This is a genomic window from Janibacter sp. GXQ6167 (genome assembly GCF_041365945.1).
Classification (GTDB): Bacteria; Actinomycetota; Actinomycetes; order Actinomycetales; family Dermatophilaceae; genus JBGFSK01.
This window is the reverse complement of sequence record NZ_JBGFSK010000006.1, coordinates 172116-224297: the sequence shown is the minus strand read 5'-3', so window position 1 is coordinate 224297 and position 52182 is coordinate 172116. Positions and strand designations below refer to the sequence as shown.

42 protein-coding genes and 1 pseudogene (1 of these 43 cut by a window edge) are annotated in these 52182 nt (G+C 68.9%); 15 read left to right on the top strand and 28 right to left on the bottom strand.

Annotated features, from left to right (window positions below):
* Positions 1 to 127 precede the first annotated feature (127 nt).
* The 13 genes and pseudogenes from AB8K43_RS11120 to AB8K43_RS11060 form a co-directional block, all read right to left on the bottom strand.
* A complete protein-coding gene (locus tag AB8K43_RS11120; protein WP_138572852.1) occupies positions 128 to 1564 on the bottom strand; it encodes a recombinase family protein in 1437 nt (478 codons plus the stop codon).
* Between the two features lie 46 nt (positions 1565 to 1610).
* Positions 1611 to 1859 (bottom strand): annotated as a pseudogene (locus tag AB8K43_RS11115) (LLM class flavin-dependent oxidoreductase); the annotation flags it as partial.
* A 153-nt stretch (positions 1860 to 2012) separates the two neighbouring features.
* Positions 2013 to 3860, bottom strand: coding sequence for a translation elongation factor 4 (gene lepA / locus AB8K43_RS11110; RefSeq protein ID WP_370894265.1), 1848 nt, complete (start codon positions 3858 to 3860; stop codon positions 2013 to 2015).
* A 221-nt stretch (positions 3861 to 4081) separates the two neighbouring features.
* Positions 4082 to 5095, bottom strand: coding sequence for an ABC transporter ATP-binding protein (locus AB8K43_RS11105; RefSeq protein ID WP_370894264.1), 1014 nt, complete (start codon positions 5093 to 5095; stop codon positions 4082 to 4084).
* Positions 5095 to 6717 carry an ABC transporter permease gene (locus AB8K43_RS11100; RefSeq protein ID WP_370894263.1) on the bottom strand — a complete coding sequence of 541 codons (1623 nt, stop codon included), beginning with the start codon at positions 6715 to 6717 and terminating at the stop codon, positions 5095 to 5097. Before AB8K43_RS11100 ends, AB8K43_RS11105 begins: the two co-directional genes overlap by 1 nt.
* 104 nt (positions 6718 to 6821) lie before the next feature.
* Positions 6822 to 7856 (bottom strand): extracellular solute-binding protein, encoded by a 1035-nt coding sequence (locus AB8K43_RS11095; RefSeq protein WP_370894262.1) that lies wholly within the window; start codon positions 7854 to 7856, stop codon positions 6822 to 6824.
* Between the two features lie 154 nt (positions 7857 to 8010).
* Complete coding sequence (gene rpsT / locus AB8K43_RS11090) at positions 8011 to 8271, bottom strand: 30S ribosomal protein S20 (RefSeq protein ID WP_370894261.1); 261 nt, start codon at positions 8269 to 8271, stop codon at positions 8011 to 8013.
* 192 nt (positions 8272 to 8463) lie between these two features.
* Complete coding sequence (gene holA, locus AB8K43_RS11085; RefSeq protein WP_370894260.1) at positions 8464 to 9447, bottom strand: DNA polymerase III subunit delta; 984 nt, start codon at positions 9445 to 9447, stop codon at positions 8464 to 8466.
* A 69-nt stretch (positions 9448 to 9516) separates the two neighbouring features.
* On the bottom strand, positions 9517 to 10188 hold the full coding sequence (locus AB8K43_RS11080; RefSeq protein WP_370894259.1) for a DsbA family oxidoreductase: 672 nt from the start codon (positions 10186 to 10188) through the stop codon (positions 9517 to 9519).
* Positions 10185 to 11660, bottom strand: a complete 1476-nt coding sequence (locus tag AB8K43_RS11075; RefSeq protein ID WP_370894258.1) for a hypothetical protein — start codon at positions 11658 to 11660, stop codon at positions 10185 to 10187. The genes AB8K43_RS11080 and AB8K43_RS11075 overlap by 4 nt, the downstream gene beginning before the upstream one ends.
* Positions 11657 to 12187 carry a SigE family RNA polymerase sigma factor gene (locus tag AB8K43_RS11070; protein WP_370894257.1) on the bottom strand — a complete coding sequence of 177 codons (531 nt, stop codon included), beginning with the start codon at positions 12185 to 12187 and terminating at the stop codon, positions 11657 to 11659. Before AB8K43_RS11070 ends, AB8K43_RS11075 begins: the two co-directional genes overlap by 4 nt.
* Before the next feature lie 251 nt (positions 12188 to 12438).
* Entirely contained in the window at positions 12439 to 14448 is a 2010-nt protein-coding gene (locus AB8K43_RS11065; protein WP_370894256.1) for an ATP-dependent DNA helicase, read from the bottom strand.
* A 9-nt stretch (positions 14449 to 14457) separates the two neighbouring features.
* Positions 14458 to 15066 (bottom strand): TetR family transcriptional regulator, encoded by a 609-nt coding sequence (locus AB8K43_RS11060; protein WP_370894255.1) that lies wholly within the window; start codon positions 15064 to 15066, stop codon positions 14458 to 14460.
* 139 nt (positions 15067 to 15205) lie between these two features.
* On the opposite strand from AB8K43_RS11060, the gene AB8K43_RS11055 reads away from it, so the two are divergent.
* From AB8K43_RS11055 to AB8K43_RS11030, 6 genes are all read left to right on the top strand, one after another.
* Positions 15206 to 15679, top strand: a complete 474-nt coding sequence (locus AB8K43_RS11055) for a DUF2871 domain-containing protein (protein ID WP_370894254.1) — start codon at positions 15206 to 15208, stop codon at positions 15677 to 15679.
* Positions 15676 to 17343, top strand: a complete 1668-nt coding sequence (locus AB8K43_RS11050) for a DHA2 family efflux MFS transporter permease subunit (RefSeq protein ID WP_370894253.1) — start codon at positions 15676 to 15678, stop codon at positions 17341 to 17343. The genes AB8K43_RS11055 and AB8K43_RS11050 overlap by 4 nt, the downstream gene beginning before the upstream one ends.
* Before the next feature lie 105 nt (positions 17344 to 17448).
* On the top strand, positions 17449 to 19581 hold the full coding sequence (locus AB8K43_RS11045; RefSeq protein ID WP_370894252.1) for an MMPL family transporter: 2133 nt from the start codon (positions 17449 to 17451) through the stop codon (positions 19579 to 19581).
* A gap of 82 nt (positions 19582 to 19663) precedes the next feature.
* The gene (locus AB8K43_RS11040) at positions 19664 to 21181 is read left to right on the top strand and encodes a sensor histidine kinase (RefSeq protein WP_370894251.1); all 1518 of its coding nucleotides are present in this window, start codon (positions 19664 to 19666) and stop codon (positions 21179 to 21181) included.
* Complete coding sequence (locus AB8K43_RS11035) at positions 21178 to 21810, top strand: response regulator (protein WP_370894250.1); 633 nt, start codon at positions 21178 to 21180, stop codon at positions 21808 to 21810. The genes AB8K43_RS11040 and AB8K43_RS11035 overlap by 4 nt, the downstream gene beginning before the upstream one ends.
* A gap of 68 nt (positions 21811 to 21878) precedes the next feature.
* Positions 21879 to 23615, top strand: coding sequence for a formate--tetrahydrofolate ligase (locus AB8K43_RS11030; protein WP_370894249.1), 1737 nt, complete (start codon positions 21879 to 21881; stop codon positions 23613 to 23615).
* Between the two features lie 64 nt (positions 23616 to 23679).
* Here AB8K43_RS11030 and AB8K43_RS11025 read toward each other — a convergent pair whose 3' ends face one another.
* Complete coding sequence (locus tag AB8K43_RS11025; protein WP_370894248.1) at positions 23680 to 26382, bottom strand: glucosidase; 2703 nt, start codon at positions 26380 to 26382, stop codon at positions 23680 to 23682.
* 17 nt (positions 26383 to 26399) lie between these two features.
* Positions 26400 to 27431, bottom strand: coding sequence for a GNAT family N-acetyltransferase (locus AB8K43_RS11020; protein WP_370894247.1), 1032 nt, complete (start codon positions 27429 to 27431; stop codon positions 26400 to 26402).
* A gap of 70 nt (positions 27432 to 27501) precedes the next feature.
* On the opposite strand from AB8K43_RS11020, the gene AB8K43_RS11015 reads away from it, so the two are divergent.
* From AB8K43_RS11015 to AB8K43_RS11000, 4 genes are read left to right on the top strand one after another with little or no spacing between them, the layout of a single operon-like run.
* Positions 27502 to 30135 (top strand): DEAD/DEAH box helicase, encoded by a 2634-nt coding sequence (locus AB8K43_RS11015; protein WP_370894246.1) that lies wholly within the window; start codon positions 27502 to 27504, stop codon positions 30133 to 30135.
* Between the two features lie 50 nt (positions 30136 to 30185).
* Positions 30186 to 31760 carry a cytosine permease gene (locus tag AB8K43_RS11010; RefSeq protein WP_370894245.1) on the top strand — a complete coding sequence of 525 codons (1575 nt, stop codon included), beginning with the start codon at positions 30186 to 30188 and terminating at the stop codon, positions 31758 to 31760.
* On the top strand, positions 31753 to 32325 hold the full coding sequence (locus AB8K43_RS11005) for a cysteine hydrolase family protein (RefSeq protein WP_370894244.1): 573 nt from the start codon (positions 31753 to 31755) through the stop codon (positions 32323 to 32325). Before AB8K43_RS11010 ends, AB8K43_RS11005 begins: the two co-directional genes overlap by 8 nt.
* Complete coding sequence (locus AB8K43_RS11000; RefSeq protein WP_370894243.1) at positions 32322 to 33383, top strand: hypothetical protein; 1062 nt, start codon at positions 32322 to 32324, stop codon at positions 33381 to 33383. Before AB8K43_RS11005 ends, AB8K43_RS11000 begins: the two co-directional genes overlap by 4 nt.
* A gap of 16 nt (positions 33384 to 33399) precedes the next feature.
* Here AB8K43_RS11000 and hflX read toward each other — a convergent pair whose 3' ends face one another.
* Together hflX and AB8K43_RS10990 are read right to left on the bottom strand one after the other, a co-directional pair.
* Positions 33400 to 34929: a GTPase HflX gene (gene hflX / locus AB8K43_RS10995; protein ID WP_370894242.1), complete on the bottom strand. Its 1530-nt coding sequence runs from the start codon at positions 34927 to 34929 to the stop codon at positions 33400 to 33402.
* Between the two features lie 159 nt (positions 34930 to 35088).
* Positions 35089 to 36795: a glycerol-3-phosphate dehydrogenase/oxidase gene (locus tag AB8K43_RS10990; RefSeq protein ID WP_370894241.1), complete on the bottom strand. Its 1707-nt coding sequence runs from the start codon at positions 36793 to 36795 to the stop codon at positions 35089 to 35091.
* Between the two features lie 141 nt (positions 36796 to 36936).
* Here AB8K43_RS10990 and AB8K43_RS10985 point away from each other — a divergent pair, with 141 nt between their 5' ends.
* From AB8K43_RS10985 to AB8K43_RS10970, 4 genes are all read left to right on the top strand, one after another.
* Positions 36937 to 38247 (top strand): family 1 glycosylhydrolase, encoded by a 1311-nt coding sequence (locus tag AB8K43_RS10985; protein WP_370894240.1) that lies wholly within the window; start codon positions 36937 to 36939, stop codon positions 38245 to 38247.
* A 21-nt stretch (positions 38248 to 38268) separates the two neighbouring features.
* Positions 38269 to 39840 carry a glycerol kinase GlpK gene (gene glpK / locus AB8K43_RS10980; protein ID WP_370894239.1) on the top strand — a complete coding sequence of 524 codons (1572 nt, stop codon included), beginning with the start codon at positions 38269 to 38271 and terminating at the stop codon, positions 39838 to 39840.
* A gap of 172 nt (positions 39841 to 40012) precedes the next feature.
* Positions 40013 to 40960: an L-lactate dehydrogenase gene (locus AB8K43_RS10975; RefSeq protein ID WP_370894238.1), complete on the top strand. Its 948-nt coding sequence runs from the start codon at positions 40013 to 40015 to the stop codon at positions 40958 to 40960.
* On the top strand, positions 40957 to 41571 hold the full coding sequence (locus AB8K43_RS10970) for a class I SAM-dependent methyltransferase (protein WP_370894237.1): 615 nt from the start codon (positions 40957 to 40959) through the stop codon (positions 41569 to 41571). The genes AB8K43_RS10975 and AB8K43_RS10970 overlap by 4 nt, the downstream gene beginning before the upstream one ends.
* Positions 41572 to 41583: 12 nt before the next feature.
* Here AB8K43_RS10970 and dapF read toward each other — a convergent pair whose 3' ends face one another.
* The 4 genes from dapF to AB8K43_RS10950 form a co-directional block, all read right to left on the bottom strand.
* Positions 41584 to 42459 (bottom strand): diaminopimelate epimerase, encoded by an 876-nt coding sequence (gene dapF, locus AB8K43_RS10965; protein WP_370894236.1) that lies wholly within the window; start codon positions 42457 to 42459, stop codon positions 41584 to 41586.
* A complete protein-coding gene (gene miaA / locus AB8K43_RS10960; protein WP_370894235.1) occupies positions 42456 to 43415 on the bottom strand; it encodes a tRNA (adenosine(37)-N6)-dimethylallyltransferase MiaA in 960 nt (319 codons plus the stop codon). Before miaA ends, dapF begins: the two co-directional genes overlap by 4 nt.
* A 2-nt stretch (positions 43416 to 43417) precedes the next feature.
* Complete coding sequence (gene def / locus AB8K43_RS10955) at positions 43418 to 44023, bottom strand: peptide deformylase (RefSeq protein WP_370894234.1); 606 nt, start codon at positions 44021 to 44023, stop codon at positions 43418 to 43420.
* Positions 44024 to 44125: 102 nt separating this feature from the next.
* The gene (locus tag AB8K43_RS10950) at positions 44126 to 44680 is read right to left on the bottom strand and encodes a YceI family protein (RefSeq protein WP_370894233.1); all 555 of its coding nucleotides are present in this window, start codon (positions 44678 to 44680) and stop codon (positions 44126 to 44128) included.
* A gap of 178 nt (positions 44681 to 44858) precedes the next feature.
* On the opposite strand from AB8K43_RS10950, the gene AB8K43_RS10945 reads away from it, so the two are divergent.
* Positions 44859 to 45050: an antitoxin gene (locus tag AB8K43_RS10945; RefSeq protein ID WP_370894232.1), complete on the top strand. Its 192-nt coding sequence runs from the start codon at positions 44859 to 44861 to the stop codon at positions 45048 to 45050.
* 56 nt (positions 45051 to 45106) lie between these two features.
* On the opposite strand, the gene miaB is transcribed toward AB8K43_RS10945, so the two are convergent.
* The 7 genes from miaB to AB8K43_RS10910 form a co-directional block, all read right to left on the bottom strand.
* Entirely contained in the window at positions 45107 to 46645 is a 1539-nt protein-coding gene (gene miaB, locus AB8K43_RS10940) for a tRNA (N6-isopentenyl adenosine(37)-C2)-methylthiotransferase MiaB (protein WP_370894231.1), read from the bottom strand.
* Positions 46646 to 46717: 72 nt separating this feature from the next.
* Positions 46718 to 47590 carry a transglutaminase domain-containing protein gene (locus AB8K43_RS10935; protein WP_370894230.1) on the bottom strand — a complete coding sequence of 291 codons (873 nt, stop codon included), beginning with the start codon at positions 47588 to 47590 and terminating at the stop codon, positions 46718 to 46720.
* The gene (locus AB8K43_RS10930; protein ID WP_370894229.1) at positions 47587 to 48513 is read right to left on the bottom strand and encodes an alpha-E domain-containing protein; all 927 of its coding nucleotides are present in this window, start codon (positions 48511 to 48513) and stop codon (positions 47587 to 47589) included. Before AB8K43_RS10930 ends, AB8K43_RS10935 begins: the two co-directional genes overlap by 4 nt.
* Positions 48513 to 50042 (bottom strand): circularly permuted type 2 ATP-grasp protein, encoded by a 1530-nt coding sequence (locus AB8K43_RS10925; RefSeq protein ID WP_370894273.1) that lies wholly within the window; start codon positions 50040 to 50042, stop codon positions 48513 to 48515. Before AB8K43_RS10925 ends, AB8K43_RS10930 begins: the two co-directional genes overlap by 1 nt.
* Before the next feature lie 136 nt (positions 50043 to 50178).
* Complete coding sequence (locus tag AB8K43_RS10920) at positions 50179 to 50769, bottom strand: regulatory protein RecX (protein ID WP_370894228.1); 591 nt, start codon at positions 50767 to 50769, stop codon at positions 50179 to 50181.
* A gap of 9 nt (positions 50770 to 50778) precedes the next feature.
* Positions 50779 to 51843 carry a recombinase RecA gene (gene recA / locus AB8K43_RS10915; protein WP_370894227.1) on the bottom strand — a complete coding sequence of 355 codons (1065 nt, stop codon included), beginning with the start codon at positions 51841 to 51843 and terminating at the stop codon, positions 50779 to 50781.
* 254 nt (positions 51844 to 52097) lie between these two features.
* Positions 52098 to 52182: the 3' portion of an ABC transporter permease gene (locus AB8K43_RS10910; RefSeq protein ID WP_370894226.1), read on the bottom strand. 743 nt of this gene lie beyond the right edge of the window; only the last 85 of its 828 coding nucleotides appear in the window; its start codon lies beyond the right edge, outside the window — the gene reads right to left on this strand; its stop codon occupies positions 52098 to 52100.

The following is a 52182-nucleotide window of genomic DNA, read 5'->3' as shown; positions in this document are numbered from 1 at the left end:
GCCCGACGTACGCCGAGGCATCCGCGTCAAAACCGCATAAGCTTCGCGGGCAAAACTATGTGAGGCATCGACAACCTTTCGCGGGCATATTGACATGAGGCATTACGCTGACGAGTCGACTCGCGTGTCAGTCGCGACGCGGCTCTATTCGAATGAGGTCGGGGTCGAACTTCACGTGACCCGGCGCGATGGGTTCGATGGTCACCGTTACCAGCTCGTCCACGAGCATCCGGCGGCGGTCCATGTCCAAGGCCTTCCACTTCGACTCGACGACCTCCCGGCGCTCCATGGTGCCGAGCGACTCGTCCACGTCCCCCAGCAGCTTCGCCGCCACCGACACCGAGCGGTCGAGTATCTCCGCGTCGATCTGGTCGATGCGGGCCTTTCCGCCCCTGATCGCCTCCGTGATCTCCAGGACGGGCTGGCGCACGTCCAGCAGCAGCGGGCTCAGCTCCTTGACGCGCTCGACCAGAGCGTTCCGCTCGGTCAGCAGCGCCTCGCGGTCCGGCCCGTCGTCCTCCTGCGGCATCACGAGGTCGTGCACGTCCACCGACGACAGGCGGGTGAGCACCGCCTCGGTGACCATCGCATCGACGGGCTCGCGCTGGCGGGTGAGGTGGAACTGCTCGCCGCAGCGGTACGTCGGCTGCTTGCGGCTGTTGGTCCCCGAGACGAGCGTCGCGCCGCACTTCCCGCACAGGCCAATCGTGGACAGGAGGTACTTCGGCTGGTTGCCCTGCCTCGCCGACCTCCGCACGTTGTCCTCCAGCTTTGCCACCGCGGCCCGCCACGTCTGCTCGCCAACGATGGGCGGGAACGCGTCGCCCTGCACCGGGTACAGCTCGCCCGAGGCGTAGTGCTTGATGTAGCCAGCGTAGAGCGGGTTCGCCAGCAGGTACCGCACGGCATCGACGGAGAACGCCGACCCGCGCGCGGTCAGATGACCGGCGCTGTTCAGGTCCTCGCGGATGCGACGGATCGACAGCGACGGCTCGCCGAGGAACGCATCGAAGGCCCGCCGTACGGCGTCGGCCTCCGCCTCGATCAGCTCACCCTCCCTCGTCCAGCCGAACGCCTTCCAGGAGGACGCCGGGATGCCCTCGGCGCGGCGGCGCTCGTTCGACCTGATCTGACGCTCCGCCTTGCGGCGCGCCTCGAACCGCGCGAGAGCGGCGAGCATCGTCGCCCGGAACTCGCCGTCCGCCGTCGAGAGGTCGATCTCGCCGTCCACGGTGACGACGCGCAGGCCGAGGTCGATCAGCGTGTTCAGGTCCTTCGTGCTGCGCAGGAGGCGGTCCATGTCCACGGCGACGACCATCGAGAACCTGCCCGCGCGGGCGTCGTCCAGCATCTCGGCCCACCGGGTGCCAGCGCGGCGCTTCTTCGTCGCCGACACAGCGTTGTCGTCGTAGACCTCGACGACCTCCCAGTCCTTGGCCTCGGCGAGAGCCCTGATCTTCCGCAACTGGGTCTCGACCGTCCACCGGTCGCCCTTGCGATCCATCGAGGCGCGGACGTACGCGGCGACCTCGTTCGTCTTCCTCAGCGATACCAGTTCAACCATGCAACCAAGCTTACGTGAACGAGTGTTGCAACCGCGATATAAGCTAGCGCATGTCGATCACGCCGGTGCCCATCTCGATCCGGCTCGTCGTCGCGCCGACCGCCGCAAGGAGCGGGAAGGGCGAACCCAGCTGGCGTGCGAAGTGGTGCACGCGGAAGTACGCGCCGTCCGCACCGACCTCTTCGGCCGCTTGCGCGAGCTCGATGGATTGGGTGAGGACATCGGCGGCAGAGCGGGTCGCCGAGTGCGGCGAGTCACTCCAGTGACCAAAGGACAGGAAGCCAATCTTCTTCATGATTCAACTAACGCCCCGCCAACCCCCCGCATTCCGCCGCCCCGCCCCCTCCCTTCCTGACTTTGCTTAAGCAACGCCTCGTTGCTCACCCTGGAGGATGAGCAACGAGGACGTGCTTAAGCAAAGACGGCCGAAGGGGGGGCGGGAAGGGGGTTACTTCTTGTCCTTGGCGCCGGAGTCGTCGGAGGAGAGGGCCGCGATGAAGGCTTCTTGCGGCACCTCGACGGTCCCGATGTTCTTCATCCGCTTCTTGCCCTCCTTCTGCTTCTCGAGCAGCTTGCGCTTGCGGGAGATGTCACCGCCGTAGCACTTGGCGAGGACGTCCTTGCGGATTGCGCGGATGTTCTCGCGGGCGATGATCCGAGCGCCGATGGCGGCCTGGATCGGGACCTCGAACTGCTGGCGCGGGATGAGTTCCTTCAGCTTGGTCGCCATCATCGTGCCGTAGGCATACGCCTTGTCCTTGTGCACGATCGCGCTGAACGCATCGACGGTCTCGCCCTGGAGCAGGATGTCGACCTTGACGAGGTCGGCGACCTGCTCCCCCGCCTCCTGGTAGTCCAAGGAGGCGTACCCGCGGGTGCGCGACTTCAGCTGGTCGAAGAAGTCAAAGACGATCTCGGCGAGCGGAAGGGTGTAGCGCAGCTCGACGCGGTCCTCCGAGAGGTAATCCATGCCGCCGAGTTGGCCTCGCTTGCCCTGGCAGAGCTCCATGATCGCGCCGATGAACTCGCTCGGCGCGAGGATCGTGGCCTTGACGATCGGCTCGTGCACCTCGGCGATCTTGCCTCCGGGGAACTCGCTCGGGTTCGTCACCTCGATGTGCGAGCCGTCCTCCATGACGACCTCGTAGACCACGTTGGGCTGGGTGGAGATGAGGTCGAGGTTGAACTCGCGCTCCAGTCGCTCGCGCACGATCTCGAGGTGGAGCAGGCCAAGGAAGCCGCAGCGGAATCCGAACCCGAGCGCCGCCGACGTTTCCGGCTCGTAGACCAGCGCCGCGTCGTTGAGCTTGAGCTTGTCGAGCGCGTCGCGCAGGTCCGGGTAGTCCGACCCGTCGATCGGGTAGAGCCCGGAGAAGACCATGGGTTTGGGGTCCTGGTAGCCCCCGAGCGCCTCGGCTGCGGGCGAGGCCGCCGAGGTGACGGTGTCGCCGACCTTGGACTGGCGCACGTCCTTCACGCCGGTGATGAGGTACCCCACCTCACCGACGCCGAGGCCCTTACTCGGGACCATCTCGGGCGAGATGACGCCGATCTCGAGCAGCTCGTGGTGTGCTTTGGTCGACATCATCGCGATCCGCTCGCGCGGGCTGAGCTCACCGTCGACGACCCGCACGTAGGTGACGACCCCGCGGTAGTTGTCGTAGACCGAGTCGAAGATCATCGCTCGCGCGGGGGCGTCGGCGTCACCGACGGGCGGGGGGATCTGGTGGACGATCGCGGCGAGGAGCTCTTCGACCCCTTCGCCGGTCTTGCCGCTCACCTTCAGCACATCGGAGGCATCGCAACCGATCAGGCCCGCGATCTCGGCGGCGTACTTCTCGGGCTGCGCGGCGGGCAGGTCGATCTTGTTCAGGACCGGGATGATCGTGAGGTCGTTTTCCATCGCCAGGTAGAGGTTGGCGAGGGTCTGCGCCTCGATCCCCTGCGCGGCGTCAACGAGCAGGACCGCCCCTTCGCACGCCGCGAGCGAGCGGGAGACCTCGTAGGTGAAGTCCACGTGGCCGGGAGTATCGATCATGTTGAGCGCGACGACCCCGGTCTCCTCGGTCGTCCACGGCATCCGCACGGCCTGGCTCTTGATCGTGATGCCGCGCTCGCGCTCGATGTCCATCCGGTCGAGGTACTGCGCCCGCATCTGGCGCGCCTCGACGACGCCGGTGATCTGCAACATCCGGTCCGCCAGCGTCGACTTGCCGTGGTCGATGTGGGCGATGATGCAGAAGTTGCGGATCTGCTCCGGCGGCGTCGCGCTCGGGGGCAGCGCCGTGGTGGCCATGGGTGACACGCAGGAGTACCTCGTCGGTCGTCGTCTTGGGCAATCGGTGGGCGCGGTCCCCGCGGAAGGGGGATCAGCGCGCCCTTCATCCTCCCATGAGCCGCCCGAAGACGGCGCGTCGTGCGCGCTCGCCGCGGTGACAGGGTCGCCCGAGGCGGCGAAGTCTCCGGAAACTCCGCGATTCCCGCGGAACTCCAGGAGAAATCCGGAAGTTCCGGGGGTCAGGGCTCGCTCGGGAACACCCGCAGTGGGCCGTCGAGACTGATCGCGACGCGCGCGCCAGTGACCGGCGGGGTGAGGGTGCGCACGGCGAGTGAGGACCCGGCATCGAGGACGATCTCGACGAGCGAGTCGTGGCCGAAATATCGGACCTCGCCCACGGTCCCCGGCACCCCCGACCCGACCGGCCCGATCCGCAGGTGCTCGGGACGAATGGTGGCGATCGAGGGCCCGCTCGGCGCGGTGACATCGCTCGGAAGGGGGCCGAGCACCGTCCGACCATCCCGGACCGGCAACTCGACCAGGTCTCCGACAAAGCGGGCGACCTCGAGCGTGGCAGGCGCGGCGTACAGCTGCTCCGGGCCGGCGTGCATGACGACCTCGCCCTGCTCCATGACGGCGACCGAGTCGGCCATCGACAGGGCCTCCTCCTGGTCATGGGTCACCATCAGCGCGGTCGCGCCCGCATCATGCAGGGCCCGCCGCACATCGACGCGCACGGACGCTCGCAGAGCGGCGTCGAGCGCCGAGAAGGGTTCGTCGAGCAGGACCAGCGAGGGCTCGGGGGCGAGAGCACGTGCCAGCGCGACGCGCTGTTGCTGCCCGCCAGAGAGTTGGCTCGGGTGGGCGCCCTCGTGACCAGGCAGTCCGACGAGGTCGAGCATGTGCGCGACCCGCGCTCGCTTGGCCCCCTTCGAACCCGTGAGCCCGAAGCCGACATTGCCGCCCACATCAAGGTGCGGGAAGAGTGCCCCGTCCTGCGGCACGATCGCGATCCCCCGGCGCTCCGGCGGCACATGCGTCCCGGGCGCCGCCACGAGGCGCCCGCCGACGCGCACCTCGCCGGCGTCCGGGTGGAGGTGGCCAGCGAGGACTCGGAGCAAGGTGGTCTTGCCGCACCCCGACGGGCCAAGCAGGACCGCGAGGTCTCCGGTGGGGATGGTCAGGTCCACTTCGCGCAGGACCTGCTTCGCGCCATAGGACTTGCTGACGCCGGTCAGGACGACGTCGGACATCAATCCCCCTTCGGCGTCGTGGTCTTGGTGGCGAGCGCGCCACTGGTGCGCAGTAACCATACGGTCGGGCCGATCCCGAGCAGGACGAGGGCTGCCGCGTAGGGCGCCGCTTCGCCGTGAGCGGCGACCGAGGTCTGGGTCCACAGGCTCGTCGCGAGCGTGTCGACGCCGGTCGGGCGGAGCAGCAGGGTCGCGGGGAGCTCCTTCGCGCAGGTCAGCATGACGAGCGCCGCACCGGTCGCGATGCCAGGGGCAGCAAGCGGCAGGGTCACGGCGCGCCACGCCCCGCCGCGCGAGCGCCCCAGGGAGCGTGCGACGTCTTCGAGCACCGGGGGGCTGAGGGCGATCGATGCCCGCACCGCTCCGACCGCGGCGGGCAGGAAGAGCACGACATAGGCGACGACGAGAAGGGGGGTCTGCTGGTAGAGCGAGGGCACGACCCGCACCCCGAAGAAGACGAGCGAGAGGGCGACGACGATCCCGGGCAGCGCGTGGCCGGACCAGGTCGCGGTCTCCACGGCGCGGGAGAAGCGGGTCCGATACCGCACCGCGAGGATCCCGACCGGGACGGCGAGCGCGGTGCACGCGAGGGCGCCGAGCGCCGAGAACTGGACCGTCGCGAGCGTGCTGCGCACGAGCCGCTCGGTGTCGATCCCGGCGCTAACACTGACGCTCACCCAGCGCACCAGCCCCCCAAGGGGTACCCCGAGGGCGAGGATCAGCAGGGCCGCGACGCCAGCGAGCGACGGCCAGCGATAGCGGCCCAACCGGACGGGTTGTTGGGTCCCCGCGACCGCGGCACCGACGCGCGCAGTTTCGACACCGCGCCGGGCGCGACGCTCCCCCAGGGTGATCACGACGGTGATCGCGACGAGGAGGCAGGCGTAGACCGCCGCCGGGGTGCGGTCAAAACTCGCGGTGTAGCTCGTGTAGATCACCCGAGTGAAGACCTCGGCCCGCAGCAAGGACACGGCCCCGAAATCGCTCAGGGTGTAGAGGGCGACGAGCAGCGCACCGGAGGCCGCGGCAGGGCGGACCTGGTGCACGGTCACCCGGCGAAAGGCGCCCCAGCGCCCGCAGCCCAACGAGCGCGCCACCTCTTCCTGCGCCGGATCGACCCGGCGCATGGCGGCCGCGACCGGCAGGTAGACATACGGATAGGAGACGAGCGTGAGGACGATGCTCGCGCCGAGGAGACCGCGGGCCCACGGCGCCGTGGTGAGCCAGGTGAAGGCCGCGACATAACTCGGCACCGCCAGCGGCAGGCCGAGGAGCACCGCAAATACCCGACGCCCCGGCAGGTCGGTGCGGGTCACGAGATAGGCCGCGCAGGTCCCAAGGATCAGGCTCGCCGCGGTGACGACGATCGTGAGCGTGAGGCTGCGCCCGATCAACTCGATCGTGCGGTTCCGCGACAGGATCTCCAGCACCCGGGGTCCGCCCGCCTCGACGGTGCGGACCACCAGATAGCCAAGCGNGACGACGATCGTGAGCGTGAGGCTGCGCCCGATCAACTCGATCGTGCGGTTCCGCGACAGGATCTCCAGCACCCGGGGTCCGCCCGCCTCGACGGTGCGGACCACCAGATAGCCAAGCGGGAGCAGCGCGATCCCCGCAGCCACGAGGGCGGGGAGGATCAGCGAGAAGGGGGTCCGCGCTCCCCCCTTTGCCCAACGCCACGAGCGCGCCCGGATCCGGGCGCGCTGTGGCGTGAGAGCGGAGGAACTCAGGTCAGGCCCACCTGGTTCAGCAGGTCAAGGGTGGTGGGCAGGGAGTCGAGGTCGTTGAGGTCCACCGTGGAGCCCTTGAGCTCGGTGAGCGGGGGCAGGTCGTGCTTGGTCGAGGTGACGCCCTCGACGACCGGGTACTCCGCGGTCGTGTCAGCGAAGTAGGTCTGGCCCTCCGTCGACAACAGGTAGTCGACGGCCTTGCGGGCGGCCTCGGACTGCTCGGTGCCCTCGATGATGCCGACGCCGGCGACGTTGATCAGGGCGCCCGGGTCGTCGCTGTTCAGGAAGCGGATCTTGGAGGTCACCTGGTCAGCGCCCTTCTCGGCGACGAGCTCGTACCAGTAGTAGTGGTTGATCAGGCCCAGGTCGACCTCGCCGTCCTCAACACCCTGGAGGATCGCGCCGTTCTTTTCGTAGATCGTCGGCTTGTTGTCCTTCAGCGCGCTCAACCACTCCTTCGCGCCGTCCTCGCCGTCGACGACCCGCAAGGCGGTGACAAAGGACTGGAAGGAGGCGTTGGTCGGAGCGACCCCGACGCGGCCGGAGTACGACGAGTCGACGACCTCATCGATGGTGGTCATCTTCTCGACCTCGGGCGCCTTCTTCGGGTTGTAGACCACCACGCGGGCGCGAGCCGAGGTCGCGACCCAGCGGCCGTCCTCATCGGCGTAGCCCGGCAGGACGGCGTCGGTGACGGACTGGCCGAGGGTCGCGAGGCGCCCTTCCTTGGCGAGCGCACCGAGGGCGCCAGCGTCCTGGCTCAAGAAGAGGTCGGCCTTGGTGCCGTCGCCCTCTTCGAGGATCTGGGCGGACATCTCGGCGGAGTCGCCGTAGCGCACCTCGACCTTGTGACCGACGGCCTTTTCCAGGTCGTCAAGAAGGGGGCCGACGAGCTTTTCGTTGCGGCCCGAGTAGATCACCAGGGCCTCGTCGCTCGCGGCGTCGCCGGACTCGGCGCTGGAGCCACAGGCAGCGAGGGCGAGCGCGGCGGTGGCGGTGGTCAACGCGGCGAGCGCGCGGGTGATCCTCATGGCGGTAGTTCGTCCCTATCGACGGCAACGGTGGGCGGCAACGTGGGCGACGCTATGAGGTAAGGCTAACCTCACGCAAATCGACGTCGATAGATGAGAAGGGGGCCGATCACCTCGCGGTGATCGGCCCCCTTCTCAGAGCGGTTTGGGCCGCTTAGAGCGCGCCAACCTTCTTGGCCAGACGCGACTTCTTGTTCGCGGCCTGGTTCTTGTGGATGACGCCCTTGGAGACGGCCTTGTCGAGCTTCTTCGACGCGGTCTTCAGCGCATCGGTCGCCTTGTCCTTGTCGCCAGCCTCGACGGCCTCGCGGGTCTTGCGGATCCAGGTGCGCAGTTCCGACTTCACCGAACGGTTGCGCTCGGTGCGCGCCGCGTTGGTCTTGATCCGCTTGATCTGGGACTTGATGTTCGCCACAGGTAGTTCTTTCAGTCGTTGGTCGATAGGTGCCTAGAGGGCGGCAGGACCTCTCGGGACACCGGCGTGGGGATACCGTTTCGAAGAGAGGTTTCCTGGGTACTGCTCTGCGATGCGCGCACGACCTAAAGCGCGCACGCAAGCGACCAAGGTACCAGCGATCAGACGGCGCGGGCAAAACGCGCGGTCCGGCTAGCTCCCGTGCTCGCGACAGATCGTCAGGACGGCGCGTTCGACCGCGTAGACCGGGTCGCGCCCGCCGCCCTTGACGTCGAAGTCGGCGGCGGCGACGGCTTGGATCGCGCGCCCGAGGGCTTGCCCGTCCCACCCCTGCAGGGCGCGGCGTGCCTTGTCGACCTGCCAGGGCGCGAGCCCAAGTTCGCGGGCGAGGTCACCGGAGCGCCCGCGCCCCGCTCCCCCGACCTTGGCGAGTTGACGGAGTTGTTGCGCGAGGACGGCGACGATCGGGACCGGGTCGACGCCGACCGCGATGGCGTGTCGCAGCAAGCGCAGCGCCTCGGCGGCGTTGCCGGCGACGGCGGCATCGGCGACCTTGAAGCCGGTCGCCTCGACCTTGCCCCCGTGGTAGGTCTCGACCACCCCTTCGTCGATCAGACCGGTCGTATCGTCGACGAGCTGCTGGCAGGCCGATGCGAGTTCGCGCACATCCTTGCCGACGGCCTCGACCAGGGCCTGGATCGCCCCAGGTGTGGCCTTGCGCCGTGCCCGGCGGAACTCGTGGGTCGCGAAATCGGTCTTATCCCGATCCGATTTGATCGCCGGCGCGTCGAAGACCCGCGCTCCCCCCTTCTTGACCGTGTCGAGCACCTTCCGGCCCCGATTACCGGAGGCATGCCGCACGATCAGCGTGATGCCGTCCTCGGGGTGCGGGAGGTAGGCAAGGAGATCCTGTTGGAGCGCATCCGGAGCCTCGTGGAGGTCCTCAATGACGATGGCCTTGTCCTCGCCGAAGAGGGACGGGCTCGCGTGGACCGCCAGATCCCCCGCCTCGTAGGTGGCGCTCACCACCGAGACGACCTCGGTCTCCGGGGCGGCGACCTTGAGGTCGGCGAGGATCTGCTCGAGGGCTCGCTCGGCGAGGATCTCCTCCGGTCCACTGATCAACACGAGCGGGGGGACCCGGCTTTGGACGTCGACGGTCTCGGTCACGGTCACGGGCGCCAGCCTGCCACGAGCCACTGACAGCGGCCCCGGGAACCACCCCGGCGCCGCCACCGGCGGGATCTAAGCGCTCTCGGCGAAGGCCTGCTGCAGCGCCTGGGTGAAGACCTCCGGGGGTTGCGCGCCACTAACGGCCAGGCGCCGATCAAGGACAGTGAAGGGGACGCCGCTCACCCCGATCTGCTGTGCCTGCGCCTCATCGCCGCGCACCGCATCGGCGAACTGGTCGCTACCAAGCATCTCGCGTACCTCGTCTTCCGGCAGCCCGATGTCGGCGCCGAGCCGCACCAGAGTCTCGTGGTCACTCACGACCTCGCCGTCGGAGAAGTACGCGCGCTTCAGGCGCTCATCGGCTTCGCTCCCGAGACCATGTTTCGCCGCAAGGTGAATCAACCGGTGCGCATCGAAGGTGTTGACCGGCTGCGCCTGCTCCCAGTTGAAGGTGAGTCCGACGGCCTCGCTCGCGGCCGCGATCTGTTCCTGGCTCGCGACGGCCTGCTCGCGACTCATTCCGTACTTCTTGGCGAGAGCGTCCACGAGAGGACCTTGCGGGTCGGGCGAGGAGGTGGGGTCGAGTTCGAAACTGCGCCAGACGACCTCCACCTCGTCGCGGCGCTCAAACCCGTCCAGGGCTTGCTCGAGGTTGCGCCGACCGAGATAGCAGAAGGGGCAGATGACATCGGACCAGATTTCAATCAACACATCAGGGGGCAACGGCGGCTCGGCACAACTCATTCCTCGGCAGGAGCCCCCCGACCCTCGATCCCCAGGTTCCGGTCGCGAGCCCGGGCTCGGACGCCATTTCTTCGTCCCACCCTGACACCGACGACGGCGAGCACGGCGAGCGCGAGGCCAGCAGCGACTAGTTCTCGCCACCACCACGAGAACCAGTTGTCGCTCGTGCCCATGACCGATGAATGACCCTCGCCCGCAAGGGCATCGGAGGCCCAGGTCGTCGTGTTCAGGACGCCCAGGCGGGGGTCCATCACGACCCAGGGGGGACGCACATCGATGCCCGGAGCTCCCTGCCCCGCAGCCGTGGGGGTCGCGGAGGCATAGGAGAGTCCAGTTACACCCCCGTCACCCTGGCCAGCCGCGGACGACGGTTCCTGACCGGCGCGGCGGTCTACCCACCCCCACGGAATCACCGCTCGGCCATCGCGGGAGACTCCCAGCCAGCCATCGTTCGATCCCAGGTAGCCGACCGGCTTCGGCGACCGCAGTTCCATCCCGTCGATGGCGTAGCGGATCACCGCTGCCTCACCCGAGACCCCTCCGTCGAGGACCAACAGGTCCAGGGATCGTCCGCCGTCGGCGAGGGCTCCCCGCTGCTCCGGCTGGCGCCCCGACAGCCCGCCGGCGATCACTCCCTTCGGTTCGGTGAGTATTTGCTCGTGGAGGACCTGACCCTTAGGCGAGACGATCCGGGCAGTGGTGGCGTCGCCAATCACCTCGAAACAGACAATTTGATCATCGCGCAGCCAGGCAGCCGGACCTTCAGGACACGCAGCTGCGGGGAGACGATCGATCGATCCGTCGGGGTTCAGCACCACCCCAGTAGTGCTTCCGTCGACGATCTGAACCATCGCCGTGCGGTCGTCCGGGCTGATCCAGCCCACTTGCGCCGTGCCATTAACCCAGTCCTTCCCGGCAGGTTTGACCGAGGGGTACTCGCGGCGCTCGCCCGTGACGAGGTCGTGGATGACATACGGCCCCTTCGCGTCGGTGAAGTAGGCCAGGACCGTCCCGTCTGCCGACACGGTCGGCGGTGACGCTGGCCCGAGGTCGGCCAGAGGCCGCTCGGTGCCCGATACGACGAAAACCGTCCCTTGCTCGGTCACGACCCGGATCGCCGAGCGCTGGCGATCGGCGTCGCTCCAGCGGTAGGCCATCGCCACCGGCCCGGGTCGTTGCGGCATGGGCCGGACAAGCCATGGCTCCTCAATGCGTTCTGGGTATCCAGCGACGCCGACCCGGGTCACCGTCCCATCGGCGGGGGCGAGCGCTCCTGACGAGGGCAACAAGGGCGCAACAATCACGGCGATCGCGGTGACGATGGCCGCAGCAGCGGCGACGGTGACGGCCATCCGCCCCCTGGCTCGACGACGGCCGAGCGCCCAGGCGGCGGCGGCGACCTCGTGGTCAGACCTGGATGTAGGCCCGTGCGAGTCGGCAGCACTGGCGAGCAGTTCGTTAATGGATCTCATGACGTGCTCCCCGTTTCGGAGGGTGCCAACGCGTCGATGAGCTCTGGCGCCAACACCTTGAGCCTTTCGATCGCGTGACGTGACTGCGATTTGATCGTGTTCACCGAGCAGCCGAGGGCGACCGCCGCCTGCCTTTCAGTGAGGTCCTCGTAAAAGCGGAGCACGAGCACGGCCCGCTGGCGGGGTGTCAGACGACCCAAGGCCTCGAGCAGCACCAGCGCCTCGTCGCTCGCGGAGGTCTCATCCCGCTGGATCGGACGGTCCGGGACCTCGCCTAGAGTCTCCGCACGCCGCGCTCGGCGCCGCCAGTCATCGACGGTGAGCCGGTAGAGGACCGTGCGTGCATATGGCGTCGGATCGCCGCCGCGGACGATGCTCCGCCAACGCTCAGCAACCTTGACCAGGGTCTCCTGGACCGCGTCTTCAGCGCGACCATGATCGCCGCCACAGAGCAACACCGCCGTCCGCAGCAAACCGGGACGAGCCCGGCGGACCCACGCCTCGAAGTCCTCAGCCGTACTACTCACGCGGTCTCCTCTTTCGGGTTGGTCGCCATCGTGGCCGACGTGGCGGCGCGCTCGCACCTCGAACCGTGAGCCGGAGACCCAACTCGTGCGGGTGGCGATGAAGCCAGTTCCAGCGGAACCATCTGCCGACGTGTCAGCCCGCATCGAGAGAATGCTGAACTGGGACATGTCGCTCACCTCCGCCCGCGAAACGGATCAGCCGCTTGACACCCCTTACACGCTCGCCAACCCGCCCGCGGGTGGAAGCGGCGTCACCGACGCGGTAACGGATCGGCCACGACAACCGGCGGCGGGGCCTCTTCGTCGAGACGACGAAGGGCGCCGAGCACCAACTCGCGATCCACCGTCGGCCAGAAGGGGGGCAGCGAGCGCTGCAGGAAGGGGGCGTACCGCGCGGTCATCATTCGGCTGTCCAAGAAGGCCACGACGCCCCGGTCGTCCGCGCGGCGGATCAACCGGCCCGCACCTTGGGCCAGACGCAGGGCGGCATGGGTGGCCGACACCGCCATGAAGCCATTGCCGCCCCGGCGAGCGATCGCCTGGCTGCGCGCCGAGGCGAGCGGGTCGTCGGGCCGCGGGAAGGGGACCCGGTCGATGAGGACGAGCTGGCAGGACGAGCCGGGCACATCGACGCCCTGCCAGAGGGTCAGGGTGCCGAAGAGGCAGGTCTGCGGCTCGCGAGCGAACTGGCGCACGAGCGTCGTGACCTGATCCTCACCCTGGCACAGGATCGGGAACTCATCCCCAAAGCGCTCTCGCATCTCCTCACTCGCCTGACGGGCGGCGCGCATGGAGGAGAAGAGGCCGAGCGTGCGCCCACCCGCGGCCCGGATTAGCGCCTCCATCTCATCGAGGGTCTCGGGCGCGAGCCCATCGCGACCGGGGGGAGGGAGGTGGCGCGCGACATAGGCGATCGCCTGGGCGGGATAGTCAAAGGGGGAGCCGACGTCCAGCCCTCGCCACGCCGGGGCTTCGGGTCCGCGCAGCCCGACCGTGCCCGCGACAGCGTCGAAGGTCCCGCCAAGCTCGAGGGTCGCCGAGGTCATCACCACGGTCCGCGACGGTCGCCCTTCGGCGTCGGGGTCATCACTCGCCGGCTCCCCGAAGATGTGATCGCGCACGAGCATCGCGACGCTCATCGGCGCCACGCGCAAGACGGTGCCGCGTCGCTCATCTCGGCTCACCCACAGCACGTCGAGCTCGCGCTCGTCGAGGATGCGCGCGGCCGTGTCGTCGAGTTCGTCGAGGGCCGCGAGGGCGACCTGGCGGCTGCCGTCGGGCTCGGCCCCCTTCTCCGGTTTGAGTTCGGACTGCAAGCCGCGCACGGCCTCGCGCAGTTGCTGCAGGGCGAGGACGAGGGCATCCGGCAGGCCGGTTGTGAGGCGCCCTTCGGGAGCGCCAGCGAGGACGGTCTCGAGGGATGCAGCGGCGTCATCGAGGGCCTCGGTCGACCCGGCGAGGGAGCGTGACCTCTTAGCGGCGCCCTGGATCGCGCCCACGGTGAGTTCATCGGTGATCGTCGAGGTCACCCGATCAACGAGTTCGTGGGCTTCGTCGATCACGAGGACATCGTGCGGGGGCAGGAGCGCACGCCCTTCAAAGGCATCGATCGCCATGAAGGAGTGGTTGGTCACGATCAGGTCGGCGTCCTTGGCCGCTTCGCGGGCACGCTCGACGAAACACTCCGAGACCATCGGGCAGCGGCTCCCAAAACACTCCTGGGCGCTCACCGACACCTGCCGCCAGGCTCGCCCGCTCACTCCGGGGACGAGCTCGTCCCGGTCACCGGACTCGGTCTCGTCGGCCCACTCACGCAGGCGGACGATCTCCTTGCCGAGCCAGCCGGCCTCGCTGTCGACCTCGCCCACCTCGATCAGGCCGTCGTCGTCGGGGAATCCTCCGGCCAGTTTGTGCGCGCAGAGGTAATTGCGCCGACCCTTGACGAGGACATAACTCGGCTCGCGCCGTAACTCGGAGCGAAGGGCCTCGGCGAGGCGGGGTAGGTCGCGGTCGACGATCTGTGCCTGAAGGGCGAGGGTCGCCGTGGCGATGACCGCCGGGCGGCCGCTGCGCTGGGCGTGAACGAGGGCGGGGACGAGATAGGCGAGCGACTTGCCGGTCCCCGTGCCGGCTTGGACGAGCAGGTGCTCCTCGGCCCGCAGGGCTTCGTCAACGGCGCGGGCCATCTCGACCTGTCCCGGACGCTCGGTGCCGCCGACGCCGGCGACCGCGAGGCGGAGGAGGTCATCGACGTTGGGCACCGGGTCAGCCTATGCGCTCGCCCCTCCCGACCCCGGGTTATCCACCGTGGTGACAAGCAGGTGGCGCACGGCGCCAAGGACGGTCTCGCACACCATGATCGGGTCATCACCCGCGTCAATCCGGGCCATCCCCGCATCGACGAGGCGCCGCGTCATCTCGGTCAGAAGGGGGGCACGCTGCGGATCGAGCTGCTGCCAGGCGCGAGCGAGCAGGCGCCCCAGATCTCCATGGGCCTTCGCGACCTCGTCGTTGCTGGTCTCGCCAAGGCCCGCCCCAAGGGCTACCAGCCACGCGTGGCCGGTCGCCGCTGCCTCATCCAGGTTGGCGCGCGCCCAGGCCAGGACCTGGTCGGACGGGTTGTCCTCTGCCGCAACGGCATCGCCCACTGCGGCGGCCCAGGACGGCAAATAGCGCTGCACCACCATCGCGTGCAGATCTTGGACCGATGAGACGTAGCGGTAGAGGCTATTGCGGGCGATGCCGGCGCCCGCGGCGACGGCGCTCGCGGTGACCGCCGACACTCCCCCTTCGCGCGCCAGGGCCTCGGCGGTCTGAGCGATACGCGACAGCACGTGCTCCCGGTGCTCGGCCACCGTGGCGGCCTGGATCCGCGGCATGCGGCTCCCTTCTCGTCGGAATCCACCGAACGGTTGATGCTCGGACCAGGGACGGGCCGACCGTTTCGGACTACGCTCGATCTTAGCGACAGTGCGTCTCATAAGAGGCGCAGCCCCGACCGCCTGAGGAGCGCAATCCATGCTGAAGACCATCTATCGAGCCGCTGTGGCCTGGACCGCCGTTGGTCTGATCGGTGGGCTCTTTTACCGAGAGTTCACCAAGGCGCAAGGCGTCGATGGGGGCACCCAGCTCGCCCTGCTCCACACCCACGCGCTCACCCTCGGCACGATGACGATGTTGATCTTGCTCGCGCTCGTCGCGACCTTGCGGATCGATGAGTTCAAGAACTTCACCGCGGGCTTTTGGACCTACACCGCCGGTGCGGCGCTCACCTCGATCATGCTCACGGTGAAGGGGTCACTGCAGGTCCTCGGATCGGCCGCCGCGGATAGCCCCGCGATCGCGGGGATCTCGGGGCTCGGCCACATCACGATCACCCTCGGCCTGATCCTGCTGCTGATGGCCATCGGGGCCGCCGTGAAGCAGGCCTCCGCAGGGTCGGCCACGTCCGCTCCGACTCTGTCGCCGGTCAGCGCGAGCGACGAACGATGAGCACCCCCACCCCGGCCCCCGACCTCGCGACCACCCCCGACCCCCGCCGCTGGTGGGGGCTCGGGGTTCTCGCCGCGGGCCTGTCGATGATCGTGCTCGACGGCACGATCGTCGGGATCGCGCTGCCCGCGATCATCACCGACCTGCACCTGAACCTCACCGACGCCCAGTGGGTCAACAGCCTCTACGCGGTCGTTTTCGCCGCGCTGCTGCTCTCCTTCGGCCGCTTAGGCGACCGGGTCGGTCGGCGCAATGTCTTTACGATCGGCGTCGTCGTCTTCGTCGTTGGCTCCGTCATGGCCGGGATGGCCGATGGCGCGGGTGCCCTGATCGCCTCGCGTGCCCTGCAGGGGGTGGGCGGTGCCATGGTCCTGCCGGCCAGCTTGTCGTCGGTCAATGCGACCTTCCGCGGCAAGGACCGCGCCGCCGCCTTCGGTGTCTGGGGCGCGGTGATGGCGGGCATGGCCGCGGTCGGCCCCCTTCTCGGCGGCTGGCTCACGACCACCTTCGACTGGCGCTGGATCTTCTACGTCAACGTCCCGATCGGGGTCGCCGTCGTGATCGGCGCCTTCCTCGTCGTCCCCGAGACCCGAGGCTCCGGCTTTAAGCGCGGGATGGATGTCGACGGTCTGCTGACGAGCGCGCTCGGCTTCGGCCTGCTCGTCTTCGGCCTGATCGAAGGCTCCGACCTCGGCTGGTGGCGCCCCCTTCGCGACTTCACGGTCGCCGGAGTGACCTGGCCCGCCACCGCGCCGCTCTCGCCGGTACCCGTCGCGATCGCGATGGGCCTGACCTTCATTGGCCTGTTCATCATCTGGGAGCGGCACCGTGCCCGCGTCCAGCGCTCGGCGATCCTCGACCTGCACCTCTTTAGTTACGGGACCTTCTCGTGGGGCAACCTCACCGCGATGACCGTCGCGGTCGGCGAGTTTGCGCTGGTCTTCGCCCTGCCGCTCTACCTCGTCAACGCCCTTGGCCTCACGATCATGCAGGCAGGGTGGGTCCTCGCGGCGATGGCGATCGGCGCCTTCATCGCCGGCGCCCAGGCCCGTCACCTCGCGGCTCGTCTCGGTGCCCCCGGCGTCGTCGTCCTCGGGCTCGGGCTCGAAGTTGTCGGCGTCGCCCTGACCGCCTTCGCCGTGCGCCCGGACGCCTCGCCTTGGCTCGTCGCCGCTCCGATGGTCGTCTACGGCGTCGGCCTCGGGCTCGCCTCGGCCCAACTCACCTCGACCGTCCTGTCGACCGTCCCGCCAGCCGAGTCGGGGTCTGGATCGGCAACTCAGAGCACGGTGCGCCAGGTCGGTTCGGCGCTCGGCAGCGCGCTCGCCGGAGCGGTCCTTGCCGCCGGTCTCGGCCACTATCTCCCGGCACGTCTGGCCGAGGTGAGCGGGCTCCCGAGCAACGCGGCAGCGGGGCTCGCCGAATCGACGGCCTCCTCGGCTGGCGGAGCGATCAACGGCCTCGCCGCACAGGGCACGCACGGGCAGTTGGGCGCGCTCGGACCGCAGGTCGTCGACGCGCTGTCGGCGGGCTTCGCCGACGCAACCCGGCTCGTTGTGCTCGCCGCCGCGGCGGCACTCCTCCTCGGTCTGCTCGGCGCCACCCAGGTCGCCCGGGCGGCCCGGGCCAACGCCCGCCAGGCGTCGTCAGCGGAGGCCCCCTGACCCCTTCGGCTCCCGATGAAGGGCCGTCACTCAACCAAACGATGGAGGCCAGGTCCGGCCATTTGCGCGATGTGCCGGACCTGGCCTTCGCGGTCTCCTAGATAGGTGACCACTACTGCGCCCCCCACCAGAGATCCTCGAGCCCACCGCGACCACCCCGAAGGCGGCCCCACCTGGCCGCAGCGGCTGTCGACGAAACTGACCTCGAAGTGGGGTGCCCGCGCCAGCGTGCTCCTCGGGATCCTCATCGCGACGATCGTGATGGGCGCGCTCGCGACCGTGCAGGCACCCCCGCGTGGCGACGGCGTCCCGACCGACGCTGAGGCCGCCGTCGTCGCCGCCGAACTCGCGAAGCTCCCCGACAGTGGCGTTGCGCCCGTCCTCCTCGTCGCGACCCCGACCTCGGGCGAGAAGATCACCGAGGCCCAGTTGGACGAACTGCGCACCCTGGGCCAGCAGCTCGGCGAGCAGACCGGCCATGAGGCCTCGCCGCCGCGACCGAGTGAAGACGGTCAGGCCGCGATGGTCGCGCTGCCGGTAACGCTCGGCGCCGAACTCTCCGACGACGCCGAGACGGTCAAGGCCGTGCGCGCCGCGATCGCCGACAACCCTCCCGCTGGTCTCGACGTCGTGGTCACCGGCGGACCCGCCTTCGGCGCCGACATCGCTTCGGCCTTCGACGGAGCGAACATCACCTTGCTGCTCGTCACGGTCAGCATCGTCGCGATCTTGCTGCTCCTCACCTACCGCTCCCCCATCTTGTGGTTGGTCCCGCTCACCGTCGTCGCCTTCGCCGACCAGGTCGCCGGGCGCGTCGGTGATGGTCTTGGGAACCTGTCGGGTCTGGACTTCGACGCCGGCATCTTGAGCGTCCTCGTCTTCGGTGCTGGGACGAACTACGCCCTGCTCCTCATCTCGCGCTACCGCGAAGAACTGCGGGTCGAAGAGGATCACCGCGTCGCGATGAGCCGTGCCTGGCGCGGCAGCGCGCCTGCCATCCTCGCCAGCAACCTCACCGTCGTCCTGGCGCTGCTGACCCTCCTCCTCGCCGTCGTCCCGAGCACCCGCGGTCTGGGCCTCACGTCCGCAGCGGGCCTGCTCGTCGCGCTCGTCGCGATCTTGCTCGTCCTGCCCGGCGCGCTCGTGATGTGCGGACGCCGCGTCTTTTGGCCGTTTATCCCGCGAGCCGGTGACGGCGATGACAGCTCCGATGGCATCTGGGGCCGGATCGCCGCGCATGTGGTGAAGCGTCCGGTCGCCGTTCTCGGCGGCGGTCTCGCCCTGCTCGCGATCCTCGCCTCGGGGCTCATCGGGACCCGGGTGGGCCTCAGCCAAGAAGACTCCTTCCGCGGCGACACTGAGTCCGCGACGGGCCTGGTCACGATGAGCAAGCACTTCCCCGCTGGCGAGGCCGCCCCCTTCGACGTCGTCACCGATCCGGCCCACGTCGAAGCGGTCACCACTGCGGTCGAAGGGGTCCCCGGCGTCGACCAGGTCATCCCGCCGCGTGAGGCGACCGGCGATATCGCGCGCATCACCGTGATCGGGGCGCCCGCTCCGGGCACCCCGGAGAGTCTCGACCTGGCCCGTGACCTGCGGACCGCCGCGCACGATGTGCCCGACGCGAACGCGCTGGTCGGCGGCGGGAGCGCGACAACGCTCGACGCTCAGGACGCCGCCTCGCGCGACCTGCGAGTGATCGTCCCGCTCGTCCTGCTCGTCAACGTGGTTGTCCTCTTCTTCCTCCTGCGCTCCGTCGTCGCCCCGATCGTCCTGCTCGGCCTCAACGTCGCGAGCGCGGTGGCCGCGATGGGCTTGGGGTCCTTCCTCAGCGAGCGGGTGTTGGGCTTCCCGGCGCTGGACTCGGTTGTGCCGCTCATCGCCTTCCTCTTCCTGGTGGCGCTCGGGATCGACTACACGATCTTCCTCGTGCACCGGGCTCGGGCCGAGGCCCGCAGGCTCGGGACCCGCGATGGGATGGTCAAGGCGGTCGGGCGCACCGGTGCCGTGATCACGAGTGCGGGCATCGTCCTCGCGGCGGTCTTCGCCGCGCTCGGGGTGCTACCGCTGGTGCTGCTCGCGCAGGTCGGTCTGATCGTCGGTCTCGGCGTCCTGATCGACACCCTGCTGGTGCGCACGATGCTCGTGCCCGCGGCGGTGGCGCTGCTCGGTGACCGCTTCTGGTGGCCCGCCACCGTCAAGCCCGCCGCTCCCGCCATCGAGGCCGACGCGCGCTGATGACGAGCGAACGGGCCCGGACGATCGGCGTCGAGACGGCGGCGATCGGTCTGGGCCCGCTCGGACCGGTAGCGTCGAGGCCATGGCCGAGCGCGAAGGATCCGTCAACGCGCTCGGCCACGCCCGCCTCCACGCCATGACCCGCGATGGCGCCGCCGGGATCGCCGCGACGATCCGGGCTTTGCAGCTTGGTCAGCACACCCTCTTCGTCGTNCAGCAACCCCCCCCCCCCCCCCCCCCCCACGCCCGCCTCCACGCCATGACCCGCGATGGCGCCGCCGGGATCGCCGCGACGATCCGGGCTTTGCAGCTTGGTCAGCACACCCTCTTCGTCGTGTTGGCGCTCGTGTGCTCGGCACGCTCGATCTCCGCCGGGACACCGTGGTGGGCGCAGATCCTCGGGATCGCAGCCCTCGGCGCCTGGTACGTCTACGGGATCGTTCTCGCCCGCGGCGCCCGCCGCCCCCCTCCCCCTCCTTCCGCAAATGCCCGGGCATTTGCGCAAGAAAATGCCCGGGCATTTGCGAAGGAGGGGGCCGGAAGGGGGGTCATCGCGGCGCGCTGGTGGCTGCTTGGGCTCACCCTCGGCTGGATCGGCCTGGTCGTGCTGTCAGCGGAGAATGTCTGGCTCGCCTTCCCCCTCTGGCTGCTCGCCGGCCACCTCCTCCCCCTTGGGCTCGCGGTGGGGCTCAGCCTGCTCATCCTGGCCGTCGTCGTGGTGGCGCCGATGCAGGCGGGACGGACGAACTTCGCCGCCATCATCGGCCCGCTCGTCGGCAGCATCGTCGCGCTCGGAGTCGCCCGCGCCCAGGACCGCCTCGTCCGGGACTCGATCGAACGCCAGGAGCTCATCTCGCGTCTGGTCGCCGCGCAGGAGGAGACCGCTGCCCTCAGCGATGACCTCGCCCGCAGCGAGCGCGAGGCCGGTGTCCTCGCCGAACGCTCCCGGCTCTCGCGCGATATCCACGACACGCTGGCGCAGGGGTTCTCTTCGATCCTGCTCCTCGTGCGCACCGGTGCCGACGAAGAGGACCCCGAACGACGGGCCCGGCTACTCCGCCAGATCGAGAGCACCGCGGCCGAAGGACTCGAGGAGTCCCGCCGCGTCGTAGGCGCCCTCGCCCCCAGCCAACTCGACGACGACAGCTTGGTCGCCGCGCTGCGACGCCTGGTCGATCGTCTCGCCGACGAGACCGGCATCGAAGCCGATGTCGTCGTCGGTGGACCGCTACCCGCCCTTCCGACCTCCACCGAGGTCGCCCTGCTCCGCACCGCCCAGGGAGCACTCGCCAACGTCCGCCTGCACTCCGGCGCTCGCCGGGTCCGGGTGAGCATCGACGACGTCTCCGATCCCGAAGGGGGACGCAGCGTGCGCCTCGACATCGTCGATGACGGCCGTGGCTTCGACGCCCACACCTGGAGGGAATCCGCGGCGCGGCGCTCCCCCCTTCGCGGCGGCTATGGCCTGGCCGCGACGGCCGCGCGGTTGCGGGAGATCGGCGGCACCTTCGAGGTGGAGTCGGCCCCAGGAGATGGCACGGCCCTCTCCGCCGATGTCCCCCTCACCACCCCGGCCCGAGCTGGCGAGGAGAACTCATGAACAACGCCCCGGTCCGCGTGGTGGTCGTCGATGACCACCCGGTCACGCGCTTCGGTGTCGTGATGATGCTCTCCCAGCACGACCTCACGGTCGTCGGGGAGGCCGCCACCGGAGAGGACGCCATCGACGTCGTCGAACAGGCGAACCCCGATGTCGTCGTGACCGACCTCCGGCTCGGTCCCGGCATCGACGGCGTGGGAGTAACGACCGCAGTGCGGGCGCTGCCCAATCCCCCTGCCGTTCTCGTGCTCACGACCTACGACACCGACCGGGACATCGTCCGGGCCGTCGAGGCCGGCGCGGCGGGCTACCTGCTCAAAGACGCTCCGCCCGCGGACATCGTCGCCGCTGTCCGCGACGCGGCGCAGGGGCTCACGGTCCTCGCCCCCGCGATGGCCCAGCGCGTCGTCACCCACCTGCGCAGCGGCCGCGCCGAACTCAGCGAGCGCGAGCTGGAGATCTTGCGGCATGTCGCCGACGGGATGACCAATAAGGAGATCGCGCGCGCCCTCTTCATCAGCGAGGCCACAGTCAAGACTCACCTCGTGCACGTCTTCACCAAGCTCGGCGCCGAATCCCGGACTGCGGCCGTCGCGATCGCTCGCAAGGACGGCCTGCTCGACGAATAGGCGGCCGCGATCGGAAGGGAGTGTCGCCAAAGGAGACACGGAGCGCCCCGACGCGGTAGGCATAGAGCGTGACAACGACGTCAAACTCCGCCCCCTTCCCGAGTGACCTCGAGATCGCGTCCGCAGCGACCCTGCGACCGATGGACGATGTCGCGACCGACCTCGGCATCGATCTCGACTATTGCGAGCCCTACGGCTTCGATGTCGCGAAGATCGACCTCGCGGCGCTGCCTGCTCATCGGCCGCAGCCCGGCGAGCCGCCCGCCCAGCGCGGGAAGTACGTCGTCGTCACCGCCGTCACCCCGACGCCGCTCGGCGAGGGCAAGACGACGACCTGCGTCGGGCTGGCCCAGGGGCTGCGGCGACTCGGGTCCAACGCCGTCGTCACCTTGCGCCAGCCGTCGATGGGGCCAACCTTCGGGATCAAAGGCGGCGCGGCCGGTGGCGGGTACAGCCAGGTCGTCCCGATGGAGAAGTTCAACCTCCACCTCACGGGTGACTTCCACGCCGTCACCGCCGCGCACAATCTGCTCGCCGCGATGATCGACAACCACCTGCACTTCGGCAACGAGCTCGGCCTCGACCCGCGCAATATCACCTGGCGGCGGGTCCTCGATGTCAACGACCGCGCGCTGCGCAACACCGTGATCGGCCTCGGCGCACGCCTCGACGGCGTGGTCCGTGAGACCGGCTTCGACATCACTGCGGCGAGCGAAGTGATGGTGCTGCTCACCCTCGCGACCGACCTTGCGGACCTGCGCGAACGCCTCGGGCGGATCGTCGTCGGCTTCACCGAGGACCACCGTGCCGTGACCGCCGAAGACCTGGGCGCCGCTGGTGCCATGGCCGTGATCTTGAAGGACGCGATCAAGCCGAACCTGCTGCAGACCCTCGAAGGGGGTCCGGCGCTCGTCCACTGCGGCCCCTTCGGCAATATCGCGACCGGGACGTCGTCGGTGATCGCCGACCGGATCGCGCTGGACCACGCCGATGTCGTGGTGACCGAGGCCGGGTTCGGCGCGGACATGGGCGCCGAACGCTTCTTCAACGTCAAATGTCGTCTGGGCCGGCTCAAGCCCGACGCCGCAGTCATCGTCGTGACGGTGCGGGCGCTGAAGGCACACTCCGGACGTTTCGAGATCAAGGCCGGGCGCCCCCTTCCCGACGATCTGCTCGCCGAGTCCCCGGATGACGTGCGGGCCGGAATCTCCAACCTGCGCGCGCACATCGGGATCGTGCGCTCCTTCGGCGTCACACCGTTGATCGCGATCAACGCCTTCCCCCAGGATCACGCGAGCGAGCATGCGGTGATCACCGACCTCGCCGACGAACTCGGCCTGCGGTGCGCGGTCACGACGCACGTTGCCGAAGGGGGCGCCGGCGCCGAGGACCTCGCGCGCGCGGTGCAGGAGGCGATCGAGGAGGAGTCCACCTTCGAGCCGACGTACCACCTCGACCAGACGCTGACCGAGAAGATCGAGGCGATCGCGACGAAGGTCTACGGCGCCGACGGCATCGATATCTCGGCGCCCGCCGCGAAGGCCCTGGTGCAGTACGAGCGGCTCGGGTATGGGGCCTTCCCGGTCGTGATCGCCAAGACCCACCTATCCATCAGCTCCGACCCGAGCAAGCTCGGCGCCCCGACCGGCTGGCGGCTCCCGGTGCGCGAGGTGCGGGCCGCGGCGGGCGCCGGCTATGTCTACGCAATCTGCGGCGACATGCGCACGATGCCCGGGCTCTCGCGCCACCCGAACGCCGAGCGCATCGATATCGCGCCCGGCGGGACGGTCTCCGGATTGTCCTAAGCGAGCAGGACTGCTCCGGAAAATCACCGGGCGCCGCAGCAATAACCGCGCCCGACCCCCGTTTCTAGGGGCGGGTGTCGTGCTGACGCTCGGTGTGGACGTCGCGCCCGGTCGTGCAGATCAGGTGCGCGACGAGAGCGGTCCAGCCGCTTTGGTGGGACGCCCCGAGCCCGGCACCGGTGTCCCCATGGAAGTACTCCGAGAATGTTGGGTGGGTCTCTCCCCACAGCGGACCCTGCGGCAGATGTGCCGGATCGCCCGGGCGCTGGCCGTGCTCATTGGGACGGAAGAGGTCGATCAGCCGCTGCTCCAGCGCGAGCGCGATGTCCATCAGGCCATGGATCTCGCCGGAACCGGTCGGGTACTCAAAGGAGAGGTCCTCATCGGCGGCGTAGGTCCGCAGCGCGTCGGTGAGCAGCAGATTGACGGGGAACCACACCGGGCCACGCCAGTTGCTGTTGCCCCCAAACATCCCGTTGTCGGATTCGCCCGGCGTGTAGGCCATCGGCAGATCCTGGCCACTCATCGTCACGCTCGTCCCGCCTCGGTACGCCGCCGAGAGCGAGCGCAGCCCGAAGGGCGAGAGGAACTCCTCCGGGTCGAGCATCCGGGTGAGCACCCGCGGGAGTTTGTCCGGCGAGACCATCGACAAGGTGACCGCTGAGCGCCCTTCGCGCTCGCTGTGAATCACGCCGCGGGTGACCTCCGGCCGCCGGTGGCGCAGCCAGTCCAGGCGCGCCGAGAAGTCGGTGAGTTCCTCTGCGACCCAGTCCGGTTCGTGCGCGACGGCCATGAGCGGGAGGAGCCCGACCATGGAGCGGACCTTCAGCGCCTGCGTATGCCCCTGGTGGTCATCAACGACGGTGTCATAAAAGAAGCCGTCTTCCTCGTCCCACATCGAGATCTCACCGGTGCCGACGTGGTCGAGAGCCTGGCTGATCGTGAGGAAATGCTCGAGGAACTTGGTCGCGACCTCGTCCCACCCCTTATCGACGCGGGCGAGTTCCCACGACATCCGCAGCAGGTTCAGGCAGAAGAAGGCCATCCAACTCGTCGCGTCCGCCTGCTCCAGGCGCAGACCATCGGGCAGCGGCTCGGAGCGGTCAAAGGCGCCGATGTTGTCCATCCCGAGGAAACCCCCTTCGAAGAGGTTCGTCCCGTCGGCGTCCTTGCGGTTGACCCACCACCCGAAGTTCAGCAGCAGCTTGGTCGCGATCCGCACGAGGAAGTCGTGATCGCTCGCGCCGTCGAGGGCGTACACCTGCCAGGCCGCCCATGCGTGGACGGGCGGATTGACGTCGGAGAAGTTCCACTCGTAGGCGGCCATCTGCCCGTTGGGGTGCATCGCCCACTCGCGGCAGAGCAGGACCAGTTGCTCCTTGGCGAAGGCGGGGTCGATGTGCGCGAGCGCCACGCAGTGGAAGGCGAGATCCCAGGTCGCAAACCAGGGGTACTCCCACTCGTCGGGCATCAAGATGACATCGGCGAGCGAGAGGTGCTTCCAGTCGGCGTTGCGGCCGGTGCGTCGACTCGAGCGCGAAGGGGGTGGCGTCGGCTGCGCGGGATCGCCTTCGAGCCATTCGCGCACGTCGTAGCGGTAGACCTGCTTGCTCCAGTTGAGCCCAGCGAAGGCGCGCCGGGCGATCACCCGGTCCTGGTCGGTCACCGACGGCGGGATGATCGCGTCGTAGAAGTCGTCGGCCTCGACGCGGCGACGCTCGATGATCGCCTCGGCGTCGACGAAGGCGGCGCCGTGGTCGGGGGCTACGGCGAACTCCTTCAAGCGCATGAGCCGAAGGCGCACCGTGCGCGATTCGCCGGGCTCAATCCCCTTGTGCTGGTAGCGAAACGCCACCTTGGTCCCGACGCCTTCCCCGAGCAGCGAGTCATCGCCGTGGACGATCGCGGTGTCGATCGCGTCCTTCGGATGCGGGTGTTGCTCCTGACCGTCCCAGCCGAGCGCGGCGGCGTTGGACTCGTTGTCGCAAAAGAGCACGTCCGGCGTGCCTTCAGCGACGAGGTGGTAGTGGCCGAGCCAGTCGTGACGCAGCTCTACCGCTCGCGTCGCCTCCTTCTCCGGCAGCGCGGTGATGCTCGGGCGCCGCTCGTCGCGTCCCCACACCCAGGTGTTGCGAAACCACGCCTGCGGGATCACGTCGAGATCGGCGGCCTCCGGGCCGTGGTTCGTCGCGGTGATCTCGATGATGAGGTCGAAGGGGGATGCCTTGACGTGGCGCGTCGTGACATCGAAGAAGCGGTCGTCCGCGAGCACGCCCGTGTCGGCGAGCTCAAACTCCGGGTCGTCGTAGCCGCGTTCGGCGTTGACCCGGACGAGATCCTCGTAGGGATAGGCGGCCTGCGGGTAGCGGTAGAGGTACTCGGAGTAGGAGTGGGTCGGGGTGGCGTCGAGATGCCACCAGTACTCCTTGACGTCCTCGCCGTGATTTCCCTGCGGGCCGGTCAGGCCGAAGAGGCGCTCCTTCAGCCGGTCATCGTGGCCGTTCCAGAGGGCGGTCGCGATGTTGAAGAACCCGTACCGGTCGGTGAGCCCCGCGATGCCGTCATCGCCCCACCGGTAGGCGCGGCGGTGGGCATGGTCGAAGGGGAACGCCTCCCAGGCGTCGCCCCCTTCGGAGTAGTCCTCTCGGACCGTCCCCCATTGGCGGGCCGAGAGATACGGGCCCCACACGCGCCAGTCGTCCTCGGGGCGCGGGCTGACCGCAAGTCGGTCATGCTCGGCAGTCAGGCCAGTGGGAGTGTCAGTCACAAGCAGATGAGCATAAATCAGAGGCGTCGCATGCACAGAACCCGATCACGGTCGTCACCCGGGGCGATCCGAAGGGCGCGCGGCACCCGGCCGATCTCGTCGTACCCTGCGCCGGCGTAGAACTCGCCGAGGCCGGTGCCCGATCGGTAGTCGAGGGTGGCGATCTCGGCGCCGTTCCCGCGAGCGACGCGGTGGATGCCAGCAATCAGCAGACTGCCGTGGTTCATCCCGTGGCGGCTCGGCTCGGTCATCAACGCTTCGACATTGACCACGTGGCGTACGAGCGGTGAGGCGGACCCGACGACGAAGCCCACGCCGATCAGTTCCCCCTGAGTGCCGGTGATGGTGACCGCCGTGGTCGTCCCGCGGGCCATCGCACCCTGATGCTTCGACAGGGCTGCGGCCACCTCTTCGCGCGGAGCGCCCGGGAGGAAACCGACCGCTCCCCCGGCGTCGTTCACGCGTTGCCAAAGGCTCACCACCGCCTCGGCCAGTTGCGGCTCGAAGGTGGTCCAGGCACTGATCCGCGGCGACGCGAGCACCACCCAGGTCCCCCCTTCGTCCTCGTGATCGAACTCGGGGACAGGAGACATCCCGCAGGCCTCGGCGGCGAACCGGGTGACAACATCCTGGGGCCTCGCCCGCAGCCGCAGGGGGAGGTCGGGGAGGTACTCGACGGCGTGGGCGAGGGCGAGCCGTAGCGCGCGGGTGGCGACCACGGAGCCATCGGCAGAAGGGAGGAGGCGCACCGAGAGGACGATCTGGTCCTCGGCGCGGCGCAGGTCGATCCCACCGACGAGACCGCCGCCGGGAGTGGTGTCTTCGATGATCCACGGACCGTACCCGTCCTGATCCCACTGGGCGGCCCACGACCCCAGCGCACGGCGGGCCCGGTCCTCGGGGTCGCCGTCAGCGCCCGACCCGAAGAGCTCGGCCAGGGCGGCGGCCTGTCCCACGTCGGGTCGGTGGAGGCGCACCCCGGCGCGGCTCACCCCGGTCGGCACCGGGTGGGCCGCGGGCAGGTTGACGACGGTGGGGGGAAGAGTCACGGGGTCGATCATGGCCTACGCCAACGCTTCGATGGGCCCTGATCGCCCCGCGATGCGAGGATGGGTGGCGATGACCACCTCCGACGAGCCTGCGCGCCAACCCCCTTCCCCGGCAAGCCTTGTCGTACCCGAGGGAGCCGGGCCAGATGAGGTCTATGACGCGGTGGTGGACTGGGCGGGCTCGCGCGGGATCACGCTGTATCCCCACCAGGAAGAGGCGATCCTCGCGGCCCTCGGCGACGAGCATGTGATCCTCGCGACGCCCACCGGCTCCGGCAAGTCGCTCGTGGCGACCGCCGCGATCGCCCACGCCCTGGCCTCGGACCGCGTGTCCTTCTACACCGCGCCGATCAAGGCCTTGGTGAGCGAGAAGTTCTTCGACCTGGTGGCGGCCTTCGGAGCGGAGAACGTCGGGATGCTGACCGGCGATGCGGCCGTCAACGCCGACGCGCCGATCATCGCGTGCACGGCCGAGGTTCTCGCCAATATCGCTCTGCGAGAAGGCAGTCGCGCTGACGTTGGCCTCGTGGTGATGGACGAGTTCCACTACTACAGCGAACCCGACCGCGGGTGGGCCTGGCAGGTGCCACTGCTCGAACTCCCGCAAGCGCAGATGCTGCTGATGTCCGCGACCCTCGGTGACGTCTCCTTCTTCGTCGATGACCTCAAAAAGCGCACCGGCCGCTCGGTCACGGTCGTCGATGACGCGCCGCGCCCGGTCCCGCTGACCTTCTCCTGGGCGATGACTCCCCTCGCCGAGACCCTCGAGGAGATCATCGACTGGCGGCGCACTCCGGTTTACGTGGTCCACTCGACCCAGGCCGCGGCGGCGGAGTACGCGACCTCCCTTCGGACCATGAAGCTGCTCACGCGTGAGGAGCAGACCGCGATCGCGCAACGGCTGGCGGGAGTGCGCTTCGCTGCGGGCTTCGGTCGGACCTTGGCTCCCTTGCTGCGCAGGGGTATCGGCGTCCATCACGCCGGGATGCTGCCGCGCTATCGGCGCCTCGTCGAACGCCTCGCGCAAGAGGGCCTGCTGAAGGTGATCAGTGGCACCGACACCCTTGGCGTCGGGATCAATGTGCCGATCCGCACGGTCCTTTTCACCGGGCTGACGAAGTTCGATGGTCAGCGGCATCGGGTGCTGAGGGTCCGGGAGTTCCTCCAGATCGCTGGGCGCGCCGGGCGGGCCGGCTTCGACACCGACGGCTACGTGGTGGTGCAAGCTCCCGAACACGTCATCGACAACGCGCGCGCTCAGGCCAAGGCCGAGGCCGACCCCAAGAAGCGTAAGAAGTGGCAGCGCAAGCGGGCGCCCGAAGGGTTCGTCGTGTGGACCGAGGACACCTTCACCAAGCTGACGACCGCTCCACCGGAAACTCTGCGTTCCCGGATGAAGGTCGATGACGCGATGATCCTCAATGTCGTGGCCCGCCCGGAGGATCCCGTGGCGGTCTTGTCGCGCCTCACCCGTCACAACCATGAGGACGCGCGGAACCGGGCTCGACTGGCGCGCAGGGCAATTCGCCTCGGACGGGCGCTGCTGGACTCCGGGGTATTGGTGCGCCGGCCCGAGCCGGATGCTGCCGGCCGCACCGTGGAGTTGACGCTCGACCTGCCGCCGGACTTCGCGCTCAACCAACCCCTCGCGCAATTCGCGCTCGCCGCGCTCGATGTCGTGGATCCGGAGTCCGAGACCTTCGCCCTTGACGTCCTCTCAGTGATCGAATCGGTCCTCGAAGCGCCACGCCCGATCCTGCTCGCCCAGCAATTCGCCGCCCGGGGCGAGGCGATCGCGCAGATGAAGGCCGACGGGATCGAGTACGACGAACGGATGGAGCTGCTCGAGGAGGTCACCTGGCCGCGGCCTCTCGCCGAACTCCTCGAGGCCACCTACGCGATCTACCGCCAGACCCACCCGTGGCTCCACGAGGACGCGCTCGTCCCGAAGTCCATCGTGCGCGAGATGTGGGAAGCGGGGATGAGCTTTTCCGATTTCGTGCGCCGCTACCAGATCGGCCCGCGCGAGGGTCTCGTCCTGCGCTACTTGACCGACGCCTACCGCACGCTGACCCGCACCGTTCCCGAGCGATTCCTCACCGAGGACCTCGAGGCGATCATCGACTGGCTCGGCGAAACCGTGCGCCAGACCGACTCCTCCCTGCTCGATGAGTGGGAAGCCTTGATGGAAGGGGGCGACGCGCTCGCCGCGTCGTCCGCCTCCGGCGAGGCCGCCGCTCCTCCACGCCCCCTCAGCGCGCGGACGGCCGCCCTGCGGGCGATGGTGCGCGGCGCGATGTGGCAGCGGGTGGCGCTCGCCGCCCGCGACGATGTCGATGAGCTCGCGGCCTTGGAAGCCGCCGCTGCGGCGCTCGCCGACGATGACCGCCGGCCGATCATGACCCGCCATGCCTGGGACGAGGCGCTCGGCGACTACTGGGACGAACACGAGGAGATCGGCCAGGACGCCGACGCCCGCGGTCCCGCCCTTCACCGCACGTCCGAGACCACCGGCTCTCCGCCCGGGGTCGCCGACCACCGGGCCGACGAAGGGGGCTCAGCTCGCCTCTGGTTGGTCACCCAGACGCTCGCCGACCCCGAGAGCAACCACGATTGGGTGATCGAGGCCACCCTCGACCTCGACGCCACCGATGCGGTCGGCGAACCCGTCCTGCTCACCACCGCCCTTCGCCGCCTGACCTGAGCCCGGCGAGGTGCCCGCGGCTGGCAGGCCGCCTGTGGGACGCTTCGCGTATGAGCACCGAGTTCTCACTGGAGGACGTCCGGCGGCGCGGCGTCGAGACCACCGGCATCGAGATCATCGAGGAGTCCGAGCGCACCGCGAAGCCGCGAGACCTCTTCTGGCCGTGGTTCGCCGCAAACATCTCCGTCTTCGGGATCTCTTACGGCAGTTGGGTTTTCGGATTCGCCGGGGGGATCTCCTTCATCCAAGCCACGATCGTCACGATTGTCGGAGTGATCGTCTCGTTCCTGCTCTGCGGGATCGTGGCGGTCGCCGGGAAGAAGGGGTCGGCGCCGACGATGATCCTCTCGCGCGCCTCCTTCGGAGTGCTCGGGCAGAAGGTGCCGGGCGTCATCTCCTGGCTGGTCTCGATCGGGTGGGAGACCTTCCTCGCGATCATGGCGACCCTCGCGACCGCGACGGTCTTCGCCCAACTCGGGTGGGCCGACGGCACCGGCGTGAAGGTCATCGCGATGATCGTCGTCGCCGCGCTCATCGTCTCCGCCTCCGTCGCGGGCTATCACGTCATCATGCGGATGCAGTCGGTCCTCACCTGGATCACCGGCATCGTCACGATCGTCTACATCGCGACGACCTTGCACCGGGTCGATCTGAGCGCGGTGATGGCGCATGAGGCGGGATCGGCCGGGGCGATGATCGGCGCGCTCGTGATGGTGATGACCGGTTTCGGTCTCGGGTGGATCAATATCGCCGCGGACTGGTCGCGCTATCAGCGCCGCGATGCGAGCTCTGGGGCAATCGTCTTTTGGAACACCTTCGGCGGAGCCGTCGCTCCCACGCTGCTCGTCCTCTACGGCCTGCTACTCGTCGGCTCGATCGGCAATGACCCCTTCCCTGGCGGCGGGATCGACGCCGCGACCAGCGAGGCGATGACCTACTCCGGCGCGATCGCTAACGACCCGATCGGGACCCTCGCGACGATCCTGCCGACCTGGCTGCTCGTGCCCTATCTGCTCGCCGCCGTCCTCGCGCTCGTCTCCGGGGCGGTGCTCGGCATCTACTCCTCCGGCCTGACGCTGCTCAGCCTCGGCGTGCGCATCCCCCGCCCGGCCGCTGCCGGGATCGACGGGATGATCCTGACGGCCGGCGCGATCTGGGTCGTCTTCTTCGCGCAGAGCTTCCTCGCCCCCTTCCAGTCCTTCCTCATCACCCTCGGGGTGCCGCTCGCGGCATGGGCGGGGATCTTCATCTCCGACCTCGCGCTGCGCCGCGAGGACTACGACGAAGAGGCGCTCTTTGACGCGCGCGGACGCTACGGCGCCTTCGACTGGATCTCGATCGGCACGCTCATCGTCTCCTCGCTGATCGGGTGGGGCCTCGTCGTCAACTCCTTCGCCGCCGACGCCGCGTGGAACAACTGGCAGGGCTACCTGCTCGAGCCGCTAGGCCTTGGGACCTACGTCGCCGATGGCGCCTACTGGGAGGGGACCTTCGCGTACGCGAACCTCGGCGTGATCGTCGCGCTCGTCCTCGCCTTCGTCGTCACCTATATCGCCCGGCGGCCGGTCGTCCGGCGCCAGGAAGCCGGACAGCTCGCTGACCAGAAGGAGACCGCCGATGTCTGAGCCGACCCTGCCCGACCTCCGCGACGCCTGGCTCATCGTGATCGACCCGCAGCGCGTCTTCGCCGACCCCGAATCCGAGTGGGGCTCACCGATGTTCGGCTCGATCGTCGGGCCGGTCCATCACCTCGCCGAGTCCTTCACCCCCGAGCGCACGGTGGTGACGCGCTGGCTCCCGGGCGGGCGAGAGGGGTCGTGGAGCGACTATTTCGAGCGCTGGCCCTTCGCCGATCGTCCCTTCGACGATCCCCTCTTCGCGCTGGTCGGGCAGTTCGAAGAGTTAACGGATCGGCCCACGATGGACGCGACCACCTTCGGGAAGTGGGGTGCCGACCTTGAGCGGATCACCGGCGAGCTCCCGACGCTCGTGCTCGCCGGGGTCTCCACCGACTGCTGCGTCATCTCGACCGCCCTCGCGGCGGCCGACGACGGGGTGCGCGTCGTGATCGCGACCGACGCCTGCGCCGGCTCGGACGAGACCAACCACGCCGCCGCCCTTCGCGTCATGGACCTCTACGCCCCGCAGATCACCCTCACGACGACGAGCGAGATCCTCAACGCTCGATGAGCGGCCCGATCCCTCCGGGTGGGCCAGTCGAGAGCGGCGCGGAACCGCCGGTCGTCGTGCGCCGCTCACGATCCGTGGGGCTGATCCTCACCGGCATCTTCGGTTTCCTCGCCGCGCACCTCACCTGGTACACGCTCCGCAGCGACGAGGGTGGGCTCATCGGCCGCCTGCTCGCCGTCCTCTTCGTCGCGATCTTTGCCGGGATTGCGCTGGTCGGAGCGCGCCTGCTGATCCGGGCGCCGCGGATCGTCGTCACCCGGGAGACGATCACCACCGCTCACTATCCGGGACCGTCCTCAATCCGCCTCGCTGACGCCACCTCGCTGGCCTTTTCTCCCGCCGCCCGGACGACCTGGACCGCAAGCACCTCCCCTGCCCCGGGGGTGCGCCGTCTTGATGCCTCGCTGCGGGTGTCGAGCGCGGACGGGACGGTCACCTTCGAGAGCAGTCAACGGGCGTGGCCCGCTGTCGTCGATTACCTCTCGACCTGGGCGCAGCGTCGACCGGACCTGCTCGTCGATGACGCGACGGCGCACCTCTTCGCTGAGGTCCGGGCTCACCGGCCGCAGCCGGGTGCACTCATCAGCAGCCCGAAGGCCAGGTCGGCGAGCTCAGCGGTCGAGCGCCTCCGCGGTGGCGCGATCGTGCGGCTGCTCATCCTCTGGACGCTCTGGGTCGGTGGGCTCACCTGGCTGTGGTTCACCGCTGTGACGTCAGCGCTGCGCGACGTGGTGGGGCTCGCCGAACTCGCGCCCTTCATCCTCGGCCTGGCTGTGCTCCTTACCGCGATCTCCTGGCTGCCGATGGAGATCGGCCGAGTGATCGCATACGGCCTCTGGCAGGCCGCCCGGGGAGACCCTCGATGGCTCTTCCGACCGACCGCAGACGGCCGCTATCACTGGCTCGCTTCGGGCGGGCGAAGCCTTGCCCGGACGGACGCCGACAGCACCGGCGCCCTCGGGACCGCGATGCGGTGGGTCCTCGTGATCGCCGCCTGGGTGGTCTCCACTCTGCCGATCGCCTTCATCGCCGCGGCGGCCCTGCACGCCGCTCGTTAGAGCGGGCTCGCGGACCTCACGCGCTCGCGAAGGGGGTGAGCTCAGCAGCGAGATCGGGATGCACCTTGGCGTGCACGCGCGTGCCCTGCTCGGTGTGCTCCTCGTCGAGGATCTCGGCCTCTTCGTGCAGGCGCGAGACGAGATCGCCCCGTTCGTACGGCAGGAGCGCGACGACCATGATGTCGGGGCGCGGCAGCTCATCGGCGACGAGTTCAAGCAACTCGGGGATGCCCGCGCCGGTGCGCGCCGAGACGGCGATCGCGTGGCGCTCGTGCCGCAGGATCCGATCGACGACCTCGGGGTCGGCAGCGTCGGCCTTGTTGACGACGATGACTTCCTTGACATCGGCGGCGTCGACGTCGGCGAGCACCGCGCGGACCGCGCTGATCTGCCCTTCGGGGTCCGGGTGCGAGCCGTCGACCACATGGAGCAGCAGGTCGGCGTCGGCCACCTCTTCGAGCGTGGAGCGGAAGGCCTCGACCAACTGGTGCGGCAGGGCACGCACGAAGCCGACCGTGTCAGCGAGCGTGTACTCCCGGCCGTCGGGGGTCTCGGCGCGGCGCACGGTGGTGTCGAGCGTCGCGAAGAGTTGGTTGTCGACGAGGACCCCAGCATGGGTGAGGCGGTTGAGCAGCGTGGACTTGCCAGCGTTGGTGTACCCGGCGATCGCCACCGACGGCGTGCCGTGGTGCTTGCGCCCGGAGCGCTTGGTGTCGCGGTGGGTCTTCATCTCGGCGAGCTCGCGCTTGAGCTTGGCGATCCGGGTGTTGATCCGGCGGCGGTCGAGCTCGATCTTGGTTTCACCCGGTCCGCGCGAGCCCATGCCCTGACCGCCGGCGGCCTGCCCACCGGCCTGGCGGGACATCGACTCACCCCACCCGCGCAGGCGCGGCAGGAGGTACTGGAGCTGGGCCAACTCGACCTGCGCCTTACCCTCGCGGCTCTTGGCGTGCTGGGCGAAGATGTCGAGGATCAGCGCGGTCCGGTCGATCACCTTGACCTTGACGACATCTTCGAGCGCGCGGCGCTGGGACGGCGCAAGCTCGGTGTCGCAGATGACGGTGTCGGCACCCTCGGCGATCACGAGGTCGCGCAGTTCTTGGGCCTTGCCCGAGCCGAGATAGGTGCTGGGGTCGGGGCGCATCCGGCGCTGCAGCACGCCGGCGAGGACCTCCGACCCCGCGGTCTCGGCGAGCGCGGCGAGCTCACGCAGGGAGTTTTCGGCGTCGAGGGCGGTGCCCTCGGACCAGACGGCGGCGAGCACGACGCGCTCGAGGCGCAACTGCCGGTACTCGACCTCGGTGATGTCTTCGAGTTCGGTCGACAGGCCCTGGACGCGCCGCAGCGCCGTGCGCTCCTCGCGGTCGAACTGGTCGCCGTCGTAGAGCGCCCGCTCGGTGACGAAGCCGTCGTCGCCGTCGGCGAGGGCCTGGGCACGTCCGGTCAGCACGCCCCCTTCGTCGGCAGCCTCCTGCTCAAGGAAGCCATCGGCGTCGAAGGGAGCATCGCTCGCGTGGTCGGTGGTATTGCGGATGGGTTCAGTCATGTTGAGGTCTAGTTTCCCATCCCGCACCGACAGCGGCCAATGAGTTTCCTCCCCCTCCTCCCCTCTTCCCCCGTCTTTTCGCAAATGCCCGGGCATTTGCGGCGAAGGATGCCCGGGCATTTGCGAAGGACACCGGGGGGAAGGAGGGGGCGAAGGGGGTCAGCCGTGGGCGCGGGTCCGCACGTCGGTCGCTCCGGCGCGAAGGGCGTCGGCGGCCTGGTCTTCGTCGGCCTGCTGGCTCGCGATCTCGGCCTCCACCCGCCGGATGTAATGCTCGACCTCGCCGGCCTTGGTCGCCTCATCCCAGCCCAGGATGTCGGCGACGAGATCGGCCGTCGTCCGGGCCGCCTGAGCCCCGCGGTCTGGGGTCTCGATCGAGATCCGGGTGCGCCGGGTCAGCAGGTCGTTGAGGTGCAGCGCCCCCTCATGCGTTGCGGCGTAGACCATTTCGGCGGCGAGGTACTCCTCGGCGCCAGCGAGGGGCTCGGCGAGCTCGGGCCGCTCTTCGATCAACGCGAAGATCTCGGTGACGAGCGAGCCGTATCGGTCGAGCAGGTGCGTGAGGCGCCAAACCGGCAGCTCGTGCCGCCGCGAGAGGGTCTCGAGTTGGTTCATCAGCGCCTGGTAACCCTCGGCGCCGAGAAGGGGGATGTGCTCGGTGACCGAGTCGGGGACGCCAGGTGAAAGGTCCTCGCGGGCGGCATCGACGGCATCGGCTGCCATCACCCGGTAGGTCGTGTACTTGCCGCCCGCGATCGAGATCAACCCCGGCTGGGGACGCGCGACCGCGTGCTCACGCGAGAGTTGCGAAGTCGCCTCGTCCTCACCGGCGAGCAGCGGGCGGAGCCCGGCATAGACCCCTTGGATGTCGTCGTGGGTGAGCGGCTGGAGGAGCACCTCGTTGATCTGGCCGAGCAGATAGTCGATATCGGCCTTGGTCGCCGCCGGGTGCGCCCGAGAGAGCTCCCAATCGGTGTCGGTCGTGCCGATGATCCAGTGCGTCCCCCACGGGATGCAGAAGAGGACCGAGGTCGCGGTGCGCAGGATCAGGCCCGTCTCGGAGGAGATGCGGTCGCGTGCGACGACGATGTGGATCCCCTTCGAGGCACGGACATGGAAGCGCCCACGCCCGCCAGCCATCGTCTGGATGTCATCGGTCCACACGCCCGTGCAGTTGATGACAACCGACGCGTCCACCTCGACCTCGCGCCCGGTCTCGACATCGAGCACGCGGGCGCCGACGACTCGCTCCCCGGCGTGGTTCAGCCCGACGACCTTGGCCGAGCTGAGGACCGTCGCACCGTACGCCGCGGCCGTGCGCACCACCGTGAAGGTGTGCCGCGCGTCATCGGCCTGCGCGTCGTAGTACTGCAGGCCGCCTTGGTGCGCCGAGGGCTTCAACCCCGGGACCAGGCGACGCACGCCCCCCTTCGTCAGTTGCTTGGTGCGCGGCACCGACCGGGCACCGCCCATCGTGTCGTAGAGGGTCAGGCCCGCGGTGACGTATGGCCGCTCCCACACCCGGTGCTGCAGCGGGTAGAGGAAGGCAACGGGCTTGACGAGGTGCGGCGCGATGCGGGTCAGCATCAACTCGCGCTCCTTGAGGGCCTCGCGCACGAGGGCGAAGTTCATCTGCTCGAGATAGCGCACGCCGCCGTGGAAGAGCTTGCTCGAGCGCGATGACGTACCCGACGCGAAGTCGCGTTGCTCGACGAGGGCGACCTTCAGCCCACGGGTCGCCGCGTCGAGGGCAACGCCGGCCCCGGTCACGCCGCCACCGACGACGAGGACATCGAAGGGGGTAGACGCCAACGTCTCCCAGGCCTGCTCGCGGTAGGCGCCATCGAGGCGAATCGGTACCGGCATAAAGCGAACTCCCTGCGCTAGCAACGGCTGTTTCCCACTCCCACCGTAGACGGGCGCTGCCGTCGTGGCGATGGCCGAAGGGGTGAAGGTCCTGTCACACCAGACGTGACTCACGGGTAACTAGAGGGCAAGATGGCGCCCATGTCTGCGCTCACCCGCCTTCTTGCCCTGACCGGCCTCGGGATTGCCGCCGCCGGAGTGGCGGCCTACCGGCGCCCACCTGCACAGGTGCCGGTGACCCCCTTCCCCGACGACTTCAAGTGGGGGGTGGCGCTGGCCGGTTTCCAATCCGAAGGGAGCAGCCCGGACAGCAACTGGAGCCGCTATGTCGACGAGGGCGCGCCGATGATCCGCACCCCCTTCGGTGACGGGCCGCAGTGGCTCACCCGCTTCGAAGAGGACATCGCGCTCGCTGCCGGGCTCGGCGTCAACACCTTCCGCTTCTCCGTCGAGTGGGCGCGGATCGAGACCGCACCGGGCGTGATCGATGAGGACGGTTGGGCCTTCTACGACGCGGTGGTCGACACCCTTGAGCGCCATGGGATCAGCCCGATGATCACGCTCGACCACTGGGTGTATCCCGGGTGGGTCGTCGACAAGGGACGGTGGCAATGGGACGGCGTCGTCGACGCGTGGATGGGCCACGCCGAGCGGGTCGTGCGCCGCTACGCAGGGCGCGGCGCCACCTGGATCACGATCAACGAACCGCAGTACTACCTCGACTGCGAGAAGAAGAACCTGCACCTCACCCGCCGCGAGCAGCACGTCATGCAGACCCGGTTGTTGGAGGCCCACCGCCGGGCCTACGCACTGATCCACGAGCTCGACCCTGGCGCGCTCGTCTCGAGCAACCTCGCGTGCGTGCCCGCCCCCCTTCACCTCATCAGTGACGCGTGGTTCTTCGACCGCTGCGGCGACACGCTCGACTTCCTCGGGATCGACTACTACTACGGCCTTGGCCTGGATAACCTCAGCGCCCGCTTCGACAACGTCGGCGAGTACTGGCGGATCACGATGCAGCCCGAGTCGCTGCTCTACATGCTGCGGATCTACCACAAGAAGCGCCCCGACCTCCCGATCTGGATCGTCGAGCACGGGATGCCGACCGACAACGAGCAGCCGCGCTTCGATGGCCTCACCCGCGCCGAGCACTTGCGCGATCACATCTACTTCCTCCAGCGCGCCGCCGATGAGGGGATCCCGGTCATCGGCTACAACTACTGGTCCCTGACGGACAACTACGAATGGGGTTCGTACCGGCCGCGATTCGGGCTGTACTCGGTCGACGTCTTGGGTGATCCGAGTCTCGAACGCCGCCCAACCGATGGCGTCGATGCCTACCGTGAGATCATCGCCGAGCGCGGGGTTCGCGCCGACTACCAGCCCGTTAGCAGGCCGGGGTTCGGGATCTTCTCCTCGCCGTGGGAGACCACGTTCGGACGACTGATGTAGCGCCAGAGCCCCGGAGGACCGATGACCCCGCGTGATCGCAAGGCCGACCAGACCTACGTTCTTGCCGTTGATCAAGGGACGACGAGCACGCGGGCGATGATCTTCGATCACGGCGGGCAGATCGTCGCGGTCGACCAGGTCGAGCACGAGCAGATCTTCCCCAAGGCGGGGTGGGTCGAGCATGACGCCTACGAGATCTGGAAGAACACCCGCAAGGTGATCGGTGGTGCGCTCGCCGAGGGCAACTTCAACTCCAGCCATATCGCCGCGGTCGGGATCACCAACCAGCGTGAGACCGCCGTCGTGTGGGAAGCCGACACCGGCAAGCCGATCCACAATGCGATCGTCTGGCAGGACACCCGCACGCAGGCCATGGTCGACGAACTCGCCAAGGGCAGCGACGAAGGGGTGAGCCGGTACCGGTCACGGGTCGGCCTGCCGCTCGCGACCTACTTCGCCGGGCCAAAGATCGCCTGGATCCTCGATCACGTCGATGGCGCCCGCGAGCGCGCCGAGGCCGGGGAGCTGCTCGCCGGGACGATCGACACGTGGGTCTTGTGGAACTTGACCGGCGGGGCCAAGAACGGCGGCGTCCACGTCACCGACGTCACCAACGCGTCGCGCACGATGCTGATGGACCTTGAATCCCTCTCCTGGGACGAGGAAATCTGCGCGGACATGGGCGTGCCCGTCGCGATGCTTCCCGAGATCCGCTCGTCCTCGGAGGTCTACGGCGAGTGCAAGCCGGGTGTCCTGGCGGGCGTGCCCGTCTCGGGGATCCTCGGGGACCAGCAGGCGGCGATGTTCGGCCAGGCCTGCCTGGATCGCGGGACGGCGAAGAACACCTACGGCACCGGCAGCTTCATGCTCCTCAACACCGGCGAGGACATCGTCCACTCCGGCAATGGCCTGCTCACCACGGTCTGCTACCGCCTCGGGGACGATGCTCCGGTCTACGCGCTCGAGGGCTCGATCGCCGTCACGGGCTCCTTGATCCAGTGGCTTCGCGACAACCTCAAGATCATCGACTCCTCCCCCGAGGTCGAGGACCTCGCCCGGAGCGTCGACGACAACGGCGGCGCCTACTTCGTCCCCGCCTTCTCTGGCCTCTTCGCCCCGCACTGGCGCCCCGATGCCCGCGGCGCGATCGTCGGACTCACGCGGTACTGCACCCGTGCGCACATCGCGCGCGCGGCGCTCGAGTCGGTCGCTTACCAAACCCGCGATGTCCTCGAAGCGATGCGCGATGACGCCGAGCGCGCGGGCGGTTCGATGACCGAACTCAAGGTCGACGGCGGGATGGTGGCCAACAACCTGCTCATGCAGTTCCAGTCCGACCTGCTCGGCGTCGATGTCGTGCGCCCCGAGGTCGCCGAGACGACCGCGCTCGGGGCCGCCTATGCCGCGGGCCTCGCGGTCGGGTACTGGGAAAACACCGAGGCGATCGTCGACAACTGGGCCGAAGGGGGTCGCTGGTCCCCCGAGATGAAGGAGGGCGAGCGCGAACGCCTCTACCGCCAGTGGAACAAGGCCCTCTCGCGCACCCTGGACTGGGTCGATGACGACATCGAGGCCGTGAGCGAAGAGGCGTAACCCCCTTCGGCCCCGCGCGTGTGCCCCCTTCGTCGCGGGAAACTCCCGGATTCCCGCGGAGTTCCACGAGAATCCCGGAACGTCCGGGGACGCCCACCGCGCAGCCGGCCGAGGCGGGAAGGGAGACCACGGGCGTTTCGGCGCGCGGCCCGGCCCACATAGCCTTAGTCCCGTGAGCAGAAGCACCCCCACCAAGGTCACCGTGGTCGGCGCCGGGAGCGTCGGGAGTTCGCTCGCGTACGCGTGCATGGTGCGCGGCAGCGCCGACGAAGTCGTCCTCTACGACATCGACAAGGACAAGGTCGACGCGGAGGTGCTCGACCTCGCGCACGGTTCGCAGTTCGCGCGCTCCCGCAAGGTCAGCGGCGGCGCGGACCTGGCGCTCACGGCGGACTCAGATCTCGTCGTCATCACCGCGGGTGCCAAGCAGCACCCCGGCCAGACCCGGCTCGACCTCGCGGCGACCAACGCCGAGATCCTGCGCACCCTGATGCCCGCCCTGCTGGAGCAATCCCCGCACGCGGTCTACATCCTCGTGACGAACCCGTGCGATGTCTTGACCGTGATCGCCCAGCGCGAAAGCGGCCTGCCCGCCTCCCGGGTCTTCTCCTCCGGCACCGTCCTAGACTCCTCCCGCTTGCGGTGGCGCCTCGCCGAGTTGAGCGGTGTCGCCGTCACGTCGGTCCACGCGAGCATCATCGGCGAGCACGGCGATAGCGAGTTCCCGCACTGGTCGCAGGCCCGGATTGGTCCGGTCGCGCTACGCGATTGGCTGGTCGACGGCAAGCGATTCTTCGACGACACCACCCTCGATCGAATCGCCGACGAGGTCGTCCATGCTGCGTACACCGTCATCCAGGGCAAGGGCGCGACGAACTGGGCGATTGGCCTCTCCGGCGCCCGCATCGTCGAGGCGGTCCTCGGCGACGCCAAGGCGATCCTGCCCGTCTCCTCGGTCTTAAGCGGCCAGGAGGGCATCGACGGCATCGCCTTGTCGCTGCCATCGGTCGTCGGGCGCAACGGTGTCGAACAGGTCCTCGATGTCCCCCTCGACGCCTACGAGCGCGGCCGTCTTCACGCCAGCGCCGAGGCCCTCGCGACCACCCTCGCCTCCCTGTGAGCGAGCACTACTTCACGGCGCAGCCCGCGAGCGACGGCGAGCGTCGCCCGCTTCGCACTCACCTCGCCGGCCGAGCGGTCGAGGTCGAAGTGGCGGGCGGGATCTTCTCTCCCGGCGGGCTCGATAAGGGCACGGCGGTCCTCTTCGACCATGTCCCTCCCCCGCCCGCGGCCCCAGATCAGAAGGGGGTCTACCTCGACCTGGGCTGCGGCTGGGGACCCATCGCCCTCACGCTCGGGCTGCTGGCGCCCGAAGCGCAGGTGTGGGCGGTCGACGTCAACGAGCGTGCGTTGGACCTCACCAGGCGCAACGCCGAGGCGCTCGGCTGCGACAACGTGCGCACCGCCCTGCCGAGCGAGGTCCCCGAGGACACCCGCTTCGACCTGATCTGGTCCAACCCTCCGATCCGGGTCGGCAAGGCCGTTGTCCACGACATCATGTCCACCTGGCTCCCCCGCCTCACGCCGGGCGGCGAGGCCTGGATGGTGGTTGGCAAAAACCTCGGGGCCGACTCACTCCAACGCTGGATCGGCGAGAGTTTGCCCGAGCTGAGCGCCGAGCGGATGGCCTCGGCGAAGGGCTTTCGGATCCTGCGCGTCACCCGCGACTGAGGCGAAGGGGGCTCAGCCGAGGAGGTTGGTCTCGCCCTCGGCGACGAGTGCGGCCGGGCCAGCGAGCTCGACTTCGTGGTTGGGCAGGGCGCGCACGGTGAGCGTCCCACCGGGCACATCGACGGTCCAGGTCGCGCCGTCCTGCACACCCCCTGCCCAAAAGCCGACCGCGAGCGCGGACGCCACCACACCCGTACCGCACGACCGGGTCTCGCCGACCCCGCGCTCGTGGACGCGCATCTTGAGGTGCCCCGGCCCGAGTGGCCGGACGAACTCGACATTGCTCCCTTCGACCGGCGTCGGGCGCACCAGCGGCGCCTTGGTGAGGTCGATCCCCTCGAGATTCACCTCGGGCGGAAGCGCGACGACAGTGTGCGGGTTGCCGAGGTCGAGAGACAGGGCGCTGTAAGGCTCGTCGATCTGCTCGAGTTCATCGACGTGCACGAGCGCGTCAAAGCCATCCGCCTCGGCCTTCTCCGGATCAGTGAGGCGCCAGGTCCCCATGTGCGTCACGATCTGATCGCCCTCGAAGCGAATCCGCCGCACCCCCGCCCGGGTCGCAATGGCGAAGGGGGCATCGCTCACCAGCCCCTCGCGGCGCAACCAGGCCGCGAAGACCCGAGTCCCGTTGCCGCACATCTGCGCCACCGACCCGTCAGCGTTGCGATAGTCCATGAACCACGGCGCCTCATCGACCATGGCGCGGACCTCAGCCTCCTCGGCAGCGGCCGTCGGGACCACCCGGATCACCCCGTCGCCGCCGATGCCAGCGTGCCGGTCGGCGAGCAAGGCGACCTGCGACGGGGCGAGATCGAGCTGACCATCGAGGTCCGGGACGATGACGAAGTCGTTTTGCGTCCCGTGACCCTTGGTAAAGCGCATCGTCATGGCTCCATTGTCTCCGATGGGTCGGCGCCAGCGGCCCCGGCACCCCGCTCGATCACCGCGAGCGCTGCGTCCACGAGGTCGGGACGGTCGGCGTCGAGCCAGTGGATCCGAGGGTCCGCGCGGAACCACGACTCCTGGCGCCGGACGAGCCGGCGCGTCGCCTGCGCGGTCTGCTCGATCGCCTCGGCTTCGCTGAGTTCGCCATCGAGCTGCGCCAATGCTTGGGCATAGCCGATCGCGCGGGGCGCGGTCCGCCCTTCGCGCAAGCCTGCGGCATCGAGAGCCTCGACCTCGGCGAGCATCCCGTGCGCCCACATCCGGGCCACCCGGGCGTCGATCCGAGCATCAAGCTCCGGCCGCGGCAGACGCAGACCGATCATCACCGTCGGCCGGAGGTGTTCGCGGCGCGGCATCGTCGCCGAGAAGGGGCGACCGGTGAGTTCGATGACCTCCAGGGCTCGCACGATCCGGCGCACATTGCGCTCCTGGATCGCCTCTGCCGCAACGGGATCCACCGCGAAAAGCCGATCGCGCATCGCCTCGACGCCCGCCTCGCAGGCCTCGTCTTCAAGCCGACCCCGAACGGCCGGGTCGGTCGGCGGGATGTCCAGGTGGTCGAGCGCGGCTCGGACATAGAGCCCCGACCCGCCCACCAGGATCGGCAACCTCTCCCACGCCTGGATCGCGGCGATATCGGCGCTGGCGGCTGCCTGGTACGCCGCGACGCTGGTTTCGTCGCGGACCCCCAGGACGTCGAGTTGATGATGCTCGATCCCCTGACGCTCGCCGACAGGGACCTTCGCGGTCCCGACATCCATGCCGCGATAGAGCTGCAGGGCATCGGCATTGATCACCTCACCTCGCGACGCGAGCGCCAGCGCGATCCCGAGATCGGATTTGCCGGTCGCGGTCGCTCCGACGACCGCGACGACCTCAGCGGGACCCTGCGGCGTCACGGTCAGTCGGCGTCGCCGTCGGGCTCGTCGGCGTCGTCATGGCCGAAGGGGTCGCGATCAACACCCGGCATCCAGGTATGCCCCGGCGTGCCCCACCCTTCGGCTCGGACTGCCTTCTTCGCCTTCTTCTGCCACTTCGGCAGGAGCCGGTCCACGTAGAGGAAGCCCTGCAGGTGGTCGTACTCGTGCTGCATGCACCGCGCGAACCACCCGGTCGCGGTGAAGGAAATCTCGTTGCCGTCCTGGTCGTACCCGCTCACATCGGCGCTCGCTCCACGCCGAAGGGGGAAGGAGTACCCCGGCACCGAGAGGCACCCCTCGCTCTCCTCGTGGCGGTCGGGCTCGCCGTCAGCGGGCCGGCTCGCCTTCACGTAGGGGTTCACGATGTGGCCGATCGTCGGGACCCCGTCGTCGTTGCGCATATTCCAGGTAAAGACCCGCAAGCCCACGCCGATCTGCGGCGCGGCGAGACCGACCCCATGGGCGGCGTCCTGGGTCTCATACATATCGGCGATCAGCGTGCGCAGGTCCTCGTCGAACTCGGTGACGTTGGCGGCGCGGGTGTGGAGCACCGGTTCTCCGGTGATCACGATGGGGCGAATGGTCATGGGCGTCATCGTTCCAGCACCCTTCGTCAGCGCAAAAAGCAAGGGGGTCCGCTCGCACCTCACGGCGCGGCGGACCCCCTTCACTGAGCGTCGGGACGCGGATCAGGCCTTAATGGCCGAGACCTCGATCTCGATGGTGATCTTCTTGCTGACGAGCACGCCACCGGTCTCCAGCTTGGCGTTGAAGTTCAGGCCCCAGTCCTCGCGCTCGATCTGGGTCCGAGCGGAGAAGCCGGCGCGCAGGTTGCCGTAGGGGTCCTGCGCGACGCCACCGAACTCGACGTTGAGCTGGACCGGGCGAGTCACGTCCTTGATCGTGAGGTCACCGGTCAGGACGAAGCCCTCCTCGGAGACATCGCTGACGCCGGTGCTCGCGAAGGACATCGTGGGGTAGACCTCGGAGTCGAAGAAGTCGCCGGCGCGCAGGTGAGCGTCGCGGTCGGCGCTGCCGGTGTCGACCGAAGCGGTCTGCATCTGGGCGGTCGCGCTCGACTCGGCGAGGTCGTCGGCCACCGTGATGGTGCCCTCGACGTCACGGAAGACGCCGCGGACCTTGGTGACCATGGCGTGGCGGGCGACGAAGGTGACCTCGGTGTGCGCCGGGTCGAGGTTCCAGGTCCCGGTCGGGATCTGCAGGGCGGTCGCGACAGAAGACATGTGGTGATTCCTTTTCATGAAGGGGGTGGGTCGTGGACCCGTCTGAGTACTCCCCTATCTTGGTTGAAAGTTCAACAGTTTGTCAAATCCGCCGCGTCGCACCCCTGCTAAGCACTACCGTGGCCTCGTCACCGGCTGAACCCTCGGCCGCACCATCGAGCGAAGGATGTCCCACCCCATGAGCATGTTCGACAACCTCAAGGACAAGGCCGCCGAGGCCCTGCGCGACAACGCCGAGAAGGTCGAGGAATTGAGCGACAAGGCCCTCGACAAGGCCGAGGAGATCGCCGAGAGCCGCGGCGTCGGCAAGGACCACGTCCAGCAGGGTCGCGACTTCATCGACGGCAAGGTCGGCAACGAAAACGCCTGACCGGCGAGGACATGACGAAGGGGGCGGCGCTCGCCGCCCCCTTCGTCATGCGTGTTTTAGGCGCCGCAGGCTGGAGCGCTCGGCGCCACCTGCACGGGCACCCCGATCTGCGGCATCCCGAGCGACACCGCGGGCTTGCCGGCAGGTTCGGCCTGAGCGGCCTCCCAGGCGTCGCCACCGCGAGTCCGGCGCACCTCATAGACGCCCCCGTCCAGGGCCGCGTCGGCCACGAGGTGATGGGGCGCGCCATAGGTGACCCCGACGGTGACCAGGTCGCCCGGACGAGGGCGCTCCGCTCCATCGGGCACCGCGAAGTGGACGAGGCGGTTGTCCCGGGCGCGCCCGGACATCCGCGCGGTCTCGGTGTCCTTGCGCCCTTCGCCGGTCGCGACGAGCACCTCAAGGTCGCGGCCCTCCTGCTCCCGGTTACCGGCCCAGGAGATCTCCTCCTGCAGGGCAATGAGCCGCTCGTAGCGCTCCTGGACGACGGCCTTAGGGACCTGGTCGTCCATCGTCGCCGCGGGCGTGCCGGGGCGGATCGAGTATTGGAAGGTGAAGGCCGAGCTGAAGCGGGCCTGTTCCACGACTCGCAGCGTCTCCTCGAAATCGTCGTCGGTCTCGCCGGGGAAGCCGACGATGATGTCGGTCGTGATCGCCGCATCCGGGATCTGGGCGCGCACGCGATCGAGGATCCCGAGGAAGCGCTCGCTGCGGTATGAGCGGCGCATGGCCTTCAGGACCCGGTCCGAGCCGGACTGCAGCGGCATGTGCAGGCTCGGCATCACATTCGGCGTCGCGGCCATCGCGTCGATGACGTCGTCGGTGAAGGCGGCCGGGTGGGGGCTCGTGAAGCGCACCCGCTCAAGCCCGTCGATCTCGCCGCAGGCGCGCAGGAGCTTGCCGAAGGCGAGGCGGTCGCCGAACTCGACGCCGTAGGAGTTGACGTTCTGGCCGAGCAGCGTCACCTCGATCACGCCCTGGGCTACCAGGGCCTCCACCTCGGCGAGGATCTCGCCGGGGCGCCGGTCTTTCTCCTTGCCGCGCAGTGCCGGGACGATGCAGAAGGTGCAGGTGTTGTTGCAGCCCACCGAGATTGACGTCCAGCCGCTGTAGGCGGAGTCGCGCCGCGTGGGCAGGGTGCTCGGGAAGGTTTCGAGCGACTCGAGGATCTCGACCTGCGCCTCCCGGTTGTGTCGGGCGCGGTCGAGCAGCGCAGGCAGGGAGCCGATGTTGTGGGTGCCGAAGACCACGTCGACCCACGGGGCCCGCTGGACGATCGTGTCGCGGTCCTTTTGCGCCATGCAGCCCCCGACCGCGATCTGCAGGTCTGGGTTCGCGGTCTTCGCCGGGCGCAACTGGCCGAGGTTGCCGTAGAGCTTGTTATCGGCGTTCTCGCGGACCGCGCAGGTATTGAAGACGACCACGTCAGCGGTCTCGGGGCGCTCGCCCGGGGCGATGCTCGCGAGGTCGACATAGCCCGCCGTCTCGAGCAGCCCGGCGAGCCGCTCAGAGTCGTGGACATTCATCTGGCACCCGTGCGTGCGCACGTCGTAGGTGCGGGGCCGGGTCGAAGGGGGCGTTGCTGAGGTCGTCATGGCGCCTACCAGGGTAGGCGACGCGCAGACCCCCTTCGATCCGCCAAGGGGCAAGCAGCGGCCGGGGTTCGGCTAGGCGAGCCGGGTGACCGTGACGCCGACCTTCATCTCGGCGAGATCGGGTCCGGCGTACATGCCGCGGAAGGGGGCGACGTCGTCGTAGTCCCGCCCCCGGCCCACCACGACGTGATCGAGGCCGACCTCGTTGTCGTTGGTCGGGTCGAAGGGGTGCCACCCGCCGTCCCACGCTTCGATCCAGGCATGGGTCTCCCCCGCGACGTGCTCGCCACGCGCGCCATCGCCACGGAAGGGGGTGTACCCGCCGACGTAGCGGGCCGGGATCCCGATCGAGCGCAGCGCGCCGACGGTGATGTGGGCATAGTCCTGGCACACGCCGCGACGCTGCTCCCAGGCTTCGGCGCCCGTCGCGTGGACCCCCGTCGCCCCCTTGGTGTAGGTCATCGCCGCGTGCACGTCGGCGCTGATCCGAGCGGCGGCCGCGCGGGGACTCTCCTCCGAGCGGGCGTGTTTCGCCATCTCAGCGAGCTCCTCGTCGGGCCGGGTGCGACGCGTGAGCTCGAGGTACTCGCTCAGCCGGTCTCGGACATGGTCCGCCTCGACCGCGGCCCAGCCCGCACCCATGTCACCGAGCAGGCCATGGGCGGCCTCCGCCGGGACGAGGGCACGCTCGACGATGCTGCTCGCCTCGATCTCGAGGACCTGGTGCGGGCTTTGCGACTCGATCGCCATGACCGAGGTGCCCCAGTGGTCCTTATAGACATGGCTCCAGGTGAGCGGCTTGACCCGGATGCGGGCTTCGAGCGTGGTCTGGCCCGGTTCGCTGACCGGCGTCATCCGCAGCTCGTTGTGCGAAACCCGGACCTCGCCCGCGTAATGCATCTCGGTGCGGTGGACGATGCGGTGCCGCCGCGTCGTGGTGTTCACAGGACCTCCCCCGTCCACTCCTGCACGGGCGCGGACTGGAAATAGCGCTTGGCGATGGCCTCGGAGGCATCGCGCACGGTTTGTTGGACCCGCTCCATCTGGACGGGCAGGTCGGCGAGGACATCGTCGGGCCGCCGGTATTCGAGGGAGGTGCGGGTGCGCCCGAGGATGCGCCGTGCCTCATCGGAGAAGCCCACGCCCCGCCCTTCGTCCGGGGACAGCGCGGCAAGCCGCTCCTCCGCCGCGCTCAGCGCCGCCACGACGGAGCGCGGGAAGCGACGGTCGAGGGTCAAGAAGGCGGCGGCTGTCCGGTCGGTGATGACGCCGCGCATCGTGCGAAGCATCGCCTGCTGCGCCCCGCAGGTCGCGAGGACCGCACCCCAGGAGGGCCCCCCTTCGGGCCACGAGCCCGTCGCGACGATCCGCGCGGTCATATCCGCCCGCTCGAGGTACTGGCCGAGGAGGAGGAAGTCTCGCGCTTCGTCATGACTCATCGTCGAATCGGCCACTCCCGCAACGAGAGCGGCCCGCTCACGGACCCACCCGAGGTGGACTTGGGTGACCTGGCGGGTGCCGAGCGCGGTCCACCGATGCCATGAGGTGTTGATCGTCTCCCACAGCTCGGTCGAGACCGTCTCGCGGGCGCGACGGGCGTTCTCGCGAGCGGCGAGCCAGGACCCCGAGATCGAGCTCGGGTTGGTCTGATCGAAGACGAGGAGACGACCCACCTCGTCCAGGCCGACTCGACCCGGGTACGGGTAGCCCATGACCCCGGTGAGGACCATGTGGGACCAGACGTGCTCATCGGCGCTCGGCTCTTCGAGCAGGGCGAGCCGCAGGACATCGATCAACCGAGCAGTGCCATCCGCGCGCTCGATGTACCGGCCGATCCAAAAGAGCGAGTCCGCGATCCGGCTGAGCATCAGCGCGCTCCCCCTTCGGTCATCGACTGAGATTGAGACTGGGACTGAGACTGGCCGACCTGCTCGGGCAAGACCGTGGGGCCGGGCATGAGGATCACTTCCTTGTCCTCGGTGTCCGATGGCACGCGCGTATAGGGCCCGGCGAGCACCCAGGTGTCCTTGGACCCCCCGCCCTGGCTGGAGTTGACGACGAGCTGGCCCTCCGGCAACGCGACGCGCGTAAGGCCGCCGGGCAGGACGCGCACCTCGTCCCCGTCGTTGACGGCGAAGGGGCGCAGGTCCACGTGCCGCGGCCGGAGTTGGCCGTCGATCAGCGTCGGCACGGTCGAGAGTTGGACAACCGGCTGCGCGATCCAGCCGCGGGGGTCAGCGAGCAGCGCCGCCCGCAGGGTGTCCAGTTCCGCGCCGGTGGCATCGGGCCCGATGACAAGGCCCTTGCCACCAGAACCATCGACGGGCTTGACGACCATTTCATCGAGGTGGCTTAAGACATGCCCGAGGGCGTCCGGCTCGTTACAGCGGTAGGTGTCGACGTTGGGCAGGATCGGGTCCTCGTCGAGGTAATAGCGGATCAGAGCGGGCAGGTAGGAATAGACGAGTTTGTCGTCGGCGACACCATTGCCAATGGCGTTAGCGACGGTGACGCGGCCAGCACGAAGGGAGGAGACCAGACCGGTCACTCCGAGCATCGAGTCGCGGCGGAAGTGGACCGCGTCGAGGAAGTCGTCATCGATCCGGCGGTAGATGACATCGACCCGTTCCTCCCCGTGGGTGGTGCGCATCCGGATCTCGCCGCCGCGCACCACCAGGTCGCGCCCTTCGACGAGTTCGACGCCCATCATCCGGGCGAGCAGCGTGTGCTCGAAGTAGGCGCTGTTGTAGACGCCCGGCGTCAGCACGACGACGGTGGGATCGGTCTGGCCCTCGGGGGCAGCGGCCCGCAGGGCGTCGAGCAACATCCGCGGATAGTCCCCGACGGGCCGGATCCGCATGGTGGCGAAGGCTTCGGGGAAGACATTGGCCATGGCCCGACGGTTCGCGATGACATAACTGACCCCGGACGGCACGCGGACGTTGTCCTCGAGGACGCGGAAGGTCCCCTCTTCGTCGCGGATCAGGTCAATCCCGCCGACGTGGACGCGCACCCCATTGGGCGGGCGCATCCCGGCTACCGCTCGGTGGAAATGCGACGAGGTCGCGATGAGCTGCCACGGGATCAGGCCGTCCTCGACGGCTCGGGGCAGCTCACCCTGGCGCGAGTAGATGTCATCGAGGAAGGCTTCGAGGGCCCTCACCCGTTGCGCGACACCGCTTTCGACGTGCGCCCAGGTGTCGGAGTCGATCACGCGGGGGACGGCATCGAGCGGGAAGGGACGCTCCTCCCCGGCGTGATCGAAGGTGACTCCCTGATCGAGGAACATCCGGGCGAGCGCATCGGCTCGCTCCTTGAGGTTTTCCGGCGCCATCGACCGCAGCGTGTGATGGATCGGTTTGTACGGCGCGCGAGCCTCTCCGAGATCGTCGAGCATCTCGTCCCAGGCTCGCGCCGGGGCATAGTCGCCGAAGAGTCCGCTCGTTAGGTCGATCACGACGACGAACGTAGGGCACTCGTGTTGCGAACGTGTGACACGGGGCCGCGGACCTGCATCACAATCTCTGATCGGGTCAGTCGCGACGGTGCTCCGGGGCGGCGTCGAGGGCCTCCCCGATCACCTGGCGTGCAAGCTCCCCCGGGTAGCCCTTGCGGGCGAGCATCCCGGCGAGCCGCCGGGTTTGGACCTGGCGGTCGAGGCCATGCAGGGAGCGCAGCCGCTTGGCGACCAAGGCCGCGGCGCGCTCACGCTCCTCCTCCGGGTCGATCTGGTCGAGGACCTCGGCCGCGACCTGCTCGTCGACCCCCTTCGTGCGCAACTCGTGCGCGAGCGCTCGCCGGGCGAGGCCTCGTCCGGCCTGTTTGGAGCGGACGAAGAGGTGCGCGTACGCCTCATCGTCGACGAGCCCGACCTCTTCCATCCGGTCGAGGACCTGGGCGGCGACATCATCGGGACAGTTCTTGCGGCGCAGGGCCTGCTCCAGTTGAGAGCGGCTCTTCGGCGCGCCGGTCAGTTGCCGCAAGACGATCGCCCGCGCGACGGCGTGCGGGTCGGCCTCGGGGTCTTGCTCGGGTGGCGGTGGCGGTGGCGCCGCTGCAGCGAGCGCCGCGCGCAACTCATCGAGAGTCGGCGGGGCGCTCGCCGCGGGGTGATCGGACGTCATCGACGCGCGTTAGAAGTCGACCGGGGTGTCCAGGTCCTCTTCGACGACCGGAGCGACACCGACGCCCAACTTGGTCTTGATCTTGACCTCGAGCTCGTCGGCGAGCTGCGGGTTGTCTTTGAGGAAGTTGCGGGCATTTTCCTTGCCCTGGCCCAGTTGGTCGCCCTCGTAGGTGTACCAAGCGCCGGCCTTGCGCACGAAGCCGTGCTCGACGCCCATATCGATCAGGCCGCCCTCGCGGGAGATGCCCTGGCCGTAGAGGATGTCGAACTCCGCCTGCTTGAAGGGCGGGGAGACCTTGTTTTTCACGACCTTGACCCGGGTCCGGTTACCGACCGGGTTGGTGCCGTCCTTCAGGGTCTCGATGCGGCGCACGTCGAGGCGCACCGACGCGTAGAACTTCAGCGCCTTACCGCCGGTCGTGGTCTCCGGCGAGCCGAACATCACGCCGATCTTCTCGCGGAGCTGGTTGATGAAGATGGCGGTCGTGCCCGAGGTGTTGAGCGCACCGGTGATCTTGCGCAGCGCCTGGCTCATCAGGCGGGCCTGCAGACCGACGTGGCTGTCGCCCATCTCGCCTTCGATTTCGGCGCGCGGTACGAGCGCGGCGACCGAGTCGATCACGATGATGTCGAGAGCGCCGGAGCGGATCAGCATGTCGGCGATCTCCAGGGCCTGCTCACCGGTATCTGGCTGGCTGACGAGCAGGGCATCGGTGTCGACACCGAGCTTTTTGGCGTACTCCGGGTCAAGGGCGTGCTCGGCGTCGATGAAGGCGGCGATCCCGCCGGCCTTTTGGGCACTGGCGACGGCGTGCAGGGCGACGGTGGTCTTACCCGAGCTCTCCGGGCCGTAGATCTCGACCACCCGGCCGCGGGGCAGGCCGCCGATGCCAAGGGCGATGTCGAGCGCGATCGACCCGGTGGGGATCGTCGCGATCGGCGGGCGCACGTCGTCGCCGAGGCGCATCACCGCACCCTTGCCGTGAGACTTCTCGATCTGTCCCATGACCGCGTCGAGGGACTTGAGCTTTTGTTCGTGGATCTTGCTGTCGATGGCGGTGACGTCTGCCATGGCCTACCTGCTTCCTCGTTGTCATCGAGCGCGCCCACCGGCGACCCGGGTCACGGTTGGTCTTGTCGTGATGCTCGGGTCAGACGCTAGGTGCCGGTACCGACAACGTCCGCCAGCCGCCATGAACTGTGGACACCTTCGGTCCTCGGATCAGCACCTGTGGATGAGCGTAGCCGAACGCGTGTTCGATTGAGAGCAGGGGCGCGCGACACGCCGAGGTGAGTTTTCGCGCCCTTCGAGCGAAGGGGGTGCGCTTAGGCCCGCAGCAGCCGCCCGATCCGCCTCGAGGCGCCCCAGACACCGACCGCGCCCAGCGCGACGAGGTACCCGACATGCCAG

Coding starts and splice junctions, on each gene's coding strand:
- AB8K43_RS11120 (WP_138572852.1), bottom strand. CDS start 1,564: ATGGTTGAACTGGTATCGCTGAGGAAGACGAACGAGGTCGCCGCGTAC.
- lepA (WP_370894265.1), bottom strand. CDS start 3,860: ATGGCCACCACGGCGCTGCCCCCGAGCGCGACGCCGCCGGAGCAGATC.
- AB8K43_RS11105 (WP_370894264.1), bottom strand. CDS start 5,095: ATGTCCGACGTCGTCCTGACCGGCGTCAGCAAGTCCTATGGCGCGAAG.
- AB8K43_RS11095 (WP_370894262.1), bottom strand. CDS start 7,856: ATGAGGATCACCCGCGCGCTCGCCGCGTTGACCACCGCCACCGCCGCG.
- AB8K43_RS11080 (WP_370894259.1), bottom strand. CDS start 10,188: ATGAGTTGTGCCGAGCCGCCGTTGCCCCCTGATGTGTTGATTGAAATC.
- AB8K43_RS11075 (WP_370894258.1), bottom strand. CDS start 11,660: ATGAGATCCATTAACGAACTGCTCGCCAGTGCTGCCGACTCGCACGGG.
- AB8K43_RS11060 (WP_370894255.1), bottom strand. CDS start 15,066: ATGCCGCGGATCCAGGCCGCCACGGTGGCCGAGCACCGGGAGCACGTG.
- AB8K43_RS11055 (WP_370894254.1), top strand. CDS start 15,206: ATGCTGAAGACCATCTATCGAGCCGCTGTGGCCTGGACCGCCGTTGGT.
- AB8K43_RS11050 (WP_370894253.1), top strand. CDS start 15,676: ATGAGCACCCCCACCCCGGCCCCCGACCTCGCGACCACCCCCGACCCC.
- AB8K43_RS11035 (WP_370894250.1), top strand. CDS start 21,178: ATGAACAACGCCCCGGTCCGCGTGGTGGTCGTCGATGACCACCCGGTC.
- AB8K43_RS11015 (WP_370894246.1), top strand. CDS start 27,502: ATGACCACCTCCGACGAGCCTGCGCGCCAACCCCCTTCCCCGGCAAGC.
- AB8K43_RS11010 (WP_370894245.1), top strand. CDS start 30,186: ATGAGCACCGAGTTCTCACTGGAGGACGTCCGGCGGCGCGGCGTCGAG.
- AB8K43_RS11005 (WP_370894244.1), top strand. CDS start 31,753: ATGTCTGAGCCGACCCTGCCCGACCTCCGCGACGCCTGGCTCATCGTG.
- AB8K43_RS11000 (WP_370894243.1), top strand. CDS start 32,322: ATGAGCGGCCCGATCCCTCCGGGTGGGCCAGTCGAGAGCGGCGCGGAA.
- hflX (WP_370894242.1), bottom strand. CDS start 34,929: ATGACTGAACCCATCCGCAATACCACCGACCACGCGAGCGATGCTCCC.
- AB8K43_RS10990 (WP_370894241.1), bottom strand. CDS start 36,795: ATGCCGGTACCGATTCGCCTCGATGGCGCCTACCGCGAGCAGGCCTGG.
- AB8K43_RS10985 (WP_370894240.1), top strand. CDS start 36,937: ATGTCTGCGCTCACCCGCCTTCTTGCCCTGACCGGCCTCGGGATTGCC.
- glpK (WP_370894239.1), top strand. CDS start 38,269: ATGACCCCGCGTGATCGCAAGGCCGACCAGACCTACGTTCTTGCCGTT.
- dapF (WP_370894236.1), bottom strand. CDS start 42,459: ATGACGATGCGCTTTACCAAGGGTCACGGGACGCAAAACGACTTCGTC.
- def (WP_370894234.1), bottom strand. CDS start 44,023: ATGACCATTCGCCCCATCGTGATCACCGGAGAACCGGTGCTCCACACC.
- AB8K43_RS10950 (WP_370894233.1), bottom strand. CDS start 44,680: ATGTCTTCTGTCGCGACCGCCCTGCAGATCCCGACCGGGACCTGGAAC.
- AB8K43_RS10945 (WP_370894232.1), top strand. CDS start 44,859: ATGAGCATGTTCGACAACCTCAAGGACAAGGCCGCCGAGGCCCTGCGC.
- miaB (WP_370894231.1), bottom strand. CDS start 46,645: ATGACGACCTCAGCAACGCCCCCTTCGACCCGGCCCCGCACCTACGAC.
- AB8K43_RS10930 (WP_370894229.1), bottom strand. CDS start 48,513: ATGCTCAGCCGGATCGCGGACTCGCTCTTTTGGATCGGCCGGTACATC.
- AB8K43_RS10925 (WP_370894273.1), bottom strand. CDS start 50,042: ATGCTCGACGATCTCGGAGAGGCTCGCGCGCCGTACAAACCGATCCAT.
- AB8K43_RS10920 (WP_370894228.1), bottom strand. CDS start 50,769: ATGACGTCCGATCACCCCGCGGCGAGCGCCCCGCCGACTCTCGATGAG.
- recA (WP_370894227.1), bottom strand. CDS start 51,843: ATGGCAGACGTCACCGCCATCGACAGCAAGATCCACGAACAAAAGCTC.